This is a genomic window from bacterium, from assembly GCA_021158245.1.
Lineage (GTDB): Bacteria > Zhuqueibacterota > QNDG01 > QNDG01 > QNDG01 > QNDG01.
This window is the reverse complement of sequence record JAGGVB010000193.1, coordinates 1-48,627: the sequence shown is the minus strand read 5'-3', so window position 1 is coordinate 48,627 and position 48,627 is coordinate 1. Positions and strand designations below refer to the sequence as shown.

The following is a 48,627-nucleotide window of genomic DNA, read 5'->3' as shown; positions in this document are numbered from 1 at the left end:
CCTGTCCTGTCATCATCTACAACTCTGATTCCAACTCCTGACTCAAAAGAAGAAGATGCCCTGCTTACATTATTATCCTCAAGCATGATTGTTTGGGATTTTGCGGACTGGTAAAACATGTCGCAGTATAGATTGCCTGATCCGGTTGTTTCCGAAAATATACGATTAATCAATTCAGGATTAGTATGGAAAAAATCAAAATATTCGTTTAATGTATTCATTTTTGCCTTTAAAGATATTTTATATTGACGCAGATAATTTAAAATATTTTTAAGGATTGTACAAGAAGTTTCTGGGTTTTTGTTTTTAATAAGTAGTCTGCTACACATCTCGCCCCCCTTTTTTATTTCTCGCAAAGAACGCAACGTACGCAAAGAAAAAAAGGGAGAAAAACAATGTAGAGGCCACAATCAATGAATTTGTGTATGTAAGATGCCGAAAGGCAAGCTGAAAGTCAGGGGCGCGTTCAAAGCATCGATTTTTGCCTTCTCGTTTGCTATGTTTCTCAATTTCGGGAGAATATATCGTTATATTTAGGATAATCCCGACATTACTGTATCTTGTATCAAATAATTTTACGATTATTTCAAAGAACGATTTGTATTATCCATATTTAGTAAGATATTTAATTTCATATACTACTATGAACCTTATTGTGTACAGGTTTGATTTTCATTGTTTTTAGAATGAACTCATTATTTAAAAAAATATAAAATACTTGATTTATTATAGATATTAAATTAAATTAAATTAAAATAAACGATACAATTCTTTAGTTTGAGAAGAAGCGGAGTAGTTTCTATATGAATTCATAAAATAGAAAGCAAATTAGAAATTAAAAGCAGAAAAATTCATAGATTTGCTGGATAAGAGTTGGAAGAAATGCAGCAAAGAATTAATAAAATATTAAACTATCTGCACGAACAAAGAGATTATGATTTTACAGGTGACCGGCTTTCAATGCTAGAACGCAGGATTTCAAAACGACTTTTTCCTAAATATACCGACGATTTTGAAAAATATTACCAGTACCTTTTGAAGAATGAACAGGAATTAGACTGTTCAATCAATACACTCACCATTAATATCAGCAGCTTTTTAAGAGATATATTTGCCTTTGGACATGTTGAGAAAATTATAAAAGGAGACTAATCAAAGAAGGCTCGGCATTAGGGCTTTACCTCACGAAAAAAATAGCGGATCTGCTTGGCGGCGAGATTGAGGTTGCAAGCGAGCCTGGGGAGGAAAGGGAATATAAGATGAAAAAAAATACATTTATTTTTAATCTGTTTATTTTTTGTGTCATTATTTTTCAAACAGTGAATTTATATTCTCAAGAGCAGGATTTAGAAAAACTGCTGAATCTTAGCTTGCAGGAATTAATGAATATCGAAGTAGTGACTGCTTCAAAAAAACCGCAGAAAATCCGTGAAGTACCTGCAACTGTTCGTGTTATCACTGCAGGGCAAATTAAAGAAAATGGATATTTGACCTTGGAAGAGGCTCTTTCCCCTTTACCCGGTTTCCAATTCAGAAACATTTTTGGCCTCAATAGTTATGTTTTCGAGCGTGGAGTACCCAGTCAGAATAATTTAATATTGATACTTGTTGATGGAATTCAAATTAATGAGTTAAATTCCGGCGGTTTTTATGGTGGTGGGCAGTATAATCTGGACAATGTGGAAAGGATAGAAGTCGTTTACGGGCCTGCCTCAGCTTTATACGGAACAAATGCAATTTCAGGTATCGTAAATCTCATCACCAAGAATCCAAAGGGGAATGAAGGATTAAATATAAACGCGCTTTATGGATCTTTCAATACGTTAAATACAAATATTGGCTATGGCTTTTATGATGAGAAAAAAGATTTAGGATTTCGTGTTTCAGGGATGTTAAAAAAATCCGATAAAGCAGACTTAACTGAAGAAAAAGGTGATAATAATTGGACAGAGAATCTGGAAACCTTCGAAAATGATTATTCCTTTGACGCCAAGCTGACTTATAAAGATTTTACAGCAGGATTGATTTTTCAGAACAAACAGGTCTCCGCTGGTACATATTACCGCTCTGTAGGCACTATTTATCGAGACAAGGGCACTTTATGGAATATACGCTTCATTAACGGTTATTTAAAGCATAACTATAAAAAGTCTGAAAAATTGTCGTTGTTATCTCAATTGTACTATCGTAACGCCACTGTTTTAGATAATTCCGTTCATGCAGTTGTGGATACAGCACGTATTGGTTATTACCGGCCTAACGATCTGATTGGTTTTGAGAGTATGGTTAATTATACACCCAACCACAAACTTACCCTGATTAGCGGGATTGTTTTTGAAAGAGAAAATCTGGCTGAGGGGTACTCAAAGACATGGAGTAATTCTCCTGAAGAAAACCCTGCCCGGCCGGCAAAACCGGACATGAAAAGCAATACACTGTTGAGTGTCTATGGACAGGCGCAATATTTTTTACTGAAATCATTGCAATTGACAACTGGTGCAAGATTTGATAACAGCAGTGTTTATAATCAGGTGCTTACTCCCAGGGCGGGCTTAGTATACAATAAGGATCGCCTAACTGCAAAGCTGCTGTATATGGAAGCCTTCCGGGCACCAAGACCATGGGATTATACCTGGGGGACCGGGAATCCCGATCTTAAACCCGAAAACATGAACACAGTGGAAGTTTTTCTTGGTTACAATTTATACAGCAATTTACGTACAGAAGCTTCAATCTACAAGAATACTATCACTGATATATTAATTAAAGATGCAGGCAGAAGTAAATGGGTCAACTCTGGCAGCCTTAAAACAGATGGTTTTGAGCTGGGCTTGAGCTATTATACTGAAAAATTATCGCCATATATAAATTATACTTACAACGATTCCCGCTACAAAGACGGTGGTGAAGTACCTGAAATTTCAAAACATAGTGCTAATATCGGGGTTAAGGTTGCCCTTACAAGAGGGTATAAATTTAATTTCAGCGGTAACTATTTGGGAAGCAGAAAAAATCCGCATATCATTCCCGCGACTGGCAAAGATCTCATTGATCCGGCGTTTGTTCTTAATTCGGTCTTAACCTGTTCAAGTTTTCACAATTTGAATATTCAGTTGATCGTCAAAAATGTTCTTGATGCAAAATACTATCACACTTCCAACCGTTCAGATCCGGCTTATCTCGTATCGCGTTTCCGGCAGCCTCAAAGAACTATAATGCTGAGAATTGGATATAAAATTCAGGCATTTTAAGATTGGAATAGACTATGAAAAGATTTTGTTACTTTTTTCTGATTATTATTATCTTTCTGAATTTTATGGCGTTTGCCAATATCAATAAAGAGGTCGGTCATGAAGAGAAAATTAAGTCTGTTTTTATTTACAATTTTACAAAGTATATTCAATGGTCAAATAATGATACTTCCAATACTTTCAAAATTGCATTTATTGGAGACAGCAAAATAATTATTCCCTTAAAAGAGATAGCAGAAAAGAGGACTATCGGCAACAAGAAAATCAGGATAAAACATTATCATGATATCCAGGATATCGACATGTGTCATATTCTCTTTATTTCAGCATCGGAAAAAGGGTGCTTAAAAAATATTTTACAAAAGGTTGGTCATGAAAATATTTTAACAATTAGTGACAGCAAAGGATTTGCCGACAAAGGTGTTGCTATTAATCTTGTCGTTGTTGCAGATAAAATTAAATTTGAAATAAATAGCAGCGCCCTTAAACGAGCGGGTTTACACGTTAGCTCCCAACTTTTAAAATTAGCGATTTTGGTTGAAGAAGCGGGAGGTTGATTAGATGATTAATATAAAAAATTTATCTATTAGAAAAAAACTTATTGCCATTCAGCTCTTGACTGCCTTTATCGTACTTATATTATTCGGAGCTTTTCTTGTCTATAATGATATGCGAGTATTTCGAAATTCTGTTATCAGTCAATTATCGTCCACTGCCCAGTTAATAGGTGCTAATAGCACTTCCGCTTTAAATTTTTTAGATAATAAGGCCGCCGAGGATATTCTTTTTTCACTTGAAACAGAAGAGGATATCGTTAACGCCTGGATTTATGATGCGGAGGGCAATCTCTTTGCAAAATACAACAAAATCGGATATGATGATTTTTCATTTCCAAAGGTCGAGAAAGAATCGTCTGAATTCGAGAGTGGCTATGTCACCCTTTCTCAAAAAATCTTACAAGACAGTGATATTATTGGAATTGTTTCACTGCGTTTAAATATGGAACAACGCAGGCGGATTTTAGGCCAAAATATCATTATTGCATTTTTTGTATTGATTATAGGAATGATCGCTGCATTTTTTCTATCTTTATTAACTCAAAGAACGATATCAAATCCTATTCTTAAATTAGCCGGAACAACAAAAGAAGTATCAGAAACAGGCGACTATTCAATTCGTGTTGAAAAAAAGAGTAACGATGAAGTTGGCATTCTTTATGACGGCTTTAATAATATGCTGGAACAGATTGATGTTCGAGAGATTGAGAGAAATAAAGCTGAAAAGGCGTTGCGGATATCGGAGGAGAACTATCGTGCTATCTTCGATGCGGCTAATGACGCCATTTTCGTCCATGATTTGGATACAGGCGCAATCCTCGACGTCAATAACAAAATGTGTGAGATGTACGGTTACACCCGCGAGGAGGCCTGCCGGCTTGACGTTGAGGTCTTGAGTCAGGGCGAACCGCCATACACCCGCCAGGATGCCCTGAGGTGGATAAAGAAAGCGGCAGAGGGGAAACCCCAACTCTTTGAATGGATGGCAAAGGACAAAACAGGGCGGCTATTCTGGGTTGAGGTGAACATGAGACGCGTTGTCATCGGGGGACAAAACCGTCTGTTGGTTGTGGTGCGCGACATCAGCGAACGCAAGCAGGCGGAGGCAGAACTACGAAAACACCGTGAACACCTGGAAAAATTGGTGAAAGAACGCACCGCCGAATTAGAAGAAAAAAACAAAAAACTGGAACGCTATAATAGATTATTTGAGGGCAGAGAATTCAGGATTAAAGAGTTGAGGGATAAGGTGAAGGAATTGAAAAAAAAGGAATGATGAATTTTGAATGAGAGATTGTTACGGGTTGCGGGTGAAAGGGATAAGGAACGAGAATAACGAAGGACGAAAGATGAGGGAAGAGGGATGAAATACAGGATACAAGATGCAGGATGCAAGAGAATACATGATGCAGAGGAGGTCGTGTCGAGTGAGTAAGGCGCAAAGTTATAAGGATTTGGAGATTTATCAGTTGGCTAAGAAATTAGCCGTTGAGATTCATAAAATGACTTTAGAGGAACTTCCTAAATTTGAAATGTATGAAGAAGGACAACAAATCAGACGTTCTGCAAAGTCGACAGGAGCCAATATTGTTGAAGATTATGGGAGGAGAAGATATAAAAGAGAATTCGTCCATTTTTTAACATATAGTGTTGCGTCCTGCGATGAAACTAAATATCATTTAGAAATACTTTTTGGAACGGGATCATTAATAAAGAATCGCTTTGAATATTTTGTGAGTTGCTATGAGGAACTTGGAAAAAAGATTTATAATTTCAGGGAATCAGTAATGAAAGGCCATAAATCATAGACTGAATCCTGCATCTTGAACTATTTAAAAGATTGGACGAAAAGTATGAGCACAGTTGCACAACTCATTACAATAGAACGAAAAGCAGACTCATTCTGTACGACTCGTTAGTCCTCTCGTCTATCGTCCATCGTAATTAAGAAAGGAGTAAAAAATGAATATTAAAAGAGAACTTTTTATATTGATAATAATTTTTTTATTCATAAATATATCAACTGTTTATGCTCAAGAGATTGACACACTTAAAAGCAGATTGGAAAACGCATCCGGTCAAGAGAAGATAGAAATTTTAAACGAACTTGCGGGAGCTTATGGGGAATTGCCGCCCAATGAGAGAATTGCGTTTGCGGAACAGGCTGTCGATTTATCTGAAAAATTTCAGGATCATAAATCCAAAGCCGATGCTTTCAATCACCTCGGAGTTGCGTATAATAATCTGGGAGATAGTCAAAAATCCATGGATTATTTCCTGAAGGCTTTAAGAATCATGGAACAAATCGACGATAAAAGCGGAATTGCAAATTCTTATCTTAATATCGGCCAGGCAAATTTTTATCTCGACAATTTTGATAAAGCGCTGGAATATTTTCAAAAAAATTTAAACTTGAGATATCAGATTGGTGATAAAAAATATATTTCTCAGGCGTTGAATACAATCGGGAATGTAATGAGTAAAACAGCAAAATATGATAAAGCATTAGAATACTATTCCAAGGCTTTGGATATCAGCATAGAAATTGATGATAAAATTGGTGTTTCCCAGATTTACAACAATATTGGAAATGTATATTTGGCAACCGGCAAAATAGAAAGGGTGTTGGAATATCGCTTGAAATCATTGCAAATCGATCGAGAACTTGGTGATAAGTGGGAAATTGCTTTAACTACTTTTAATATTGCTGAATACTATTTAAAAATCAAACAGCCTGAAAAAGCCTATCCTTATATAATTGAGTCTCAGGAATTATCAGAAAAACTTGAAAATAAAGGACTGATTAGAGACAATTTATATAATTTTTCTTTGTATTACGAATTAGGCGGAAATTATCAAAAGGCGCTCAAATATCAAAGGGATTTTACCGAGTCAACCCAAAAACAATTTTCTGTAGAGCTCAACGAGAAAATAGCTGAAATGCAAATAAAGTATGAAACAGAGAAAAAGGAAAAAGAGAATCAAGCCTATAAACTTCAGTTGGAAAAAGCCCATACAGAGAGATGGCTGCTTATATTAGGTATATTGATTATTATGTTGATCGCCTTCATTATTTATTATCGCTACCGTGTAAAGAAAAAATATGCTATACTATTAGAAGGTTTAGTCGCAGAACGAACAAATGAATTGCATCAAAAAATTAATAAACTCGAGCAATCAAAGGAAAGCCTTCACAATGCTCATGAAGAACTTGAAAAATACCGTGACCACCTGGAAGATCTGGTAAAAAAACGCACTAAAGAATTAGAAGAAAAAAACAAGAAACTTGAAGAATTCAATAAACTTTTCGTGGACAGAGAATTCAGGATAAAAGAATTGAAAGATAAGGTGAAAGAGTTGGAGGACAAGTAAACAATGGCAAGTGATCAGAAAATAATTCATAAACACTGGGGCAAATGGTGAAAAATAAATTAAGGTGTTTATTTTACCAAGCGGTTGGATTTCTTCTTTTGATCATAATTCTGAGTGAGCCCGTTACTGCCTGGGCGCTTGATCCTGATAAAACCATTACACAGTATGTTCATGATGTATGGCAGGTAGAGGATGGACTTCCGCAAAGCACTATAACAGCCATACTCCAGACTCGTGATGGCTACATCTGGCTCGGAACTCAGGAAGGTCTTGTACGTTTCGATGGCGTAAGGTTTACTGTGTTTGACAAGAAAAATACTAAAAATATAAAAGACAGTCACATTTTAACACTTTTTGAGGATCATGAGGGCAGTCTCTGGATTGGCACGTATGGTGGCGGGCTTAACCGATTAAAAGACAAAGAATTCACAGCCTATACCACCAAAGAGGGATTGTCTGACAACATGGTGTGGTCAATCTGTGAGGACGGAAAGGGCAGTATCTGGATTGGCACATATAGTGGCGGCCTTAACCGATTGAGGGATGGAAAATTCACAGCCTATACCACCAAAGATGGATTGTCTAACGACTTTGTGAGGTCAATCTATGAGGACAGAGAGGGCAGTATCTGGATTGGCACAGGAGGTGGCGGGCTTAACCGATTGAGGGATGGAAAATTCACAGCCTATACCACCAAAGATGGATTGTCTAACGACTTTGTGAGGTCAATCTATGAGGACAGAGAGGGCAGTCTCTGGATTGGCACAGGAGAAGGATTAAACAGATTAAGGGATGGGAAATTCACAGCCTATACCACCAAAGATGGATTGTCTAACGACATGGTGTGGTCAATCTATGAGGACAGAAATGGCAGTCTCTGGATTGGCACATATAGTGGTGGCCTTAACCGATTTAAGGATGGAAAATTCACAGCCTTTACCACCAAAGAGGGATTGTCTGACGACATAGTGAAGTCGATCTATGAGGACAGAGAAGGCAGTATCTGGATTGGCACGGAAGGTGGTGGATTAAACAGATTAAGGGATGGGAAATTTACGGTTTATACCACCAAAGAGGGATTGTCTAACGATTTTGTGAAGTCGATCTATGAAGACAGAGAAGGCAGTCTCTGGATTGGCACGGACGGTGGTGGATTAAACAGATTAAAGGATGATAAATTTACGGTCTACACCACTAAGGAGGGATTGTCCAGCGATCTTGTGAAGTCAATCTATGAGGACAGAGAGGGCAGTCTCTGGATTGGCACGGGAGAAGGATTAAACAGATTAAAGGATGGTAAATTTACGGTTTATACCACCAAAGAGGGATTGTCTAACGACATGGTGTGGTCAATCTATGAGGACAGAAAGGGCAGTCTCTGGATTGGCACATGGCGTGGCGGACTTAACCGATTGAGGGATGGAAAATTCACAGCCTATACCACCAAAGATGGATTGTCTAACGACATGGTGAGGTCAATCTATGAGGACAGAGAAGGCAGTCTCTGGATTGGCACGGACGGTGGTGGATTAAACAGATTAAGGGATGGGAAATTTACGGTCTACTCCACTAAGGAGGGATTGTCTAACGATCTTGTGAGGTCAATCTATGAGGACGGAGAAGGAAGTCTCTGGATTGGCACAAGAGGTGGCGGTCTCAACCGGTTAAAAGATGGGAAATTCACAGCCTATACCACTAAAGAAGGTTTGTTTGATGATTCTGTATGGCAGATCCTTGAAGATGGAAAAGGGAACTTATGGATGAGCTGCAACAATGGTATTTTCCGGGTCAGCATGAGAGAGCTCAACGATTTTGCAGAGGGAAAAATAAGTTCAATTAATTCTATTTCTTATGGCGAGCCGGATGGTATGATGAGTAAAGAATGCAATGGTGGCTTTCAGCCGGCGGGTTGGAAGAGCAGGGATGGAAAGCTCTGGTTTCCGACCATAAGGGGTGTGGTAATGATTAATCCGGAAAATATAAGGACTAATAAGCTACCTCCTCCGGTGCTCATCGAGCACGTCATTATTGACAATAGATCTTTTGCCGCGAGCGGGGTAATTCAAATTTCTCCGGGGAATAAGGATTTTGAGTTTCACTATACGGGTCTCAGTTTTTTGGTCCCGGAAAGAGTGAAATTTAAGTACAAATTAGAAGGGTGGAACAAAGAATGGATTGACGCAGGAACACGCCGGACGGCATATTACACCAATATTCCCCCGGGTTCCTATTGCTTTCGTGTTATTGCCTGTAATAATGATGGTATCTGGAATGAAGAAGGGGCATCATTAAAAATAATAGTGCCTCCTCCATTTTGGCAGATCTGGTGGTTTCGTGTTCTATTAATCTTGTCAATACTGTCTGCTGCAATTTTTATTTACAAGCTAAGAACAAGAGCTATACGCCGCAGAAACGAAGAATTAAATGAACTAAACATAAGCCTGGAAATAAGCGAGGAAAAATACCGTCTGCTGGCAGAACAATCTGGTCAAATACTGTACGATTACGATATTCTTACAGGCAAGATCGGCTGGTCGGGGGATATTCAGACGATTACAGGTTTTACTCTCAAGGAGTTTCAGAAGGTCGATATATCCGGCTGGGAAAAGCGAATACATCCTGATGACCACAAGGCTGCATTGACGCTGCTCGATAAAGCCATGAAGGAATGTTCCAATTATCATGTGGAGTATCGTTTCAAACACAAGGATGGAACTTATTTTTATATGGAGGATAGCGGCCTTTTTCTTGCTGATGAAAAAGGGAAAGCTTACCGGAGGCTTGGTATTATGAAAGACATCACCATGCGCAAGCAGGCAGAGGCAGAACTACGAAAACACCGTGAACACCTGGAAGAACTCGTCAAGGAACGAACAGCAGAATTAGAAGAAAAAAACAAGAAACTTGAAAAATCCCAGCAATCCCTTGCTCTACTCCTGGAAGATGTAAATGAATCACGAGTAGAACTCGATGTATCTAATAAAAAACTGGAAGCTGCCAATAAAGAACTGGAAGCTTTTTCCTATTCGGTTTCACACGACCTGCGTGCTCCTCTGCGCCATATTGACGGATTTACCAAACTTCTGAATAAAAACATTAAGCACATAATTGATGAAAAATCACAGAATTATTTTGATAATATAATTAGCGCTTCCAAACAAATGAACCAACTCATCGACGATCTGCTTGTTTTCTCAAGGATGAGTAGAAAAGATGTGAAAAAGATCAATATCAATATGAAAACAGTAATAGATGAAGCAATGCAGATATTTGATTCTGATATCAAAGAGAATAATATCTCTATCATAGTTGATGACATGCCCGATGTTAATCTCGATGTTTCTTTGATAAGGCAGGCGTGGGTAAATCTTATCTCGAATGCTATTAAATTTACCGGTAAAGAGAAAAATCCTGAAATTCATATTGGCACAGAGAAAGATACAGACGGTAATACCATTTTCTTCATCAAAGATAATGGGGTTGGCTTTGATCAGAAATATGTAGATAAAATATTTGGTGTCTTTCAACGCTTACACAGCATTAATGAGTTCCCGGGTACCGGTATCGGATTGGCAAATGTGAAACGAATAATAATGAAACATGGCGGGGACATCCGGGCAGAGGGAAAGATAAATGAAGGTGCTTCTTTCTTTTTTACATTATCCGACGCCTGAAAATGAATATTTTTGCTCTTGACGGAAAAATGTAAAATTTCGTTTTTTAAAGCAACCGAGATGAGGAAAGAATGAATGATCTGAAAAGAATACTATTAGCAGAAGATGACCAGAAAGATATCGATCTTACACTTGCCGCTCTTGAGGAAATCAATATAGCCAATAAGATCGATGTGGTAAGAGATGGAGAAGAAGCTCTGGATTATCTTTTTAAACGCGCTAAATATAAAGATCGGGGAAACGGTAATCCGGTTGTTGTGCTGCTCGATTTAAAAATGCCGAAAGTTGACGGGCTGGAAGTTCTAAAGCAGATTAAAAAAAGCGAAGCTCTTTGCAATATCCCGGTAGTTATACTTACTTCTTCCAAAATGGAAAGCGACCTGATAACAAGCTACAATCTTGGCGTTAACGCTTATGTAGTAAAACCGGTGGAATTTGAAGACTTTATGAAAGCAGTGAAAGATTTGGGTTCGTTCTGGGCAATCCTGAATGAAACTCCGCCTGATAAATAAGGAAGTAAGAAAATGAAAATATTAATGCTGGAAGATAATAAGCTTGATGCAAAACTTATCAAAGAAGAGTTGACGGAGCATAAATTTGATTTTATTTCTGAGTGCGTAGAAACGGAAAAGGATTTTATAGCAGCTATCCACGACTTCAAACCGGATATTATCCTTTCGGATTATGCTCTGCCCCAATTCACAGGATTTGAAGCATTGGAAATTGCCAAAAAACTAATCCCGGATATTCCGTTCATTATTGTAACGGGTTCCCTTTCAGAAGAAATGGCTGTTGATTCCATTAAAAGAGGCGCATGGGATTATATTCTTAAAGAAAACCTGTTAAGATTAACTCCTGCAATTGAAAATGCGCTTAAATTAAAAATAGAGAAGGATAAAAATAAACTGGCAGAACAAGCACTAAAAGAAAGTGAAATCCGATATAAAGAATTATTTGATAATATAAGTAGCGGTGTAGCGGTTTATGATGTCATAGATGATGGAAAAGATTTTATTTTTAAAGATTTCAATAAAGCTGCTGAAAGATTAGGCAATGATAAAAGGGATGATCTTATTGGTAAAAGTATTTTCGAAATGAGACCTGAAGTAGAAAAGTTTGGTCTTATTGATGTATTTCGCAAAGTATGGAAAACAGGTAAACCTGCGTATCATCCCATTACATTTTATCAGGATGAAAAAATTCATAGCTGGTATGAAAATTTTGTATATAAATTACAAACCAAAGAAATAGTTGCTGTGTTCAATGACATCACCGAACGCAAGCAGGCGGAAGAACAAATAAAGAGAGATCTGAAAGAAAAAGAGATCATGCTCAAGGAGATTCACCACCGGGTGAAGAATAACCTCCAGATCATGTCAAGCCTGCTGAGTTTGCAGGCCTCAAAAATTAATGACGAACGTATTTCCATGATTTTAAATGAAAGCAAAAGCCGCATTCAATCCATGTCAATTGTGCATGAGATGATGTATCAGAATCAGGATTTCGCGCGGATAGATATGAAGTATTATATCAATAAACTGATTGCTTCTCTAACCCTGCTTTACTATCAGAATGCCGAACAGATCAAAATTATTGATAAATGCAAAAATGTTCAGATTGATTTAAACCGGGCCATTCCCTGCGGCATGATCATAAATGAGCTTGTCTCCAACGCTATAAAACACGCGTTCCCGGATAAACGGAAGGGTGAAATTGATATCCGGTTGGAAGAAAAATCCGGAAAAGTTCATCTATCCGTCCGGGATGACGGGATTGCTCTGCCGCCCGGTTTTAAATCCTCCGAGGTTGATACGCTGGGTATGGCTATTATTTCTGACTTGACAGAACAGTTGGATGGCATATTAAAAGTTGTCCAGGGTGATGGATTTAAAGAGTTTAATGTTGTTTTCCCGTTTTAAACAATAGCCTTGCTATGTGGAGCTGAATTTTTAATTCTGAACGTCAAACTGTAAATTATTCAAATCAAGTAAAATTTCCCGTGGTTTATGTAACTGCCTATGTTGATAAAGATACACTAAAGAGAGCCAAGAAGACAGAACCGTATGGATTTATCTATAAGCCGTTTAAAGCCGAAGATTTAAAGGCCGTGATTGAAACAGCGCTTTATAAACATGAGATGGATAATAAACTCAGAGAACGCGATACCTGGCTTGATGCGATCTTACAGGCATTGGTGACGCGATTATTGCCACCGACACAAAGGGGCGGATTACCAGAATGAATCCGGTGGCCGCAAATCTCACCGGCTGGACAACCGGGAAAGCTGAAGGAAGGCCTCTAACTCAAGTCTTAAATATTATGAATGCTAAAACCGGTAAGAAAGTCATCAATCCGGCCAGTAAGGTACTTAAAAATGGTGAAATTGCAGGGCTTGCCAATCACACAGTGCTCATTGCAAAGGACGGGAAAGAATATCAGATTGCTGATTTGGCTTCACCTATTCGGGATTCTGCCGGCTGCTTTTAGTCAGGCTTCCCGGGTTAGAAGGTATGTAGACCACATTACAAAAGCCATCCCGAAGTTCTTTCCTGTATAGCAACATATAAAATTGATAAAATTGAAAACAGGTTAAAGATGGTAAGGGTGAAAGAATTAATATTCGGCATGACTGCGAATCAGGACATACATGCAAAAAATGGTCTTCTTCTCGTTGCAAAAGGGCAGGAAATAAGTTATCCGGTGATAGCTAAACTTCAAAATTTTGATATGCAAATAGGCGTAGATGAACCATTTGAGGTTATTATTCCGCTGCTGAAATAATTAAAACCGGAGGCTGCCGCGGTAGCCCGAGAAAATTGATTAGTAAAAAATATAAAACATAAAGTTCTGTTTTAATAATCGGAACAAAAATATTTATTTAAGAAAAAATTACCCTACCGCTTTTTCAGTTCAAAACTCTAATCTTGGAATGCAATTGCAGATAAAATTCTGTTTTGGTGTTAAAATTTAAAATATTACGATAAACAAAAATATGTCGGGGCTGTATCAAAAGTCCCAAATTTGTCATTGTGATTCCGGCTCTGCCGGAAAAAGCAATCTCCGAAATTCGTGCACAATTATAAAGATTGTCACGTCTTGTGTTTGTGCGGAATCATCGCAATGACATTAAACAGACGGCCCACCAGAGGGGTGGTAAAATATTGGAAGATAGAACAGGGCAGATTGTAGGAGCGAGGCCTAAACTCATTTCATCTTCCTGCAAACCGCATTCGGAAAATTAATCCGAGCGCCGGAAAACATTGCCTTGAAATTTAAAAATAAATTATTTCATCAGCTGATTAAAATAAAACATAAGATCGTGTTAATTAAAGGTTTAGTATTTGTGCCCCGGCAGTGGCACAAATGTTGCTTTTTTGATGGTTAGAGAACGAATAAGTTGTTGATAAAAATAGAGTTCTATATGAGCGGAGGAACCATGAACAGCAGTAAAGCTTTACTCTTTGTAGATGATGAACCTGAAATTCTGGATATACTAAGCGACCTCTTTCAAGATGAAGGTTACAACCTTTACACTGCAACACGGGTTGATGAAGCTCTCGATATTATTGAAAATAACAATGTTGATTTTGTACTTTCCGATCTGAAATTGCCGGATTCGTCAGGTGTGAATCTGCTGGAAAAAGTCAAAGTACTTAACCCTGAAACGGTTCGTGTCCTTACATCAGGTTACCTTGATATTGGATTCGGCTGTATAACAGAAGATAAACACAGCGGAACAATTATGGTTTCAAAACCCTGGGATCTAAATACTCTAAAACAGCTTGTTGCAGAAAAAATCGGTGCCTGATAATGGATAAAAAGAAAGTACTCTTTATTGATGATGATAAGAAATTCAGAGAAATTGCGGAATCAGCATTTAAAAATAATAAGGACTATGATTGCTATTTATGTGAATCAGGTAAAGAAGGGCTTGGAAAAATTGGAAAGATAAGCCCGAATATTGTAATTGTAGATTATTTCCTCCCGGATATTTCCGGAGAGGAACTTTATATTAAATTTATTGCAGATAAGAAAAATAAATTCATCAGAGACATACCTTTTATTGCATTAACCACAAACGGGCAGGCAGACAGATCGCATCTTTATAATCTTGGATTTAACGCTATTCTGGCAAAACCTTTTACCAGCTCGGAAATAATTGAATTTGTTGAAGATGCTCTAATTGCACATAAAGTCAAGATGGAAGAGATTCAATTTTGGGAGACAATTAGAGAAGCAAAAGATTTTCTTGAACGTGTAGTTGAAAATACACTTGATGCTATATTGACAACTGATAATAAGGGTGTCATTACTTATTGTAACAGCGCGTGTGAAGAGATGCTTGGATTTACCTTTGAAGAAGTAATAGGAGAAAAGGTAAATTTTTTATTTGTTAATGGCTCTGAAGAGATGCTTAAGATTTATGAACTCCTAAAAAAGAGCAATCAGATTACAAATTACAATGCCAGGGTAAAAGACAAAAAAGGAGATATATTCAATCTCAACCTTTCTGTGTGCAGGATGAAAAACAGTTCCAATCAAATTGTAGGATCTCTTGTAATTGCCAGAAAGAGTGACCCGGGCAATAACATTAATATAGAATTAAACGATTCTGAAAGGGTTGCAACAATTATTGAAACTGCAATTGCGGTAAATCATGCAATTAATAATCCACTTGTACCAATTTTAGGCAATGCTCAAATTTTATTACAAGACAAAAAAATAGTAGATGAAGATATAAGAAACAGGCTTCGAATTATCGTTAAAAATGCCTTAAGGATAAAAGAAATCACCCAAAAACTTGCACATATCTCGCATCCTGTTACTGTAGAGTATTTTAAAGGTACAAAGATGCTTGATATTGAGCATTCTCTCTAACAATCCTGGTGAACCCAAAACATATTCAATAAAATATTCCTTGCATTAAGTCCTTTGTTTTATTAATTTTAATTTGTGAAATAAAAAATTAACAAGGGTTGTTTCCAATTGAAAATCAGGATTTTTTTTTCAACTGTTTTACTTGTATTTACAGTGAATAATATTTTTGCAGGAATAAATACATCGAAGTACGGTGGTGCATTTCTGGAATCAGGCGTAGATGCCAGAATCCTCGCAATGGGTGGTGCCGGAACAACTGCGGCTTCTTCTGCTTCTTCTGTGTACTGGAATCCCTCGGGATTACTTTTTCTGAACGGTTCAAGTGTTCATGGTATGCATTCCGAACGATTTTCAGGTATTGTTAATTGGGATTTTCTTGGATTCGGAGGAAAAGTAGATTCAGTCACTGCAATTGGTATAGGATTATTCAGAATGGGTATAGACGGGATACCTTTTACACGCCTGAGAAATTCATCGTTAGGCCTCGGTGAATACTACACAGACGAATCCGGCAAACTTATACAAAATGTACCTGAAATAGATAAAATGGTCAATGATGCAGAATATGCTTTTTTCTTTTCAATAGCAAGACGCCGCAGTAAAAAATTAATATATGGAACAACTGTAAAAGTTATTAGAAAAAAGTGTAATGAATACGGAGCGTGGGGCTTGGGTTTTGATGCCGGTATTCTTTTCCGTTATTCTGAACACATAAATTTAGGCCTGAATATACGCGATATAACTACAACACTCACTGCGTGGAATAATGGTACAAAAGAAAAAATACTTCCTTCTCTTAGGGCCGGAATTTCAATACCGTTTAATAAATCCAAAATTTCTTTTCTTCCTGTTTTGGATTTTGCTGTAGGCTTTGACGGAAGGGAAGCTGTGGCTACTCTTGCTGCAGGATCAATGTATTTGTATTTGAGGTCCGGTATTGAAATAGGATATAAACAAAAAATATTTTTCAGAGCAGGCTCGGACAGAGGAAGAATAACACTCGGTGCAGGATTTCTGTTTAAGAGTATGAGGCTTGACTATGGTTTTGCGTCTCACAGCGACCTTGGAAGCACTCACAGAATATCTGTTGAATACAATTTGAAGAGGGTTATTTAACATACTGTATACGTATTAAAAATAAAAATTTATGTTGACTATTTCTGTTTTATTTTGTAAAATGGTAATTCGTGAATTTATTAATAGCTGTACCTTAAGGAAAGATGGATATTAAATGGCATTTAGTATGACAGGTATCGGCCATGCTGATATTGAAAAAAATAATTATCATGTTAATGTTGAGATCAGATCGGTCAATAACAGATATTTGGATATCTCCTGCAAACTTCCTTCTATACTTCTGCCGTTTGAGCAGAAAATACGTGACTTGATAAAAAGCAAAATAAAAAGGGGAAAGATCCATCTTATAATAGCCGGAGATATGAATGTAGAGCCGGAAAATTTTCCAACAAAAATAAACCGGCTGAATGTAAAGGCAGTAGCAGGACTTCTTGAGGTAATCAGAGAAGAAGCAGGTGTAGAAGAAAAGCCGAAGTTGGAACACTTCCTGAATTTTTCCGAAATATTTGAACCGATAGAAAAAAGAGAAATTGATGAGGGGCTGTGGGAAGCTGCAAATGACGCAGTGGAAAAGGCTCTTGATCATTTGATTGAGATGCGGAAAGCTGAAGGCTTGGCATTATCCGAAGATCTTTCGGAAAGAATAAATGAAATAGAAAACAGCATAACCGAAATAGAAAAATTTGCAAAATTAAATGCAAAAGAAGCTTTCGCTCGAATGAGACAGAGAGTTGAAGCACTTGTAAATAATGTTGAAATAGATAAAGACAGGCTCTATACTGAAATTGTCATTATAGCGGATAAGCTGGATATAACCGAAGAATGTGTCCGAATGAGGAGCCACCTGAAAATATTTATCGAGACATTGAGAAATACGAATATTGTAGGAAAGAAATTAAACTTTATTTTACAGGAGATGCATAGAGAGGTGAATACAATTAGCTCTAAAGCATCAAATTTTAAAATAAATCATATTGTAATCGAGCTTAAAGAACAGATTGAAAAAATGCGGGAGCAGGTACAGAATCTGGAGTAATAAGATTGAAAAAGAGGGGCACCCTATTTGTTATATCTTCACCTTCAGGTGGAGGAAAAAGCACTATTATTTCACATCTGCTAGAACAAGAGGATAACCTGTATTATTCCATTTCTGCTACAACTAGAGAACCAAGGCCCGGGGAGAAAGACGGGAAGGATTACCATTTTTTTTCAAAGGAAGAATTCAAAAAAAAAGTAAGAAAAAACGAATTTATTGAGTGGGCGGAAGTACATAATAATTTTTATGGAACATTAAAGAGTGAAATTGATGATGCATTAAAGCGGGGGGAAAATGTTGTCCTTGATATAGATGTGCAGGGAGGCGAATCAATAAAAAAAATATTTCCTGATTCAGTGCTGATTTTTCTTATGCCGCCTTCGCTTGAAGAGCTGGAGGTTAGATTAAAAAACAGGGGGACAGAAAGTGAATTATCATTAAAACAAAGGCTCAATGCGGCAAAATATGAAATCGAACATGCGGGTATGTACAATTATCAAATAATTAACGATTCTGTAGATGATACTGTTAATAAAGTAAAAACAATAATTAAACATTTTTCATGAGGTGACAAGATGTCTAAACTTTCTCTTGACGATTTATTTGAAAGATTTGAAAATATTTACGAAGCGGTTGAAGTTATGGCTTTGCGGGCAAGACAAGTAATTGATGAGCAGAAAAGAGAGATCGATGTAAAACTTTCCGTCCAGTCGGAAACTGAAAATGATTCTGACGAATTAGGTGCTATTGAAATTGACAGAGAAGCATTTAAACAGGATATAAAAGTTATGACAAAGCCAACTGTTGTTGCAATTAATGAAGCTGTGAATGATGATTTGGAATTCAGATATATATCTCCTGATGATGATGCGGAAGATAAATCAAAAAAGGAAGAGAAGTAACTTTTGTCTGATAGTAAACTTGAAAACAGAAGAATTGTTGTCGGAGTAACAGGAAGCATTGCTGCTTATAAAGCATGTGATATTGTGCGAATGCTTAAAAAAGAAGGCAGTGATGTCAAGGTTGTAATGACCCGAAATGCTTTAAAATTTGTCTCTTCATTAACATTTGAGACATTATCGGGAAATGAAGTTATAAAAGAACTTTTCCCTGAAAATAAAACAATAAAAACAAGACATATATCTATTGCCGAATGGGCTGATGTAATATTAATTGCGCCTGCAACAGCAAATATAATTGGTAAAATTGCATCAGGGATTGCGGATGATTTTTTGACAACACTTGTTATGGCTTCAAGGGCCCCGGTTATTATTGCCCCGGCAATGGATTATCAGATGGTGCAGAATCCAATATATCTTGATAATTGCCGAAAGCTGGAGAAATCAGGATATAAATTTATACCTACAGAAGAAGGCCCTCTTGCAAGCGGCGCTATGGGGCCCGGACGCCTGGCGGATTTTAACAGAATACTCAACGAAGTTACAAGTATTCTGCTTGGAAAAGATTCACTGAAAGGAAAGAAGGTTCTTGTTTCTGCAGGGCCGACTCTTGAACCAATTGATCCTGTGAGGTTTATATCAAACCATTCGAGTGGCAAAATGGGCTATGCTGTTGCAGAAGCAGCATTTTTAAGAGGCGCTGACGTAACCCTCGTTTCAGGGCCTGTACATTTAAAACACCATTTTGGTGTTAAGAGGATAGATGTTACTACTGCAGAAGAAATGAATAGCGAAATTGTCAAAAGAGCTTCCGAATCAGATATTTTGATAATGGCTGCCGCTGTTTCAGATTTTCGCCCTGAAATAAAAAAAGAACAAAAAATTAAAAAAGAGGGTGAATTTACTCTTAAACTTCGAAAAAACAGCGATATCCTGCTCAATGTGGCAAAAGGGGGGAAGCCGGATATTGTAGTTGGATTTGCAATGGAAACAGAGAATGGCGAGGAATCTGCCTTGAAGAAATTAAGGGAAAAAGGCCTTGACATGATCTGTCTTAACAATCTTTTTGATGAGGGTGCAGGTTTCGGTGGGGAAACAAATTTAATTACTATTTTTTATAGAGATGGGAAATCAGAAAAATTGCCTTTATTGCAAAAATGGCAAGTTGCAGATAAATTATTAGACAGGATCGAAAATCTCTTGTAAGGTGGAAAATTGTCAATTGGTGAAGAAAGCCGGAATATTAAGGCCCTTTTTACGGATTATCTTTCTTGTCAGAAAGAGATATACGGAAACGATATTGTTCTTGATAATCCGGATCTATTAGATAATATCTTTTATTCTCAAAATAAAAATGTTCTTAATGAAATAAAAAAACAAGTTGAACAATGCCGAAAATGCTCTCTCCATAGAACCGTCAATAAAAAAGTTTTCGGAGGCGGCAGTGAAAAAGCAAAGCTTCTCCTTATCGGAGAAGCCCCGGGCAGAGAGGAAGATCTTACAGGAGAACCTTTTGTAGGTAAAGCAGGCAATCTTCTTAATAAAATATTAGGAGCTATAGGCTTTTCAAGAGATGAAGTATATGTGTGTAATATACTGAAATGCAGGCCTCCTGAAAACAGGGATCCGAAACCTGAAGAGGTTGAAAAATGTTTTAAATTTCTGGAAATGCAGATAGCGGCAATAAATCCCGGAATTATTCTGGCTCTCGGACGTGTTGCAGCTAATACGATTCTTAAAAAAGATACAACCCTTGGTAATCTCAGAAAAGAGATACATGAATTCAATGGGATACCTGTTTTTGTTACATATCATCCTGCAGCACTTTTAAGAGACAATGGGAAAAAATATTCCGTATGGGATGATGTGAAAAAACTGAGGAAGAAATACGATGCAATTATCGGAGATAAGCCTTTATGGCAGGAACCAGGAAAATAGCCAATAAGAAAAAAGAAGACAATAGTACTGTTTTTGACAGAATTCCGCCTCAATCAATAGAAGCTGAGGAAGCTGTACTCGGATCAATGCTGCTTGATAATGATTGTATAGGTAAGTTAATAGAAATTCTTAACCCTGAATCGTTTTATAAAACCGCGCACCAGAAAATATTTTCATGCTGTATAGAGTTATACGAAAAAAATGAACCTGTTGATGTGATAACTCTTGCTGAGACACTTAAAATAAAAAAAATCTTAGATGATGTAGGTGGAGCATATTATCTTACTGAGCTTTCGGAATCTGTCCCTTCTTCTGCCAATGTTGCTTTTCATGCAAAGATAGTTCATCAGAAGTACTTGCTGCGAAAACTCATACAGGAATCAGCGAATATTGCACGGGATTCCTATGAGGCGCAGTATGATGTGTACGAAATTCTTGATAAATCCGAACAGAGGATTTTCGGCATTTCTGATAACCAGATAAGAAAGAGCTATCAGGGTATCAAGGAAATAATGCATGAAACAATGAGAAAGATAGATAAGCTCCACAAAAGAAAGGGCAGTGTAACCGGAGTTCCTACAGGGTTTGCCAAATTAGATGAATACACTTCAGGATTCCAGCCATCGGAACTTGTGATTATTGCAGGAAGGCCTTCAATGGGAAAAACCGCATTTAGCCTGAATATTGCAAAATATGCAGCAAGTGAAGGTGTGCCTGTAGGATTTTTCAGTCTTGAGATGTCAAGTGACCAGCTTGCAATGAGGCTCCTGTCTGCTGAAGCAAGAATAGATGCACATTCGGTAAGGACAGGACGGATGTCCAAAGAAGAGTGGAGGCAAATAGGTATTTTTTCCGGCAAAGTAGCAGAGCTCCCTATTTTTGTTGATGATACACCCGGATTAAGCGTACTTGAGCTCCGTGCAAAGGCAAGAAGATTGAAAAAAGAAGCTGATATAGGTATGGTGGTTATTGACTATTTACAGCTTATGCAGGGGCCGAGAAACGTTGAAAGCAGGCAGCAGGAGATATCTGTTATTTCACGGTCATTAAAAGCCTTATCAAAAGAACTTGACGTACCTGTTGTGGCTCTTTCACAGCTTTCCAGAGCCGTTGAAACACGAGGAGGAGACAAAAGGCCCATGTTATCTGATCTTCGTGAGTCAGGAGCAATTGAACAGGACGCTGATGTTGTTCTTTTTGTATACAGGCCTGAATTTTACATGTCAAGAGAGGAAACACAGCAGAAGGACATGGAAGGCAGGTCAGAAATAATAATCGGCAAACAGAGAAACGGTCCGGTGGGAACCGTTGTTTTGAATTTTATAAAAAAATGGGCTACTTTTGAAAATGCAGCATTTGACGACGAAGAAAGTGCGGTACCGTTCTGATTATGTCTACAGCAGCAACAAAAATTTCCGAACAGAGAATCGATTTTGACGATTATAAAAAAAAGTATAAGCGCGAATTCGGTAAAATTATAACTCAAATACGAAGTTATCATCAAAATCCCAACCTGATTCTTCTAAAAAAGGCATTTGTATTTGCTTTGGAAGCACATAAAAATCAGATGAGGAAATCAGGTGAACATTATATTGTTCACTGTATTGAGACAGCAAGAATTTTATCTGAACTTAGAATGGATGATGCGACAATTGCAGCAGGGCTTCTGCATGATGTTGTAGAAGATACAGGCGTTACAATTGAAATAGTAAAAGATACATTCGGGTTTGAGATCGCTCAGTTAGTTGACGGCGTTACAAAAATAAGCGAACTTAAATTTAAAAGTGCTGTTGAAAAGCAGGCTGAAAATTTCAGAAAAATGATTTTTTCAATGATAGAAGACCTTCGGGTTATTTTTATCAAATTTGCAGACCGGCTTCATAATATGCGTACTCTTCAATATCTTCCTGAAAAAAAAGCTCATCGTATTGCACTGGAAACAAGGGAAGTCTATGCTCCTCTTGCCCATAGGTTTGGAATAGCAAAAATCAAATGGGAATTTGATGATCTTTCGTTTAAATATCTTGAACCTGAGGATTATGCAAATATAAGAAAAAAGGTCGAAGAGAGAACCGCGTTAAGAGATGAATACGTTCAAAAAGTTGTGGCTCCTATAATCACAGAGCTTGAAAAAGTCAAAATTGAAGCCAAGATACAAGGCAGGGTTAAAAGTCTGTATTCAATCTTCAGGAAGATCAAGTATAAAAACAGATCTTTTGAAGAGGTGTATGATCTGCTTGCCATACGTATCATCCTTAAGGAGATTGATGCCTGCTATTTTGCTCTTGGAGTTGTCCACAATCTGTATACCCCTCTTCACGACAGGTTTAAAGACTATATAGCAATCCCTAAGTTAAACATGTATCAATCCCTGCATACAACTGTGATCGGTCCCGGTGGAAATATAGTAGAAATTCAGATAAGGACTGAGGAGATGCATCGTGTTGCTGAGATAGGTATTGCAGCTCACTGGAAGTACAAAGAAGGAAAGAAATCGGAAGACGAAATAGATAAATACAGTTCGTGGCTTCGTGAAATGATTGATCTTGAAGAAGATCATCTGAATGCGGAAGAGTATATGGATATATTAAAAACCAATCTTTTCCAATCAGAAGCATTTGTTTTTACTCCAAAAGGAGATCTGATTAAACTTCCAATCGGATCAACACCGGTTGATTTTGCTTTTGAAATTCACACTGACATAGGAATGCACTGCCTCGGTGCCAAGGTCAATGGTAAAATCATACCATTGAACGCTGAATTGAAAAGCGGTGACACTGTGGAAATACTGACTTCGGACAGTCAGACTCCAAGTCAGGATTGGATTACTTTTGTAAAAACATCAAAAGCAAAAAGCAAGATTAAACGATGGCTGAAAGAAACTCAGATTGAAGAAGCAGCCAAAATAGGTAAAGAGATAATTGAGCAGGGAATTAAACGCTACAGGATTAAGCCGACTAATAAAGAACTGATTAATGCAGCTGAAAAGCTGGGAATCTCGAATTTATCGCAACTGTACATAGATGTCGGCCAGGGTGATATATCTGTACATAAATTAATCAAAGAAATTGCACCTGAAAAATTTAAACAGTCCCAGAAACAGAGAGAGAAAAGAAATGTTTTAGAAAAATTTGTAAGTAGAGCAAGAGGAGGAAATCAGGGGATTCGTGTGCACGGCGTTGATAACCTTCTCATTAATTTTGCATCCTGCTGCAGGCCTGTCCCGGGAGATCCAATCACTGGTTTTGTTACAAAGGGAAGGGGTATTGTTATTCACCGAAGAGATTGCGTAAACGCAATAAACCTGATGAATCAGCCTGAAAGAAATATTAATGTTGCATGGGACACTACTGAGCAGCAGCAGTTTTTAGTACAATTAAGGCTTCTTTCTACTGAGCGAAAACATCTGATGAAAGATGTTGCAGAAGTAATATCTTCATTAAATACGGATATTGTACAAATACATCTTGAAACAAAAAATCAAATTATTCATGTGCGAATGGTGATTGAAGTAAAAGATCTTTCACACCTGACAAAAATCAAGAGAAAGTTGAATTCGTTAAAAGGAGTAATTTCCGTTGAAAGAGACAATTCATCTAACGATGAGTAGTCCAGTCTATGTTTAATTAAACAAAGGAGCCATCAATGGGGAAATTGGACACTATCACCAAGAAAGATGTTGCAAAGAGAACTGCAAAGATTGTTAACGAACGTATCTATGTAACAGAGAAGATAGTTGACGGTGTTTTTACTGCGCTTAGAGAATTTATGGCAGAAGCTGATCCTGAAGTCAGAATTGAGATCAGGGATTTCGGTGTGTTTGAAGTTAAAAAAACAAAACCCAAACCAAAGGCGCGAAATCCGAAAACAGGCCAAATTATTTATGTTCCGGCAAGAAGAAAAACTCACTTTAAAGCCGGAAAGATTCTAAAAGAAGTACTAAAGCAGCCGATTGAATAGAGTCTTGATAATTTGAGCCGTATAATTTGTATAGATTACGGAAGAAAGAAAATCGGTATTGCTGTTAGCGACCCTCTTGGTATTACAGCACAGCCTTTTGATACCTGGTATAATTTAAAAATTGTGCAGGTTATTGAAAAGCTTAAGATATTATCTAAAGAACTCGAGATAAGTAAAATAGTAATTGGACTTCCTCTTACTATGAAGGGTGAAAAAGGTAAGATGGCTTCGGAAGCCGAGAGATTCGCTTCAATGATACGTAAGTCTCTGAATTTAGATGTTGTTATGTGGGATGAACGTTTAAGCTCACGTCAGGCAATTAGAACTTTGCAGGCTATGGATAAAAAACCTAGCAGGGATAAAAAGAAAATCGATAAAATTGCAGCGACAATTATTCTTCAGAGTTACCTTGCATATTTAGAGCAAACCGGTTCCAAGTAGGAGTATTTTGTGAAAAAGTATGTAATTTTATACATATTTCTTTTTTCAATTTTATTAATTGGTGCTACACCTCCTTCTCCTTTGGGGTTTCTTGCTTTTGCTTCACTTATACCGTTTTTTAATCTGATAAATAACAGCAGGCTAACAATTAAAAATATATTCTGGATTGGATATTTATCAGGTGTAATCTGGGTTGGAGGGACAATATACTGGATTTCATGGGCGACAGTACCTGGGTTTTTCGGTGTTTTATTTTATCTGCCTCTATTTACAGCTCTTTATTTTATGCTGCAGAAATGGATTGTTGGAAAAGTCGGGGAGGCCGGCCTGTTTGCAGCTCCTTTTATCTGGACAGCTATTGAGATAATTGAATCAAAGGGAGAGTTTGGATTTACATGGCAGTCAATTGCATATACTCAGACATATTCTCCAAGATTTATCCAGTTTGCACATTTTACAGGTATGTACGGTGTAACATTCTGGGTTATCCTGATAAATGTTCTTATCTATTTTATATTGACTGCTAAAAGGAAAAAGAAGATATATGCTTCTGCTGCTGCACTGCTTTTATTCCTGATTCCGTGGATCTACGGCAATTTCACTATGATGAATAAAAATATCCCCGTACAAAAAAAGATAAAGGTCGCTCTCGTACAGGGCAATATTGATCCGTACAAAAAATGGACAAAAACATTTATTGATTCCAACTATGTTGTGTATAAAGATTTAAGCTTTTCTGTTGCAGGGCAAAAACCTGACCTGATTGTATGGCCGGAAACTGCAATGCCGTTTTATATAAGATATAAATTTTCCAGAATGAAACAGGTAAGATTGATAACTGACAGCATGAACTCAACCCTGCTAACCGGAGCGCCTGATTATTCATGGGATAAAAACGGAAAGGGCCACCCGTATAATTCGGCATTTTTAATAAAGCCAGGGATAATGAAAATGCTGTCTTACGCAAAAATGCACCTTGTCCCTTTCTCCGAGTATGTTCCATTCAGGGAGACGCTTCCGTTTTTTGGAAAATTAATAGATAAGCTTAATCTTGATACAGGGGATTTCTCAGCTGGCGATTCAATAGTTGTATTTTCATTCATACCGCGTAAAGGAAACAGCAGCATAAAATTCGGAACAGTTATTTGTTTTGATTCTATTTTCCCTGATCTTGTCAGAAAATTTTTTAATAAGGGTGCGCAGTTTTTAGTGATTATCACAAATGACGGATGGTTCGGCAGAACATCAGGGCCGTTTCAGCATGAAAGAATAGCTGTACTGCGTGCAATTGAAAACAGGGCGTGGGTTGTCCGCTGCGCAAATACAGGAATATCCGGATTTATTGACCCTTATGGCAGATATGTTGATAAATCATCTATAGATACAAGAACAACTATTGTACATGACATTTCAACAAATACGTCATTAACTTTTTTCACAAAACATGGGTTGATTTTTCCTAATTTTATTCTTATAATAAGTCTTCTTATTTTATTAGTATCAGTATTTTTGGGGAATGCGGGAAAGTTGCTTAAAAAATGAATTTTATTCCAAGACGGTTTGTGCTTATTTTTTTCGTTTGTTCTTTTTTATTCTCAGCCTTTATTCCGAACCTTTACAGCCAGACAGATAAACTTGCCACATTGAGCACTGTAAAGGCAAGATCTATTGGTATGGGAGGAGCATTCGTTTCAATTGAAGATGATTTGGCTTCACTTGATTTTAATCCTGCATCTTTCAGTGCAAAATGCAAAAATGACGGTGTTAAATTATCTTTTTTTATAAACGGATTTTCTCCTTTTATTGCTTATAATAATAATTTGAAAAATTTCCACGGGATTAACTCAACAGGTCTTTTTTTAAAGGGAATAACACTCTCTTTAAAGAGAGTGCAGTTTGGGATTCTTTTCGGAGAGGAATCTTTATTTAATTTCAAAAGACTTGAGAGACCGACTATATTTTCAAGTGATAATTATGAAAATAATCAGAATACAACATTCGGAATGTCTGTTGATTTGGCGCCCGAGGTTCAGATAGGAATAGCAGGTGATTTATTTACAAGAAGTGTTGACGGCCGGACGATACGTAAAATGGGTTACAGATACGGACTAAGATTAAAAACACACAATAAAATCACGATTGGGTTATTCTTTTTAGATTTACCAAACCAATTTAAAAATGACAGGATGGCCATTGAAAGGTTTGCAGATGAAACCCTTAATGTGGGGTTTTCATATAAACCGTTTGAAAAATTTACATTTTCTCTTGATGTGAGAAATGTAAGCGAAGAGAGCAAGGGAGCAATACGAGAACCTCATTTCGGATGTGAAATAAATATTTTCGAACATCTTACAATGAGAGGAGGCTTTTTTTACCAAAAAGATACTGATGCTGAAAATTATTCTGCAGGAATTAGCCTGTTTAACTGGAATTCGCTATTCTCAAATGAAAGAGTTTTTAAACATCCTCAATTTCTTCTTGACCTGGCGGTTGTAATGCAGAAACAGTACGGCTTAAATAATTTCTGGTATATCGCTCAATGTGTTTTACGTATTTAAAGGATACTGAATTATTTTATCAGGTTTAACACAAATTATGGAACAAGTTGTCAAATCTTTAGTTGTATATTTAAAGAAAAACCTGTTAAGCATAGCATTATGGGTTTTTATTCTCTTGTTTGTTTCCAGGAATGCAGATGCTGGTTTGTTGTTTAAGACGAACCTTGATATTGTAGACAGTATGGCTCAGCAAATTGCACAGGAAATTCCGCTAAACAGCAGTGAGCAAATATGCCTGTTATCACCTGATAAAAGCCCAATTGCATCTTTTATTAAAAACAGCCTTACTGCCGGATTTGTAAAAAGAGGAAATGGAGTAAATTTTCAGAAAAATGATAATTATGATAAAAGTATTTCTTTCATAGTTCTTAATGTTTCCGTACTATATAAAGAAACAGGCAAAGGAAAACATTTTTCGGCAAAAAGTTGTAAAAGGGAAGTGATTCTAAACTTGAATTTAAATATGGCCAACAAGGCCGGGCAGATCCTGTTTAATAGAAAATTTGAAAAAACAAGTGCTGATACTATCAGTATTTCAAGAATACCTGCTGTTGAGCAAAAAGGCAGAATTATAGGAAAAGGTATTTTTATAACAAATAAAAGAAGACTTTCATGGCTGGAACCAGTGGTTTCAGTTGTAGTAATTACTATAATAGGCTCACTTTTTTATTGGGTGAGAAGCAATTAAATATCTGGAGTTTAAATATTATGAATAAGCAAATATTTAAAGTGTTTTTATTTATTTTTTCCGTTTTAATTATAGCCGGCTGTAATAAAAAAAGTGTTGATATTTATAAATTATCAGCAGATGATCAATATAAATATGCAAAAAGATTTTTTGATAAAGGTGACTATTTTCGTGCCAAGACAAATTTTAATATTATAGTTCTTAACAATCCCGGTAATATAATTATTGAGAAAGCTCAGTATTATCTTGCCGAATCTTATTATTATGATAAGGAATATGTGCTTGCCATTCAGGAGTACTCTAAACTTATAAGGAGCCTGCCTCAGAGCGAATTTGTTGATAATGCGGAATATAAAATCGGAATGTGTTATTATAAACTTTCACCGAACTATGCATTAGATCAGGAATATACACAAAAAGCAATTACTCATTTCCAGCAGTTTATTGACGATTATCCTAATTCCACTCTAATTCCAAAAGCAAAAAATATTCTGAATGAATGCTGGGAAAAACTGGCAAAAAAAGAATTTAAAACAGGCGAACTATACAGAAAAATGGGCTATTTCGATTCAGCAGTTATATCTTTTAACAGCCTTTTGGAAAAATATCCGGAATCCAGATTTGTACCTGAAGCTATTTATTGGACCGGAGTATGTAATTTAAAAATGCGAAAAACGGAGGGTGCAAAAACAGCTTTCAATAAAATATTGAGTGAATATCCGAACTCGTCTTATGCGGAAAAATCTGAGAAAGAATTAAAAGAAATAGAAAAATTAAAGATTAAAAATAAAGAAAATTAAAAATGCGAATTGGTTTATTTGGCGGCACATTTGATCCGATTCATACAGGCCATTTGATTATTGCAGAAGCTGTAAGAACAGGTTTGTGCCTTGATAAGATATTTTTTATACCTGCAGGGTCTCCTCCGCACAAAATTCAAAATACTGTAACTGAAGCAGGTCTGAGATTGGAAATGGTGAAGATAGCTATTCACGACTATCCTTACTTCCATGTTTCTGATATAGAGATCGGACGCAAGGGAAAATCATTTACAATTGATACAATTAGAATGTTCCAGAATTCTCCTGATTTCGCGGATGATGAATTCGTGCTGATAATCGGGTGTGATAATTTCCTCGGACTTGGCAATTGGTATCAGCCTGATGAGGTCTTAAAAAGCATTGACACTGTTGTTGCGGTAAGGCCTGGATTTGATTTATCAAAAGCGGAAAAAAGATTTATTAATAAAGTTAAAATTATAAAAACCCCTTTAATTGATATATCTTCTTCTCAAATACGCGAAAGCGTCCATAATGGAGAATCAGTAAGTTTCTGGGTGCCTGAAAATGTGAAGCAATTTATTGAAACAAAAGGGCTGTACCGTTGATGATCTGTAAATGGCTTCAGTTTACAGGGAAAAGTCTATGTTCTGTCTGCAGGGAAATAGGTTCATATTCCATTCTTCTCGGAAGGATATTTTCATTTTACAGGAGTTGGTATAAGGACAGGCATCTTCTGTTTGAACAGATGTACCGGATAGGCGTTAAGTCACTTCCCCTTGTTACTGTAGTAAGCCTTTTTACCGGAGCTGTATCCTCATGGCAGGCAGCATACCAGTTCAGAGGGGTAATTTCTCTCGATTTTCTCGGAACTGCAGTTAGTGCTGCAATCTTTATTGAACTTTCACCGGTTCTTACAGGGCTTGTTGTTGCAGGAAGAGTGGGAGCATCAATTGCAGCTGAAATCGGGACAATGAAAATTACCGAACAAGTTGAAGCATTGGAGACATTGGCAATTGATCCTGTGCGGTACATTGCAGCTCCCCGTTTTCATGCCGGCTGGATTATGATGCCCGTTCTTGTTATTTATTCAAACCTTCTTGCTCATCTCGGCGCATTTGTTGTTGCAGGTGCTTTACTTAATATTTCAGCAGTAACATTCTTTTCAAGTGTTCAGAAGTATTTTGCACTGCACAATGTATTTTCAGGATTGATAAAAGCTCTTGTATTCGGCGGTGGTACTGCACTAATAGGTTCGTCAATAGGGTTCAGAACAGCAGGCGGTGCAAGGGGAGTGGGCGAATCAACTATTAAAGCATTTGTAGCATCCTCCACTTACATTTTAATTAGTGATTACATACTTGCCGTAATTTTATTTTAGCTTATGATTAAGATTCTTAACATATATAAATCATTTAATGATGAGATAATTTTAAAGAATGTTTCATTAGATGTATTCCCTCACGAGATACTTGTCATAATCGGGAAAAGCGGTGTTGGGAAAAGTGTCCTGTTGAAAACAATAATAGGGCTTTTAAAACCGGACAGCGGTAAAATTATTGTTGATGAGCAAAATATAACCGTTATGCCGAGAAAAGAATTATTTGAGATAAGAAAGAAGTTCGGAATGCTTTTTCAGGGTGCAGCATTATTTGATTCTCTGAATGTAGAGGAAAATTTAAGTCTGGCATTAAAAGAGCATTCGGTTCTTCCAAAAATAGCAATCGAAAGAAAAGTTATTGAGAAACTGGAACTCGTAGGCTTGGATGATATCCGTAAAAAGTATCCGTCTGACCTTTCCGGAGGCATGAAAAAGAGAGTCGGCCTTGCAAGGGCGCTGATGATGGACCCTGAATATATGCTTTTTGATGAGCCTACAACCGGGCTAGACCCTGTTATGGCAAGATCAATTGATATGTTGATTAAAAAAACAACGGAGAAGACAGGTGTTACCTCTATTGTTGTGACGCACGACATGGCTACTGCAACTTCAATAGGTACAAGGATTGCAATGCTGAGCATGGCCGAAATTGTATTTGAAGGGACTCCTAAGGAATTTTTATCAAGTAGAGAAAAGGCTGTTAAAGAATTTATCAGCTCAATAAAAATCAGTTAAAACGCTTTGTGTTTTATTGATTTATTCGTAAATTATATGACTTTATGAAAAAGAACAGATCAAAATATGTGTGTCAATCATGCGGTTATCAGGCTTACAGATGGCTTGGGAAATGCCCTGAATGCGGTGCGTGGAATTCGTTCGTAGAAGAGATTGATACAAAATCATCAGTAAAAAGCAGTAGGAAAAGTACAGCAGTCCCTTATCCAATAGAGAGTATTAAGGAAGAAGACCATAAAAGAATTGTAACAGGCATAAATGAATTTGACAGAGTTCTCGGAGGAGGAATTGTTCCCGGTTCTGTTGCTTTAATTGGCGGAGCACCCGGAATAGGCAAATCAACCCTGCTTCTCCAGATATGTTCCTCACTTATTAATAAAGGCATGACAGTACTTTATGTGTCAGGAGAGGAATCTCTTTCACAAATAAAATCACGTGCTGTGCGCATAGGTATTACCGGGGGGAATCTTCTTCTTGCATCGGAAACTGATACTGATGATATTGCAGGCTTAATTGAAAATCAAAGACCTGACCTGGCAATTGTTGATTCAATACAGACAGTTTATTCTTCAAATCTCGAAACAATGCCCGGGAATATAAGCCAGGTACGTTACAGCGGGCATATTTTAACGAGTACTGCAAAAAAAACTCAGGTACCGTTATTTCTGGTGGGGCATGTTAATAAAGAGGGTAGTATTGCAGGCCCACGAGTACTGGAACATCTTGTTGATGTCTTAATTTTAATGGAAGGCGACAATAACTATTTCCGCCTGCTCAGGCCGGTTAAAAACAGGTTCGGCTCGACACAGGAAGTAGGTATATTTGAGATGACAGGCAAGGGCTTGAAAGAGGTTCATAACCCTTCGGAGTTTCTTGCTTCTCATCATGAAAAACCTACCCCGGGCACAGTTGTTAATGCTGCTCTTGAAGGCACAAGGTCCCTTTTAGTGGAAGTTCAGGCGCTTGTATCAGCTACTAATTACGGGATTCCTCAAAGAACCGTTACAGGTGTTGATTCCAGGAGGCTGGCAATAATATTGGCTGTAATTGAAAAGATTGCAGGCCTTCGGTTCGGAACAAAAGATGTTTTTGCAACAATTGCAGGAGGTTTGAAAATTACGGAACCTTCCGTAGATATGGCAGTTGCATGCGCTGTAATCTCAAGTTATTTTTCAATACCTGTTGACCTTAAAACAGTGATTGCAGGAGAGATAGGGCTAACCGGAGAAATCAGAGGTGTGCCGAATGCTGAATCCAGAATCAAGGAAGCGCAGCGGCTAGGGTATACAACAATAATTTTACCTGTGCAGAACGTGTCTTCTTTGAAAAAAAATGATTTTAATATAGAAATTACAGGAATAAACACACTTAAACAGGCTATTAAAATAATTTTCGGGAAATAGTGTTTAAACTTATCAAAAAAGACCGGGACTCAAGTGCAAGGGCAGGTATGTTATCAACACCTCACGGTGATGTTGAAACACCCGTATTTATGCCTGTAGGGACACAGGGAACAGTGAAAACATTATCTCCTGCGGAGTTAGAAGATGCAGGCGCTAAAATCATACTTGGAAATACTTATCATCTTTTTTTAAGGCCGGGAGATGATTTAATTTTAAAAGCAGGCGGGCTGCATGAATTTACACAGTGGAAAGGCCCGTTTTTAACAGACAGCGGCGGGTATCAGGTTTTCAGTCTTGCTGAATTAAGGAAAATAAATGATGAAGGGGTTAAATTTCAATCACATATTGACGGCTCGTACCATTTTTTTACTCCTGAATCAGTTGTTGATATACAGAGAAATCTCGGTACTGATATTATGATGGTTCTTGACGAGTGCTCTTCGTATCCAGTTGATCATGAAACTGCAAAAAAAGCGAATTACAGGACTCTGAATTGGGCAGACAGAGCAAAAAAAAGATTTATTGACACAGAGCCGCCCTTGCAGAAAAAACAGGCTATATTCGGCATTGTGCAGGGGAGTATTTATCCTGATATACGTAAAGAGAGTGCTGAAAAGTTAATTGAAATCGGATTTGACGGTTATGCAATCGGCGGGCTTGCTGTAGGCGAACCAAAAGAGAAAATGTTTGAACTAACAGAGCTTGCTGCTGGAATCCTTCCTGAAAGCAAGGCGAGGTATCTTATGGGAGTGGGAAAGCCCGAAGATATTCTTAATGCAATTTCTCTTGGTATTGATATGTTTGATTGTGTAATTCCTACACGCAATGCAAGAAACGGAACTTTTTTTACAAAAAATGGTAAAGTTGTTATAAAAAACAAAGCATATTTTGATGATTTTTCGCCGATTGATGATTCATGCTCTTGTTATACATGCAGAAATTTCTCAAGGGCATATTTGCGGCATCTTTTTAAAGCTGACGAGATATTAGGGTTAAGGCTTGCAACCCTTCACAATGTTCATTTTTTTATGGATATTGTAAAAGAGGCAAGAAAGCATATCATTGAAGAAGATTTTATTATTTGGAAACAAAATTTTCTCAACAATTATTATTCATAATTAAGGAGGAGAACGTGAATCACATTTTTTTAGTATTTGGAATGGCAGGGCAGAATGCAGCACAGGGTTCGCAGAGTAATCCGCTTTTAGGCTTTTTGCCACTTGTTCTGATTCTTGTAATAATGTATTTATTGATGATCAGGCCTCAGGCAAAAAAGCAGAAGGAACACCGGCAAATGCTTAATACTATTGAAAAAGGCGATAAAATCCTTACTGCGGGCGGTATAATCGGAACAGTTGCAGGAATAAAAGAAAAAGAAAACACACTTTTATTGAAGATTTCTGAAAATGTAAAAATTGAAATAACGAGAAGTTCAGTTGCGCAATTGATTAATAAGAAGTAAAAATATGCGGATTCTTTTTTTTGGAAGCCCTGAATTTTCAGTACCAAGCCTTGAGAAGCTAACTGAAAGCAGACATGAAATTGCAGGTGTAGTAACACGCGGAGATAAACCCAAGGGCAGAGGAAGAAAATTGAAAGGTACGGCTGTAAAGGAATTTGCCGTACAGAACAATCTCCCTTTATATCAGGTAGACAATCTCAAGGAACCGAATTTTTTACAAAAGTTAAATGAATTCAGGGCCGATATTTTTATTGTTGTAGGATTTCCAATCCTTCCCAGGCATGTTATTGATATGCCGGAGAAGGGTGCTGTAAATCTTCATGCATCTCTGCTGCCTGCATACAGAGGGGCTGCTCCCATACAATGGGCAATATTAAACGGTGAAAAAGAGACAGGTGTAACAACTTTCTTCCTTAACGAGAGAGTAGACACAGGCGAAATAATTCTGCAGCAGAAAGTCGAAATAGGAGAATCCGAAACAGCAGGAGAACTGCACGATAAATTATCTTTAATTGGAAGCGGGCTCTTGCTTGAAACGGTGAATTTAATTGAAAATGGTGATTTTGAAACATTTTTGCAGACAGGCAGGGTTACAAAAGCGCCAAAAATAACTCCTGATATTCCGGAAATTAATTGGGATGAGGATGCTCAAAAGACAGTAAACCGGATAAGAGCATTTTCTCCTTTTCCCGGAGCTTTCTCATTTATGGATGGAAAAAGAGTTAAATTTTATCTATCTTCTGTTATTAATGATGATAACGAGGAAAAGCCCGGGATTGTTACAGCAATTGATAAAGATGGACTTTCAATTGCATGCGGCAAAGGTAGTGTCTTAATAAGGGAAATACAGATACAGGGGAAACGAAGAATGGCTGTTTCGGAATTTTTAAGAGGCCATTCTATAAATCCCGGCACTGCATTTCGGAATAGCAGAGATAATGGCGGTTAATCAGAAAAACAAGATATCTGCGAGAAAAGAAGCTGTATTGCTGTTGATGGAGTTTTTAAAGGAAGATGAATTCCTGAATACTGATATCGGCAGTTCTTTAGGAATAGAGTATTTTGACAAGAGAGACCGTTCATTTATTGTTGATATTGTGCATGGCACATTAAGGCAGCTCAAATATTTAGACTGGATATTAAGCAGCAAATATCATAAAAAATGGGAAAAAGTTCCGGAAAAATTCAGACGTGCAGCAGAGACTGGCCTCTACCAAATATTATTTATGGATGGTGTGCCTGATTATGCGGCTATCAATGAAACTGTTCAGATTGTAAAAGAGTTAAACGGAAAATACTGGTCAGGAGTTGCAAACGGAATATTAAGAGCAGTTGTTAAAAATCCGGTTTTTGGCGTAGAATTGAAAAAAAATGCGGTTGAAGATTATATTTCTATAAGATATTCACACCCTGCCTGGTTTGTTAACAGGATGACAGGGTTTATAGGGGAAGATGAAACAGAGCAATTATGTAGAGCAGATAACAAACGGCCTGTATTCGGAATAAGGATAAATTTAAATAAAGTATCAAGAGAAGAAGCTTTTTCGGAAATTTTAAAATTTGATAAAGATGCGGAACAATCCGAAATACTTGATGAATTTGTCAGAGTTAAACATATCGGGCCTGTAATAAATTCGGAATTTTTCAGGAAAGGATTTATTTCAGTACAGGATGAAAGTGCAGGTATTGTTGCTCATCTTGTGGATCCGCAGCCCGGAGAAATTATTGCAGATGTTGCAGCAGCACCGGGAGGGAAAACATGCCACATTAATGAATTGTCAAAAGGCAAATCTTTAGTAATAAGCATGGATCTGCGCATGAACAGGCTGAAGAGGATTTCTGAAAATTGTAAACGGCTGGGGATAGATAAAATGTATATTATGTCAGCTGATGCGTTAAATTTGCCTGTAAGGTCTGTTGATAAGATTCTTCTTGATGCACCATGTACAGGGTTAGGTGTTTTGAGTAAAAGAGCGGACCTCCGATGGAAGAGAAGAGAGAGAGATGTTGATAATGCAGTCCGATTACAAAAAAATCTTTTGGAATCATGTGCGAGGGCAGTAAAAACGGGAGGCGTTCTGGTATACAGTACATGTACAATTCTTCCAGAGGAAAATCAAAAACAAATTGAACAATTTTTAATAAATCATAAAGAATTTTCTATTGAAAAAGCTGAGAAATTTGTAAATTCAAAAGTAACGGATAAAAAGGGTTTTGTTGCAACATTTCCCCACATTCATAAAACAGATGGATCTTTTGCTGTAAGGATGAAAAAAAACAGAGGGAACGATGAGTAAAATAATCGACTTGATAAAAAAATACAAGACTGTAATCTACGGACTTGCAGCATGTATTGTTTTATTAATATTTTTGGTGCTTCTTGCTGATATTGTGATTATGCCTGTTTTAACTCATCACGGCATTGAAAAGGAACTTCCCGATGTAACAGAACTATCATTTGATGATGCACAAAAAGTACTGGACAAAAGTGGTTTTACGATTATTAAGGACGGAGAAAAATTTGATGACCACTATGAGGCCGGAACAGTGATCAGTCAGAACCCGCTTCCATTCTCAAGAGTAAAAAAGGGCAGGCGTATTTATGTTATTGTGTCAGCAGGAGAGAAGATGGTCAAGGTTCCCAAAATAACAGGTTCATCAGAGAGAGAATCCGAATTTGTCCTGAAACAGGCAGGCCTTGTGTTAGGTGAAATTTTTTACGAATATGATAACTACTATCCGAAAAGTGTAGTATGCAGACAGTCTCTTCCTGAAGGAAGTGAAGTGAAGGAACAGGAAATAATTGACATTACCGTAAGCCTCGGACATATGCCTGCAAGTTTTATAGTTCCGAATGTTTCGGGAAGGAGCCTGGAAGAAGCAGGAAAAATCATTCAAAAAGCCGGACTTAAAATCGGTAAAGTTACTAAAAGAAAGAACAGAAAACTGCTGCCTGATACGGTTATTGAACAATCCCCTGATCCGGGAGAAGAGACTGAAAGAGGCGCAGAAGTTGATCTTGTAGTGAGCAGCCTTAAAGAGGAAGATAATTGATGAACAATGTTGAAATAAGTCCTTCTATACTTGCTGCGGATTTTGCAAATCTTGAAAAAGATATCCGGTCAGTGGAAGATGTGGGTATTAATTCTCTCCATCTCGATATTATGGACGGCCACTTTGTGCCGAATATATCTTTCGGGCCGGTTGTTGCCGCTTCTGTACGAAAAGTCACAAAACTAAAGCTGTGGGCTCATTTAATGATTGAAGATCCCGAGGCCTATGTCAATCCCTTTGTTGATGCAGGTGTTGACGGTATTATCTTTCATGTCGAACTTGATGTCGACCACAATAAAATTATAACCAGGATTAAAGAAAGTAACACGAAATGCGGTATTGCAATTAATCCGGATACAGAGATTAACAGGGTTGTACATTTATTAAAATATATTGATATTGTGCTTGTTATGAGTGTCTATCCCGGCTTTGGCGGGCAGAAATATATTGAAAGCGCTGAACGGCAAATAACAGGGCTTAAAAAAATTATTAGTTCATCATCTTTTAATACAAAAATTGAAGTTGACGGAGGAATTAATTCGAGAACTGCAGTACGGGCAGTTCGTGCAGGGGCTGATGTCCTTGTTGCAGGCTCGTCTGTATTCAAACATAAAAAAGGGCCCAAAACCGGAGTCGAGGAAATTAGAAATTCAATACTATGATTGAACAAATAGGAGAAAATTTGAGATGAGACAGGAATTAAAGAGAAAAGTAATACACATAAGCTCTGTTGTTTTTCCTATTTCTTATTTGTTTATTGAAAAACATGAATTATTATTTATTCTGGGATTATTGATTGTTTTCGCTGTCAGCGTTGAACTCTGCAGATTCTTCAGTTTTAAATGTGCTAAAATTTTTGATAAAATTGTAGGCCCATTATTGCGGTTTCATGAAAAACAGAAATTTACAGGTGCAACAAATCTTTTAATAGCTTTTTATGTTTCTGTTCTTATATTTAATCAAAGTGTTGCAATCTCAGTTATGCTTTTTGTCGCTTTATCTGACGCTCTAAGCGCCCTGGCAGGCAAAAAATGGGGTAAAAGAAAATTATTTAAAGATAAAACATGTATAGGCTGTCTTGTTTTTATAGCAACAGGATTTCTGATAATACTTGCTGTGCCGAACCTTCCTTTTGCTGCGGGGTTAACAGGAATGGCTGCAGGAACAGCAGCGGATATTTTTATTGATAAAATTGACGACAATATTACAATACCTCTTATTTCCGGAATTGTAATGCACATTGTGCTTTTCCTATAACATTTTTGAAGAGGAAAAGAGATATGACTTTCATGTTTGATAAAAAAAATATTGACAAAATTGCCCGGGTACTTGAAACAGAGTATGAAAAAGAAGGGCAATGTTTCAGAATGGTACTTGAAAACAAAAAAGAAAATCGCAAACTTTCTCTTGAGATTTATCCTGATATTCCTATCGGAGATAAAAGAGGAAATCTTATATCCGTTTATACGTTATCTACACATCTTCAGCTCCATTTCTGCTCCGGATATGTTGTGAGTGAAATGCTTGGAGAAGTTACATTTATCGCTGAACACAAGAGCAGATTGTCCGGATTGATAATTGAGAAGGGAGCAGGCTGTTCGCTCTATTCAAATGTTGAAACCGAGATACTTTCCGGTGATTTTACAAAATTGGGCCCGGAAGTTATGCTTTCAGGAATTGCTCTTTCCCTTGCTGAAACTGTTTTACCGGATGAAGGCAGAAAAGAAGATGACTCCTGAGGAGAAGAATTATTCCGAATTAAAAGAATTGGTAATTGATAAAGGTATTCAACTATTCGGTGTGGCATATATCGAACCTTTGAAGAAGTATTTTTATCTTTCCGATAAAGAGTTGTCCGGTATGAAGTATGGAATATCAATGGCAACAGTTCTTTCAAAAGAAGTTCTATATGGAATTGAGGATCGACCCACCTTACTTTACAAATGGCATTATCGCCAGGCAAATATTAATCTTGACAATAATGCATTCCTCATGACACAGGAGATAATGAGAAGAGGGTATAAAGCCCTGCCTGTTCCTGCATCGCAGATAATTGACTGGGAAAAACAGGTAGCGCATGTTTCGCACAGGCTTGTTGCTGAAGCAGCAGGCCTGGGATGGAGAGGCCGGAACAATCTTATTGTTAATGAAAAGTACGGTTCGCAGATCAGGCTTATAACTGTCCTGACTGATATACCATTGAAAACCGATTCACCGGTGGAATTCGGCTGTGGAAGTTGCACGCGGTGTATCTCGAAATGCCCGGCAGAAGCGCTTGGCGAAAAAGCATCAGATTATAATTTTTCGTTGTGTTATAATAAGTTAAAAGAATTTTCCAAAATAAAAGGTATCGGACAGTATATATGCGGAGTATGCGTTAAGGCTTGTTATGGAAAAAGAGAAGAAGAGTAATCTGAAAATTAAATCTTTTGCTGTCGGACCTCTTGAAACAAACTGTATACTTGTTGCAGATAGCAGTACAAAAGAAGCCTGCGTTGTTGATCCGGGAGATGAATCTGAAATTATTCTGCAGGAACTTGCAGATGAAGGCTGGAATGCTGTTAAAATAGTGATTACTCACGGACATTACGACCACATAGGCGCATTGCATAAAATTGTTATGGAAACAGGAGCTGAAGTTTTTATTAATAAAAAGGATGAGATTCTTATTCGTGATAGTGTGAGAAATTTTTCAGCATTTCTCGGCCTGGATTATAAATATGACGGGAAGGTTTCTAATATTTCACAGGGGAGCAAAATTAAAATAGGATCTCTCACGCTTGATGTAATTGAGATACCAGGCCATACACCGGGCAGTATCGGGCTTGCAGGTAATGGTTTTGTCATTGTCGGTGATACACTCTTTGAAGGAGGGATTGGCCGTACTGACATTCCCGGAGGATCATCCGGGCAGCTGTTGGATTCAATACAAAAGCAAATTCTCTCATTGCCGGATGATACTGTTGTGTACCCCGGCCACGGTCCGAAAACGACTGTTGGCGAGGAGCGAAATGGAAATCCGTTCATCAGATAGGAAGTCAGATTTTGAATCCCTTTTAAGAAGATTCCTGCAGCATATTATTCTTGATCAGGGCCTGTCTGACAACACAAAAAAAGCTTATCAGAATGATATAAAGAGATATCTGTCGTTCCTGCAGGGAAAAAGGATAGAAACTCTTGATGATGTGGAATCTAAACATATAAACGAGCTTGTCATGATTCTAAAAAAAACAGGAATGGCAAACTCCAGCATTGCAAGAAATATAAGCGCTATAAAAATGTTTAACATGTTTCTTTATGAAAACGGAGAATTATTACAAAACCCTTTATTGAATTTTGAAACGCCGAAACTGAAGAAGTACCTGCCTACTGTATTGAATATAAACGAAGTTGATCAAATACTCAGGACTCCGAATTTAAAAACAAAAAAAGGGCTGAGAGACAGGGCTCTGTTTGAATTTATGTATGCAACAGGTGTGCGGGTTTCCGAAGCTGTTAATATATCATTCAGTAATTTGAATCTGAATGAAGGTTTTTGCAGAGTTTTCGGAAAAGGAAGCAAGGAGAGAATGGTCCCAATAGGCGACAGTGCTGTTTATTATATAAATATGTATCTTAAGGATGTACGTCCTGTTCTTGCATTAAAAGGCAAGGCAGGAAATTTTCTTTTTCTGAGTATACGCGGAACCAGAATGTCTCGTATTTCAGTATGGAAAAATTTGAAGGAGTATGCTTTAAAAGCGGGGATAAAAAAAAATATCAGCCCTCATACTCTAAGGCATTCCTTTGCAACGCATCTTCTCGAAGGCGGAGCAGACCTGAGAGCTGTCCAGGAAATGCTTGGGCACTCGGACATCTCAACTACTCAGATTTATACGCATCTTGACCGTGAATTTTTAAAAGAGGTGATCAGAACTTTTCATCCTCGTGAAATTGACAGGTAAAATTATTATGAATAGAGCCGGCAGGTTTGTTAAATTTTTAATATTGATTTTGACAGTTGTTTTATATTCATTCAGTTTTGCCCAGGACTTGAAAAATATTATGTCCCCGTCTTTAAGGCATAAATTGCAGATGCTTAAAGCAGATGATACACAGGGAATATACAAAAATAATTCAGATAAAGAATTTATAAATATTTTTATTAATACAGAACATCCTGAAAGATTGTCCCAAAACGGCATTCGTATAAGTACTGCTGCAGGGAATATTGCTACTGCAAGAATATCAATATCCCAGCTTAAATTATTATCACAGATTCCCGGAATAGAATCCGTTGATGCTGCTGCAATGTGCAATCCCATGCTGGATATCAGCATAAAGGATATTGGAGTTGACAAACTTCACAGCGGGGTTTCAGGCACTTCATACACAGGTAAAAATGTAATAATCGGAATTGCAGATTATGGTATTGACTGGACTAATAGAGATTTTATTACAAATGATAACAAATCCAGAATTTTATTTATCTGGGACCAGACTGATAAAGCCGGGCCGGCCCCTTCTGCAGGTTACGGAACTGAATTTACAAATTCACAAATTAATGATGCATTGGCAAATCATTATCTGAATATAGGAGGCAAAGATTATTCCGGCCATGGTACTCATGTTGCAGGAATCGCAGCAGGGAATGGAAGGGCTGCAGGGAACTCCATGGATGACAGTGTATATGTGGGCATGGCACCTGAAGCAGATTTGATTATTGTAAAACTCGCAGACAATGGTATTGTACCTTCCTCAAATATCTGTGATGCAGCTTCATACATTTTTGAAAAAGCCAGGCAGCTTGGCAAACCTGCTGTCGTAAATATCAGTTTCGGGACTCAGAGAGGTCCTCACAATGGTACAAGTGATTATGAAAAGTATATGGATAATTTGCTTTCAGGGGAAAAAGGAAGGGCAATAGTTGTTGCTGCAGGGAATGACGGCCAGAGACCGATTCACTTTACCGGAGAACTTTCTAATGGAGAACCTTCACCAACGTTAGATGACAGCGCTGTTGTTGAGTTTTCAGTTGACTGCATCAGCGAAAACGTAGAAGATTATGTGTCATTTGATATATGGTCAATAGATTATACTGCTCTGCAGATAAAAGTAACAACCCCCAAAGGGGAAGTTGTGGGCCCTGTAAAGGATCAGGGAGATTATAAATTTGATACAGATTCCGGGACAGTATATCTGACAATAGGAAAACCATCGGAAACTTCTTCTGATGTGGAGATGCTTCTGACAATTTCCGATTCCCGTACGCAAAACGGATTTGTTGATAATTTGTATCAAGGAAAGTGGAAATTGACCTTTTACGGCAATGCAGGTCAATTCCACGGGTGGCTTTATGATACATCCGTTTCAGCGCATATATCGGACAATTATTCAAATGATTATCTTGTTGCAGAGCCTGGAAACAGCATGTTTACAATAGCAGTCGGAGCATATGTTTCACGTACAGAATGGCCAAGCCTTTTTAGCGATCCATGGGGGCCCGGAGATATAACAGCAGGTGATATATGTCATTTTTCCAGTCCCGGGCCGAGTCTCTCAGAGTTTTGGCAAAAACCGACAATTACAGCTCCGGGAGAGTACATTGTTTCATCTCTGTCTTCATTTGTCCATTACAGCCCTGATTATCATTATATTGCAACAGACAGTGTGCATTATGCCATGAGAGGAACAAGTATGGCTGCTCCGCATGTGACAGGAGCAATAGCACTATTTTTTGAAAAGAATCCGAATCTTTCAGCCTCACAGGTAAAAAGTGCAATCATATATGGAGCGCAGAACGATGTTCTTCAAGGTGAATACTGGGATCCGGTGTGGGGATTCGGTAAGTTTGACGCATTTAAATCTATGCAGGGGATTCGGATGCAAGTTATAGATGAAAATAGCAGAATTATTCCTGAAAAGTTTACAGTTTCAAATGCATTTCCCAATCCTTTTAACAGTACATCAAACATAATAGTAAAAATTCCTGAAAACGGAGTAAAATTCCCGGTTAATATGTATTTCAGTGTTTATTCAATAAGAGGAAGAAAAGTATTTTCCAGCTTTAAAAAAATCAGCACAAGCGGGGAAACAAGGATTGTATGGAATACATCTGAAAATTTAAACAGTATTCCGCCTTCAGGAATTTATATTTATAAGGTTTCAATTAAAAATCAAATTATTACAGGTAAAATGCTGCTGATAAAATGAACGGAGAAACATGAAAAGAAGAATCAGTACTTTCATTGCAGGTGCATTGATTTTTACAATAACCGATATTGTTTACAGTCAGAGTGTTAATCTTCCTCTTGATCACTATGCATACTGCTATTTTGACAGGATGAATATTAAAGGTGCTTTGAGCGGCAGAATAATGGGTACAAAGCCTTTTTCACGTGATAAAGCTGCAGAATATGTTAAAATAATAGACTCTTACGTAAAAGCACACAAAGGAGATTTTTCAAAACTGGATTTGTCTATACTTGAACGCTTAAAGGGAGAATTCCACGATAAACTTAAAAACAGTAAGTGTGAAATAGATAAAAAAGAATATGAGCCTCACTTTTACGGCTGGAAAGGAAAAGGCAGCTCCTTTTATGCGGATGTTGTTTTGGGAGGCTCTCTATTCCTGAATAACAAGAATGATGAAAATGGAGATTTCATAAAAAGAGCATTTTACGGAGCTGTTATAAGGGGGAATGTCGGTGAATTAGGAATATATTCCGATGCAAGAATTTTCGGAGAGACAGGAAATTTTTATACTCAGCATTACAAAGCATCAATGGGCTATCCTCAAAGTGTATCAAAGGATAAAAGAGAAAAGACATGGGATAGTGCTGAAGCGTACCTTACATATAATTTAAAGGGAATCAGGATTGAATGGGGGAGGCAGAATATTAAATGGGGATATTCTGAAGATTCTCCTCTTTTCCTGTCAGGGAATACCCCGTCATTTGACATGCTTAAAATAGCTGTTCCCATAAGCAGAAGAGCTCTTTTTACATACATTCACGGAGAACTCAGAAGTGACTATTCCCACAAGTGGATAGCTGCCCACAGATTGGAGATTCTGCCTCTGCGCGGAATTTCAATTGGCATTAATGAGGCGGTTGTTTACGGCAAAAGGCAGGCAGAAACTGCATATCTGAATCCTGTAATCCCATACCTTATTGCAGAACATACTCTTGGTGACAGGGATAATTTATGTATGGGCCTGGATTTAAAAGCTGTAATTGCAAAATCTTTTAAATTTTACGGAGAGCTTTTTATTGATGATCTGTTCTCTCCGTTTGATATTTTCCAGAATTACTGGGGCAATAAACTTGCAGTGCAGGCGGGAGTTTCTGTTATTGATCCTTTACATTTAACAGATTCGAAATTTACTGCAGAGTACACAAAGATAGACCCGTTTGTATATACACATCATGATTCGGTAAATGTCTTTAAGAACTATACTTACGGATTAGGGCACTATCTCAGGCCGAATTCGGATATGATTTTAATTAAAGCAAAGCACAGATTTTCAATATTTTTTCAATCTGCAATTTCATTAAGGCAATTAAGGCATGGTAAGGGAAGTATAGACACTCCTCATTCAGAACAAGACGGAGAATCTAAGAATTTTCTTTCCGGTGTTGTAGAAAAATTCAAAGAAGCTGAATTTGAATTAAAATTTCAGCCCAGACGAGATGTCTATTTTTCAGTAAAATTTATAAAATGTAGAACAGAGAATATAGACAATATTAAAGGAAGTAATATATCCTGGGATGAGTTAGTAATTTCATCTTATGTTAACTGGTGATACTTTTATGGAGAAAGCCATGAATGAAAACGTATCAATAGAAAAAACCGCTGTAATAGGGGCGGATGTTCATTTTGGCGCATTTGTTGTTATTGGAGAAAATGTGGCAATCGGGAAAGAGTGTGTAATCGGAAATAATGTCGTTATACATGAGGGAACCAAAATAGGCGATTTTGTAAGGATAGATGATAACACTGTTATCGGCAAAAATCCAATGAGGGCAAAACGTTCTATATTTAAAAATGATAAAAAGTATAAACCTGCGGTTATTGGAAATGATTGCATGATCGGTGCGCAGGTTGTCATATATACCGGATCTGTAATGGCAAATAATATACTTGTTGCTGACGGTGCAGCTATCAGAGAAGATGTTTCAATAGGAGAGTATACAATTGTCGGCAGGGGGGTAACCGTTGAAAATAAAACAAGCATCGGTAAAAAGTGTAAGCTTGAGACCGGGTGTTATATTACTGCATACTCAAAAGTTGGAGATTATTGTTTTATTGCTCCTAATGTATGTACCTCAAACGATAATTTTCTTGGCAGAACAGAAGAGAGATTTCAACATTTTAAAGGAGTTACAGTAAAGACCGGAGGCAGAATCGGTGCAAATGCTACAATTCTGCCCGGAATTGTTATAGGGGAAGATGCAGTTGTAGGCGCCGGTTCGGTTGTTACCAGAGATGTAAAAGATTTTACAATTGTTGTAGGTGCTCCTGCAAAATATTTTAAAGATACTCCTGAAGAGCAGAGGTTAGACCGGCAGGGGTGGGAGTGAAATTATTTATGTTTTTATAAATACAATCGGACTATCATGTCATTAGATCAAAAAATATATAGTGATGAAAAAAATATTAATCAAATACTGCAAAGAGCACTTGTATGCCGTATTGTAATGGCTGACGGTGATAATCCCTACATAGTACCGCTATGTTTCGGATATGAAAATGGATGTCTGTATTTTCACAGCTCCAAATCCGGTAAAAAGAATAGAATTCTAAAACAAAACCCGAATGTGTGTTTCGAAGTTGATATTGATGCTCAGGTTGTCAAATCGGAAGAAGCATGTGGCTGGAATATGAAATACAAGAGTATAATTGGTTCAGGAAGAGTTATTTTTATAGACAATCATAAAGAAAAAGTCAAAGCTTTGGATATTATCACAAAGCACTATTCAGGCAAACATCTTGATATCCCTGAGTATAAAGCAGCAACAACCTGTGTTTTTAAAATTGAAATTGAGGATATGACCTGTAAAGTAAATTAACGGCCCATTCTTATATAGTTTGTTTCAGGGAATTTTATTTTAAAAACAGCTCCTTTATCATTAAAAACCTGCAATGTCCCGTCAATCTGAATAGTAAGGATTTTAATTAAACGCAGCCCGAGTGACTCCTGTTTTTCTATATCAAAATCAAGCGGTAATCCGGTTCCATTGTCCCTTACAATTAGTTCAATCATGTTTTTTTTTATCGGATGCAGCAGGATGTCTATTTCCCCGTTGCTCATATCGGGAAAGGAATGTTTCATTGAATTTGTTATTAATTCATTAATAATAAGCCCGCACGGAATTGCTTTGTCTATATCAAGAAATACATTCTCAACCTTCAGATTTATTCTGACATGTACGCTTGATAAATAAATCCTTAAGAGTTCGTTGCTTAAGGACTCAATATAGGGTTTCATGTCAATGTGTGAAAAATCTTTTGAACTGTATAATTTTTCATGCACGAGGGCCATTGAATATATACGGTCTCTGCTTTTTTGAAAAGCAGCGATAGCATCTTCTTTTGTTTTGATTCGTTCTGCCTGCAGATTTAAAAGGCTTGTTATTACATTAAGATTGTTTTTTACTCTGTGATGAATTTCTTTTAAAAGAGTCTCCCTTATTTCCAGATCTTTCTGAATTTGTTCTTCAGCTCTCTTCCTTTTGGTAATATCTTGTGCAACGCCATGAATACCGGTTACTTCACCATTCTGAACTATTGGTGATTCAAAAACTTCCAATAAAATAGAGTGCTCATCAGCATGTCGGACTTCAACAATTATAGGCCCCTTAGTTGTTTCTCCCTTAAGATGGGCATGTGTACGCGATTTTGCAAAATTATTAATTTCCGCATCAGTGACAAACCAGTGTTTCTGTCCTATCCATTCTTCAATCTTGCGACCCGTAATATCTTCAACAGAAGGAGAGATATACGTAATATTTGCATTAATATCCTGAGTATAAAAGAAGAGAGACTGAGTACCTTCAACCAAGAGGCGCATTTTCTCTTCATTAAGACGCAAAGCCTCTTCTGCATGTATTCTGTCAGTTATATCATGTACGATTGAATATAGATAGTCTTTGCCGGATAATTTTATCGGCCCACTGTAAACTTCAACATCACGAATCTCTCCGGATGACAGACGATGTTTGAAGTAAAAGTGATTTCTGTTCTCATTCTTTGCTTTCTGCATTTCATGTTTAACTTCCAAATCAGAAAGAGTATTTATCTTCTGAATTTTCATTTTTGTCAATTCCGAATGTTTCCATCCGTAAAATTTGCAAGCTGCAGAGTTTGCATCAACAATATCCCCTGTACCGGGGTCAATAATAAGCATTACCGAATAATTGTTGTGAAACAGAGATCTGTAGCGGCTTTCGCTGTCCTTGAGTTCCTGCTCGGATTTGACTGTTTTTGAAATATCCCATACTACGCATACAAGGCCGCCGCCATCAACGGCAGTAAGTGATATTTCCTGCGGAAAAGTACTGCCGTCTTTTTTCTTCCCTGTTGCCATGCCTCTCCAAAAACCATTTTCTGCAAATTCAGGCATAATTTCATCTTTAAATTTTTTGAGCTCATTTTCAGTATAAAGAATTTGCCATTTTTTACCGATTAATTCTGATGGAGAATCATATCCGTAAATCTCAGCATGAGCTTTGTTCATAAATGTATAGTTGCCTGATTTGTCAACTATGCCTATACCGTCAACTGATGCTTCAATTGAATTTGAAAGTAAAAGCAGCTTTTTTTTAATTATATATTTTTCTGATATATCTTCTCCTGAGCTTAAAATTCCTGTTACATTGCCGTTATTGTCTCGAATTAATTTATTATGCCAGGAAATAAGACGTTCTTCACCATTGGAAGTTATCACAGGATTTTCATTATATTCAGAAAATTCGGCATTGCTGTTAATCATATCATTAAATACTGACCTTAAATTATCCTTCACGAAAAAAGGAACAAAATTGTCAAACCAATTTTTTCCAAGAACGCTGTTTTTATTAGACTGGAGAATTTCACATCCCTTGTCATTAATAAAGTTTATATTACCCTTTTTATCAAGAACAAGGAAAATCATTCCTGAGATAGAAAAAATATCATCAAGAGAAACTGGTGCTGGGTTGTTAATACTGTTTTCTGACATTTTATCACTCTAACGTTTTAAATATCAAATAATTATAATTCTATATCTAATTTAAAAATTATTGTTGATTTTTCAAAGTAATTATTATTTATAAAAAAAATGATTTGAGAAAATAAGGTATGCTGGAGTGTGGGGGCAGTCGAGATATTTTTCTGCAAAGCAAATAAATTAAAACTGCGAAGAGAAATATCATTTTCACAGAAAAAGAAAAAAATAAATATTTTACTTGCAAAAAAGAAAATTAGTATATATATTCAAAAAAGTTACCGGTAACAGATACCGAT

49 protein-coding genes are annotated in these 48,627 nt (G+C 37.2%); 47 read left to right on the top strand and 2 right to left on the bottom strand.

The annotated features are described in order from the left end of the window. Positions 1 to 329 (bottom strand): hypothetical protein (locus J7K93_11500; GenBank protein MCD6117634.1); only part of this gene is annotated, 329 nt, incomplete at its 3' end. A 553-nt stretch (positions 330 to 882) separates the two neighbouring features. On the opposite strand from J7K93_11500, the gene J7K93_11495 reads away from it, so the two are divergent. From J7K93_11495 to J7K93_11265, 47 genes are all read left to right on the top strand, one after another. Beyond that, positions 883 to 1,152 carry a hypothetical protein gene (locus J7K93_11495; protein ID MCD6117633.1) on the top strand — a complete coding sequence of 90 codons (270 nt, stop codon included), beginning with the start codon at positions 883 to 885 and terminating at the stop codon, positions 1,150 to 1,152. Between the two features lie 230 nt (positions 1,153 to 1,382). After that, complete coding sequence (locus J7K93_11490) at positions 1,383 to 3,251, top strand: TonB-dependent receptor (GenBank protein ID MCD6117632.1); 1,869 nt, start codon at positions 1,383 to 1,385, stop codon at positions 3,249 to 3,251. Between the two features lie 14 nt (positions 3,252 to 3,265). Then, positions 3,266 to 3,808: a YfiR family protein gene (locus J7K93_11485; protein ID MCD6117631.1), complete on the top strand. Its 543-nt coding sequence runs from the start codon at positions 3,266 to 3,268 to the stop codon at positions 3,806 to 3,808. A 4-nt stretch (positions 3,809 to 3,812) separates the two neighbouring features. Beyond that, complete coding sequence (locus tag J7K93_11480; GenBank protein ID MCD6117630.1) at positions 3,813 to 5,084, top strand: PAS domain S-box protein; 1,272 nt, start codon at positions 3,813 to 3,815, stop codon at positions 5,082 to 5,084. Between the two features lie 130 nt (positions 5,085 to 5,214). After that, positions 5,215 to 5,616 (top strand): four helix bundle protein, encoded by a 402-nt coding sequence (locus tag J7K93_11475; protein ID MCD6117629.1) that lies wholly within the window; start codon positions 5,215 to 5,217, stop codon positions 5,614 to 5,616. A 154-nt stretch (positions 5,617 to 5,770) separates the two neighbouring features. Continuing rightward, positions 5,771 to 7,180 carry a tetratricopeptide repeat protein gene (locus tag J7K93_11470; GenBank protein MCD6117628.1) on the top strand — a complete coding sequence of 470 codons (1,410 nt, stop codon included), beginning with the start codon at positions 5,771 to 5,773 and terminating at the stop codon, positions 7,178 to 7,180. Positions 7,181 to 7,278: 98 nt separating this feature from the next. Beyond that, positions 7,279 to 10,854 carry a PAS domain-containing protein gene (locus tag J7K93_11465; protein ID MCD6117627.1) on the top strand — a complete coding sequence of 1,192 codons (3,576 nt, stop codon included), beginning with the start codon at positions 7,279 to 7,281 and terminating at the stop codon, positions 10,852 to 10,854. A gap of 71 nt (positions 10,855 to 10,925) precedes the next feature. Next, the gene (locus tag J7K93_11460; protein ID MCD6117626.1) at positions 10,926 to 11,366 is read left to right on the top strand and encodes a response regulator; all 441 of its coding nucleotides are present in this window, start codon (positions 10,926 to 10,928) and stop codon (positions 11,364 to 11,366) included. Between the two features lie 12 nt (positions 11,367 to 11,378). Continuing rightward, the gene (locus J7K93_11455; GenBank protein ID MCD6117625.1) at positions 11,379 to 12,773 is read left to right on the top strand and encodes a response regulator; all 1,395 of its coding nucleotides are present in this window, start codon (positions 11,379 to 11,381) and stop codon (positions 12,771 to 12,773) included. 80 nt (positions 12,774 to 12,853) lie between these two features. Continuing rightward, on the top strand, positions 12,854 to 13,096 hold the full coding sequence (locus tag J7K93_11450) for a hypothetical protein (protein ID MCD6117624.1): 243 nt from the start codon (positions 12,854 to 12,856) through the stop codon (positions 13,094 to 13,096). Next, entirely contained in the window at positions 13,045 to 13,341 is a 297-nt protein-coding gene (locus J7K93_11445) for a PAS domain S-box protein (protein MCD6117623.1), read from the top strand. The genes J7K93_11450 and J7K93_11445 overlap by 52 nt, the downstream gene beginning before the upstream one ends. A gap of 108 nt (positions 13,342 to 13,449) precedes the next feature. Further along, positions 13,450 to 13,635: a hypothetical protein gene (locus J7K93_11440; GenBank protein MCD6117622.1), complete on the top strand. Its 186-nt coding sequence runs from the start codon at positions 13,450 to 13,452 to the stop codon at positions 13,633 to 13,635. A 655-nt stretch (positions 13,636 to 14,290) separates the two neighbouring features. Next, entirely contained in the window at positions 14,291 to 14,662 is a 372-nt protein-coding gene (locus J7K93_11435) for a response regulator (protein ID MCD6117621.1), read from the top strand. 2 nt (positions 14,663 to 14,664) lie between these two features. Then, positions 14,665 to 15,732, top strand: a complete 1,068-nt coding sequence (locus J7K93_11430; GenBank protein MCD6117620.1) for a PAS domain S-box protein — start codon at positions 14,665 to 14,667, stop codon at positions 15,730 to 15,732. A gap of 108 nt (positions 15,733 to 15,840) precedes the next feature. Further along, complete coding sequence (locus J7K93_11425; protein MCD6117619.1) at positions 15,841 to 16,848, top strand: PorV/PorQ family protein; 1,008 nt, start codon at positions 15,841 to 15,843, stop codon at positions 16,846 to 16,848. A 115-nt stretch (positions 16,849 to 16,963) separates the two neighbouring features. After that, a complete protein-coding gene (locus J7K93_11420) occupies positions 16,964 to 17,845 on the top strand; it encodes a YicC family protein (GenBank protein ID MCD6117618.1) in 882 nt (293 codons plus the stop codon). Positions 17,846 to 17,850: 5 nt separating this feature from the next. Beyond that, on the top strand, positions 17,851 to 18,411 hold the full coding sequence (gene gmk / locus J7K93_11415; protein ID MCD6117617.1) for a guanylate kinase: 561 nt from the start codon (positions 17,851 to 17,853) through the stop codon (positions 18,409 to 18,411). A 9-nt stretch (positions 18,412 to 18,420) separates the two neighbouring features. Next, positions 18,421 to 18,747, top strand: coding sequence for a DNA-directed RNA polymerase subunit omega (locus tag J7K93_11410; protein MCD6117616.1), 327 nt, complete (start codon positions 18,421 to 18,423; stop codon positions 18,745 to 18,747). A gap of 3 nt (positions 18,748 to 18,750) precedes the next feature. Next, positions 18,751 to 19,950 carry a bifunctional phosphopantothenoylcysteine decarboxylase/phosphopantothenate--cysteine ligase CoaBC gene (gene coaBC, locus J7K93_11405; protein ID MCD6117615.1) on the top strand — a complete coding sequence of 400 codons (1,200 nt, stop codon included), beginning with the start codon at positions 18,751 to 18,753 and terminating at the stop codon, positions 19,948 to 19,950. Positions 19,951 to 19,965: 15 nt separating this feature from the next. Beyond that, a complete protein-coding gene (locus J7K93_11400; protein ID MCD6117614.1) occupies positions 19,966 to 20,682 on the top strand; it encodes a uracil-DNA glycosylase in 717 nt (238 codons plus the stop codon). After that, positions 20,661 to 22,070 (top strand): replicative DNA helicase, encoded by a 1,410-nt coding sequence (dnaB, locus tag J7K93_11395; GenBank protein ID MCD6117613.1) that lies wholly within the window; start codon positions 20,661 to 20,663, stop codon positions 22,068 to 22,070. The genes J7K93_11400 and dnaB overlap by 22 nt, the downstream gene beginning before the upstream one ends. 2 nt (positions 22,071 to 22,072) lie before the next feature. After that, positions 22,073 to 24,292, top strand: coding sequence for a bifunctional (p)ppGpp synthetase/guanosine-3',5'-bis(diphosphate) 3'-pyrophosphohydrolase (locus tag J7K93_11390; GenBank protein MCD6117612.1), 2,220 nt, complete (start codon positions 22,073 to 22,075; stop codon positions 24,290 to 24,292). A 44-nt stretch (positions 24,293 to 24,336) separates the two neighbouring features. Continuing rightward, complete coding sequence (locus J7K93_11385; protein MCD6117611.1) at positions 24,337 to 24,642, top strand: integration host factor subunit beta; 306 nt, start codon at positions 24,337 to 24,339, stop codon at positions 24,640 to 24,642. Between the two features lie 12 nt (positions 24,643 to 24,654). Beyond that, the gene (gene ruvX, locus J7K93_11380; protein ID MCD6117610.1) at positions 24,655 to 25,083 is read left to right on the top strand and encodes a Holliday junction resolvase RuvX; all 429 of its coding nucleotides are present in this window, start codon (positions 24,655 to 24,657) and stop codon (positions 25,081 to 25,083) included. 9 nt (positions 25,084 to 25,092) lie between these two features. Further along, positions 25,093 to 26,625 carry an apolipoprotein N-acyltransferase gene (gene lnt / locus J7K93_11375; GenBank protein ID MCD6117609.1) on the top strand — a complete coding sequence of 511 codons (1,533 nt, stop codon included), beginning with the start codon at positions 25,093 to 25,095 and terminating at the stop codon, positions 26,623 to 26,625. Continuing rightward, positions 26,622 to 27,641, top strand: coding sequence for a hypothetical protein (locus tag J7K93_11370; GenBank protein MCD6117608.1), 1,020 nt, complete (start codon positions 26,622 to 26,624; stop codon positions 27,639 to 27,641). Before lnt ends, J7K93_11370 begins: the two co-directional genes overlap by 4 nt. A gap of 37 nt (positions 27,642 to 27,678) precedes the next feature. After that, entirely contained in the window at positions 27,679 to 28,329 is a 651-nt protein-coding gene (locus J7K93_11365; protein MCD6117607.1) for a hypothetical protein, read from the top strand. Positions 28,330 to 28,349: 20 nt separating this feature from the next. Next, complete coding sequence (gene bamD, locus J7K93_11360; GenBank protein MCD6117606.1) at positions 28,350 to 29,129, top strand: outer membrane protein assembly factor BamD; 780 nt, start codon at positions 28,350 to 28,352, stop codon at positions 29,127 to 29,129. A gap of 2 nt (positions 29,130 to 29,131) precedes the next feature. Next, entirely contained in the window at positions 29,132 to 29,716 is a 585-nt protein-coding gene (nadD, locus tag J7K93_11355) for a nicotinate-nucleotide adenylyltransferase (protein ID MCD6117605.1), read from the top strand. Positions 29,717 to 29,856: 140 nt separating this feature from the next. Beyond that, positions 29,857 to 30,489, top strand: a complete 633-nt coding sequence (locus tag J7K93_11350) for an ABC transporter permease (protein ID MCD6117604.1) — start codon at positions 29,857 to 29,859, stop codon at positions 30,487 to 30,489. Positions 30,490 to 30,492: 3 nt separating this feature from the next. Next, complete coding sequence (locus J7K93_11345) at positions 30,493 to 31,224, top strand: ATP-binding cassette domain-containing protein (protein MCD6117603.1); 732 nt, start codon at positions 30,493 to 30,495, stop codon at positions 31,222 to 31,224. Positions 31,225 to 31,268: 44 nt separating this feature from the next. After that, complete coding sequence (gene radA / locus J7K93_11340; GenBank protein MCD6117602.1) at positions 31,269 to 32,627, top strand: DNA repair protein RadA; 1,359 nt, start codon at positions 31,269 to 31,271, stop codon at positions 32,625 to 32,627. Further along, the gene (gene tgt / locus J7K93_11335) at positions 32,624 to 33,745 is read left to right on the top strand and encodes a tRNA guanosine(34) transglycosylase Tgt (protein ID MCD6117601.1); all 1,122 of its coding nucleotides are present in this window, start codon (positions 32,624 to 32,626) and stop codon (positions 33,743 to 33,745) included. The genes radA and tgt overlap by 4 nt, the downstream gene beginning before the upstream one ends. Before the next feature lie 41 nt (positions 33,746 to 33,786). Beyond that, positions 33,787 to 34,089, top strand: a complete 303-nt coding sequence (yajC, locus tag J7K93_11330; GenBank protein ID MCD6117600.1) for a preprotein translocase subunit YajC — start codon at positions 33,787 to 33,789, stop codon at positions 34,087 to 34,089. Positions 34,090 to 34,093: 4 nt separating this feature from the next. Then, the gene (gene fmt, locus J7K93_11325) at positions 34,094 to 35,038 is read left to right on the top strand and encodes a methionyl-tRNA formyltransferase (GenBank protein ID MCD6117599.1); all 945 of its coding nucleotides are present in this window, start codon (positions 34,094 to 34,096) and stop codon (positions 35,036 to 35,038) included. Further along, a complete protein-coding gene (gene rsmB, locus J7K93_11320; protein MCD6117598.1) occupies positions 35,028 to 36,386 on the top strand; it encodes a 16S rRNA (cytosine(967)-C(5))-methyltransferase RsmB in 1,359 nt (452 codons plus the stop codon). The genes fmt and rsmB overlap by 11 nt, the downstream gene beginning before the upstream one ends. Beyond that, the gene (locus tag J7K93_11315; GenBank protein MCD6117597.1) at positions 36,379 to 37,143 is read left to right on the top strand and encodes a PASTA domain-containing protein; all 765 of its coding nucleotides are present in this window, start codon (positions 36,379 to 36,381) and stop codon (positions 37,141 to 37,143) included. The genes rsmB and J7K93_11315 overlap by 8 nt, the downstream gene beginning before the upstream one ends. Then, entirely contained in the window at positions 37,143 to 37,805 is a 663-nt protein-coding gene (rpe, locus tag J7K93_11310; protein MCD6117596.1) for a ribulose-phosphate 3-epimerase, read from the top strand. Before J7K93_11315 ends, rpe begins: the two co-directional genes overlap by 1 nt. Before the next feature lie 25 nt (positions 37,806 to 37,830). Continuing rightward, positions 37,831 to 38,400, top strand: a complete 570-nt coding sequence (locus J7K93_11305) for a hypothetical protein (GenBank protein MCD6117595.1) — start codon at positions 37,831 to 37,833, stop codon at positions 38,398 to 38,400. A 32-nt stretch (positions 38,401 to 38,432) separates the two neighbouring features. Further along, positions 38,433 to 38,882, top strand: a complete 450-nt coding sequence (locus J7K93_11300; GenBank protein ID MCD6117594.1) for a hypothetical protein — start codon at positions 38,433 to 38,435, stop codon at positions 38,880 to 38,882. Then, entirely contained in the window at positions 38,872 to 39,555 is a 684-nt protein-coding gene (locus tag J7K93_11295; protein ID MCD6117593.1) for an epoxyqueuosine reductase, read from the top strand. The genes J7K93_11300 and J7K93_11295 overlap by 11 nt, the downstream gene beginning before the upstream one ends. Further along, positions 39,533 to 40,177 (top strand): MBL fold metallo-hydrolase, encoded by a 645-nt coding sequence (locus tag J7K93_11290; GenBank protein ID MCD6117592.1) that lies wholly within the window; start codon positions 39,533 to 39,535, stop codon positions 40,175 to 40,177. Before J7K93_11295 ends, J7K93_11290 begins: the two co-directional genes overlap by 23 nt. Continuing rightward, positions 40,155 to 41,087, top strand: coding sequence for a site-specific tyrosine recombinase XerD (xerD, locus tag J7K93_11285; GenBank protein ID MCD6117591.1), 933 nt, complete (start codon positions 40,155 to 40,157; stop codon positions 41,085 to 41,087). Before J7K93_11290 ends, xerD begins: the two co-directional genes overlap by 23 nt. Before the next feature lie 7 nt (positions 41,088 to 41,094). After that, entirely contained in the window at positions 41,095 to 43,335 is a 2,241-nt protein-coding gene (locus tag J7K93_11280; GenBank protein ID MCD6117590.1) for a S8 family serine peptidase, read from the top strand. Positions 43,336 to 43,345: 10 nt separating this feature from the next. Next, complete coding sequence (locus tag J7K93_11275) at positions 43,346 to 44,926, top strand: hypothetical protein (GenBank protein MCD6117589.1); 1,581 nt, start codon at positions 43,346 to 43,348, stop codon at positions 44,924 to 44,926. Between the two features lie 19 nt (positions 44,927 to 44,945). Then, positions 44,946 to 45,704, top strand: coding sequence for an N-acetyltransferase (locus J7K93_11270; GenBank protein MCD6117588.1), 759 nt, complete (start codon positions 44,946 to 44,948; stop codon positions 45,702 to 45,704). 36 nt (positions 45,705 to 45,740) lie between these two features. Continuing rightward, positions 45,741 to 46,193 carry a pyridoxamine 5'-phosphate oxidase family protein gene (locus tag J7K93_11265; protein MCD6117587.1) on the top strand — a complete coding sequence of 151 codons (453 nt, stop codon included), beginning with the start codon at positions 45,741 to 45,743 and terminating at the stop codon, positions 46,191 to 46,193. Here the strand turns inward: J7K93_11265 and J7K93_11260 are convergent. Continuing rightward, on the bottom strand, positions 46,190 to 48,343 hold the full coding sequence (locus J7K93_11260) for a PAS domain S-box protein (protein ID MCD6117586.1): 2,154 nt from the start codon (positions 48,341 to 48,343) through the stop codon (positions 46,190 to 46,192). The genes J7K93_11265 and J7K93_11260 overlap by 4 nt on opposite strands. Positions 48,344 to 48,627 lie beyond the last annotated feature (284 nt).

Coding starts and splice junctions, on each gene's coding strand:
- J7K93_11410 (MCD6117616.1), top strand. CDS start 18,421: ATGTCTAAACTTTCTCTTGACGATTTATTTGAAAGATTTGAAAATATT.
- J7K93_11370 (MCD6117608.1), top strand. CDS start 26,622: ATGAATTTTATTCCAAGACGGTTTGTGCTTATTTTTTTCGTTTGTTCT.
- J7K93_11485 (MCD6117631.1), top strand. CDS start 3,266: ATGAAAAGATTTTGTTACTTTTTTCTGATTATTATTATCTTTCTGAAT.
- fmt (MCD6117599.1), top strand. CDS start 34,094: ATGCGGATTCTTTTTTTTGGAAGCCCTGAATTTTCAGTACCAAGCCTT.
- J7K93_11475 (MCD6117629.1), top strand. CDS start 5,215: ATGCAGAGGAGGTCGTGTCGAGTGAGTAAGGCGCAAAGTTATAAGGAT.
- rpe (MCD6117596.1), top strand. CDS start 37,143: ATGAACAATGTTGAAATAAGTCCTTCTATACTTGCTGCGGATTTTGCA.
- J7K93_11435 (MCD6117621.1), top strand. CDS start 14,291: ATGAACAGCAGTAAAGCTTTACTCTTTGTAGATGATGAACCTGAAATT.
- J7K93_11290 (MCD6117592.1), top strand. CDS start 39,533: ATGGAAAAAGAGAAGAAGAGTAATCTGAAAATTAAATCTTTTGCTGTC.
- J7K93_11490 (MCD6117632.1), top strand. CDS start 1,383: ATGAATATCGAAGTAGTGACTGCTTCAAAAAAACCGCAGAAAATCCGT.
- J7K93_11480 (MCD6117630.1), top strand. CDS start 3,813: ATGATTAATATAAAAAATTTATCTATTAGAAAAAAACTTATTGCCATT.
- xerD (MCD6117591.1), top strand. CDS start 40,155: ATGGAAATCCGTTCATCAGATAGGAAGTCAGATTTTGAATCCCTTTTA.
- J7K93_11430 (MCD6117620.1), top strand. CDS start 14,665: ATGGATAAAAAGAAAGTACTCTTTATTGATGATGATAAGAAATTCAGA.
- rsmB (MCD6117598.1), top strand. CDS start 35,028: ATGGCGGTTAATCAGAAAAACAAGATATCTGCGAGAAAAGAAGCTGTA.
- J7K93_11265 (MCD6117587.1), top strand. CDS start 45,741: ATGTCATTAGATCAAAAAATATATAGTGATGAAAAAAATATTAATCAA.
- J7K93_11270 (MCD6117588.1), top strand. CDS start 44,946: ATGAATGAAAACGTATCAATAGAAAAAACCGCTGTAATAGGGGCGGAT.
- J7K93_11350 (MCD6117604.1), top strand. CDS start 29,857: ATGTACCGGATAGGCGTTAAGTCACTTCCCCTTGTTACTGTAGTAAGC.
- J7K93_11455 (MCD6117625.1), top strand. CDS start 11,379: ATGAAAATATTAATGCTGGAAGATAATAAGCTTGATGCAAAACTTATC.
- J7K93_11345 (MCD6117603.1), top strand. CDS start 30,493: ATGATTAAGATTCTTAACATATATAAATCATTTAATGATGAGATAATT.
- J7K93_11295 (MCD6117593.1), top strand. CDS start 38,872: ATGACTCCTGAGGAGAAGAATTATTCCGAATTAAAAGAATTGGTAATT.
- J7K93_11440 (MCD6117622.1), top strand. CDS start 13,450: ATGGTAAGGGTGAAAGAATTAATATTCGGCATGACTGCGAATCAGGAC.
- J7K93_11275 (MCD6117589.1), top strand. CDS start 43,346: ATGAAAAGAAGAATCAGTACTTTCATTGCAGGTGCATTGATTTTTACA.
- J7K93_11460 (MCD6117626.1), top strand. CDS start 10,926: ATGAATGATCTGAAAAGAATACTATTAGCAGAAGATGACCAGAAAGAT.
- J7K93_11470 (MCD6117628.1), top strand. CDS start 5,771: ATGAATATTAAAAGAGAACTTTTTATATTGATAATAATTTTTTTATTC.
- J7K93_11390 (MCD6117612.1), top strand. CDS start 22,073: ATGTCTACAGCAGCAACAAAAATTTCCGAACAGAGAATCGATTTTGAC.
- dnaB (MCD6117613.1), top strand. CDS start 20,661: ATGGCAGGAACCAGGAAAATAGCCAATAAGAAAAAAGAAGACAATAGT.
- bamD (MCD6117606.1), top strand. CDS start 28,350: ATGAATAAGCAAATATTTAAAGTGTTTTTATTTATTTTTTCCGTTTTA.
- J7K93_11260 (MCD6117586.1), bottom strand. CDS start 48,343: ATGTCAGAAAACAGTATTAACAACCCAGCACCAGTTTCTCTTGATGAT.
- J7K93_11300 (MCD6117594.1), top strand. CDS start 38,433: ATGTTTGATAAAAAAAATATTGACAAAATTGCCCGGGTACTTGAAACA.
- yajC (MCD6117600.1), top strand. CDS start 33,787: ATGGCAGGGCAGAATGCAGCACAGGGTTCGCAGAGTAATCCGCTTTTA.
- J7K93_11315 (MCD6117597.1), top strand. CDS start 36,379: ATGAGTAAAATAATCGACTTGATAAAAAAATACAAGACTGTAATCTAC.
- radA (MCD6117602.1), top strand. CDS start 31,269: ATGAAAAAGAACAGATCAAAATATGTGTGTCAATCATGCGGTTATCAG.
- nadD (MCD6117605.1), top strand. CDS start 29,132: ATGCGAATTGGTTTATTTGGCGGCACATTTGATCCGATTCATACAGGC.
- J7K93_11365 (MCD6117607.1), top strand. CDS start 27,679: ATGGAACAAGTTGTCAAATCTTTAGTTGTATATTTAAAGAAAAACCTG.
- J7K93_11495 (MCD6117633.1), top strand. CDS start 883: ATGCAGCAAAGAATTAATAAAATATTAAACTATCTGCACGAACAAAGA.
- J7K93_11420 (MCD6117618.1), top strand. CDS start 16,964: ATGGCATTTAGTATGACAGGTATCGGCCATGCTGATATTGAAAAAAAT.
- J7K93_11280 (MCD6117590.1), top strand. CDS start 41,095: ATGAATAGAGCCGGCAGGTTTGTTAAATTTTTAATATTGATTTTGACA.
- J7K93_11305 (MCD6117595.1), top strand. CDS start 37,831: ATGAGACAGGAATTAAAGAGAAAAGTAATACACATAAGCTCTGTTGTT.